Origin of the sequence: [Chlorobium] sp. 445, assembly GCA_002763895.1 — a bacterium.
In the GTDB taxonomy this organism is placed as follows: domain Bacteria; phylum Bacteroidota; class Chlorobiia; order Chlorobiales; family Thermochlorobacteraceae; genus Thermochlorobacter.
In genome coordinates this window covers 1-57,671 of sequence record NSLH01000014.1, presented here as the reverse complement: position 1 = coordinate 57,671, position 57,671 = coordinate 1, and the positions used below count along the sequence as shown (strand labels likewise).

The 57,671-nt window shown below is 47.0% G+C and carries 47 protein-coding genes and 8 pseudogenes (1 of these 55 running past the window's edge); 22 read left to right on the top strand and 33 right to left on the bottom strand.

Features of this window, described 5'->3' with window-relative positions:
- The 12 genes and pseudogenes from CMR00_07335 to CMR00_07280 all read right to left on the bottom strand — a co-directional run.
- Nucleotides 1-495: the 5' portion of a hypothetical protein gene (locus tag CMR00_07335; protein ID PIO48018.1), read on the bottom strand. Its footprint begins 354 nt before the window's first position; 495 of the gene's 849 nt are visible here — the first part of the coding sequence; it begins with the start codon at nucleotides 493-495; the stop codon falls past the left edge of the window.
- Nucleotides 496-501: 6 nt separating this feature from the next.
- Nucleotides 502-1,293, bottom strand: a complete 792-nt coding sequence (locus tag CMR00_07330) for a hypothetical protein (protein ID PIO48028.1) — start codon at nucleotides 1,291-1,293, stop codon at nucleotides 502-504.
- Nucleotides 1,294-1,489: 196 nt separating this feature from the next.
- Nucleotides 1,490-2,005 carry a hypothetical protein gene (locus CMR00_07325; GenBank protein PIO48017.1) on the bottom strand — a complete coding sequence of 172 codons (516 nt, stop codon included), beginning with the start codon at nucleotides 2,003-2,005 and terminating at the stop codon, nucleotides 1,490-1,492.
- Between the two features lie 19 nt (nucleotides 2,006-2,024).
- Entirely contained in the window at nucleotides 2,025-2,324 is a 300-nt protein-coding gene (locus CMR00_07320) for a hypothetical protein (protein PIO48016.1), read from the bottom strand.
- Between the two features lie 20 nt (nucleotides 2,325-2,344).
- Nucleotides 2,345-2,668, bottom strand: a complete 324-nt coding sequence (locus CMR00_07315) for a gas vesicle protein (GenBank protein PIO48015.1) — start codon at nucleotides 2,666-2,668, stop codon at nucleotides 2,345-2,347.
- Complete coding sequence (locus CMR00_07310; protein PIO48014.1) at nucleotides 2,668-2,919, bottom strand: hypothetical protein; 252 nt, start codon at nucleotides 2,917-2,919, stop codon at nucleotides 2,668-2,670. The genes CMR00_07315 and CMR00_07310 overlap by 1 nt, the downstream gene beginning before the upstream one ends.
- A 9-nt stretch (nucleotides 2,920-2,928) precedes the next feature.
- Nucleotides 2,929-3,936: a gas vesicle protein GvpN gene (gvpN, locus tag CMR00_07305; protein PIO48013.1), complete on the bottom strand. Its 1,008-nt coding sequence runs from the start codon at nucleotides 3,934-3,936 to the stop codon at nucleotides 2,929-2,931.
- Nucleotides 3,937-4,002: 66 nt separating this feature from the next.
- Entirely contained in the window at nucleotides 4,003-4,671 is a 669-nt protein-coding gene (locus tag CMR00_07300) for a hypothetical protein (GenBank protein ID PIO48012.1), read from the bottom strand.
- Nucleotides 4,649-5,359 carry a hypothetical protein gene (locus CMR00_07295; protein PIO48011.1) on the bottom strand — a complete coding sequence of 237 codons (711 nt, stop codon included), beginning with the start codon at nucleotides 5,357-5,359 and terminating at the stop codon, nucleotides 4,649-4,651. The genes CMR00_07300 and CMR00_07295 overlap by 23 nt, the downstream gene beginning before the upstream one ends.
- Before the next feature lie 154 nt (nucleotides 5,360-5,513).
- Nucleotides 5,514-5,720: a gas vesicle synthesis protein GvpA gene (locus CMR00_07290; GenBank protein PIO48010.1), complete on the bottom strand. Its 207-nt coding sequence runs from the start codon at nucleotides 5,718-5,720 to the stop codon at nucleotides 5,514-5,516.
- A gap of 293 nt (nucleotides 5,721-6,013) precedes the next feature.
- Nucleotides 6,014-6,852 (bottom strand): annotated as a pseudogene (locus CMR00_07285) (MBL fold metallo-hydrolase).
- 44 nt (nucleotides 6,853-6,896) lie between these two features.
- A pseudogene (locus CMR00_07280) lies at nucleotides 6,897-8,163 on the bottom strand (competence/damage-inducible protein A).
- Nucleotides 8,164-8,333: 170 nt separating this feature from the next.
- Here CMR00_07280 and CMR00_07275 point away from each other — a divergent pair.
- Nucleotides 8,334-8,705, top strand: coding sequence for a hypothetical protein (locus CMR00_07275; protein PIO48009.1), 372 nt, complete (start codon nucleotides 8,334-8,336; stop codon nucleotides 8,703-8,705).
- A gap of 86 nt (nucleotides 8,706-8,791) precedes the next feature.
- The gene (locus tag CMR00_07270) at nucleotides 8,792-9,067 is read left to right on the top strand and encodes a hypothetical protein (protein ID PIO48008.1); all 276 of its coding nucleotides are present in this window, start codon (nucleotides 8,792-8,794) and stop codon (nucleotides 9,065-9,067) included.
- Here the strand turns inward: CMR00_07270 and CMR00_07265 are convergent.
- Entirely contained in the window at nucleotides 9,044-9,274 is a 231-nt protein-coding gene (locus tag CMR00_07265) for a hypothetical protein (protein ID PIO48007.1), read from the bottom strand. The two genes, CMR00_07270 and CMR00_07265, sit on opposite strands and share 24 nt — an antisense overlap.
- Before the next feature lie 97 nt (nucleotides 9,275-9,371).
- Entirely contained in the window at nucleotides 9,372-10,064 is a 693-nt protein-coding gene (locus CMR00_07260) for a hypothetical protein (GenBank protein PIO48006.1), read from the bottom strand.
- Between the two features lie 362 nt (nucleotides 10,065-10,426).
- Between CMR00_07260 and CMR00_07255 the strand changes: the two are divergent.
- The 4 genes and pseudogenes from CMR00_07255 to CMR00_07240 all read left to right on the top strand — a co-directional run bounded on the left by CMR00_07255 (nucleotide 10,427) and on the right by CMR00_07240 (nucleotide 17,969).
- Nucleotides 10,427-12,660: pseudogene (locus tag CMR00_07255) on the top strand (polyribonucleotide nucleotidyltransferase).
- Between the two features lie 23 nt (nucleotides 12,661-12,683).
- Nucleotides 12,684-13,981, top strand: a pseudogene (gene murA / locus CMR00_07250) (UDP-N-acetylglucosamine 1-carboxyvinyltransferase).
- Nucleotides 13,982-14,044: 63 nt separating this feature from the next.
- Nucleotides 14,045-14,437: a dihydroneopterin aldolase gene (gene folB / locus CMR00_07245; GenBank protein PIO48005.1), complete on the top strand. Its 393-nt coding sequence runs from the start codon at nucleotides 14,045-14,047 to the stop codon at nucleotides 14,435-14,437.
- 115 nt (nucleotides 14,438-14,552) lie between these two features.
- The gene (locus CMR00_07240) at nucleotides 14,553-17,969 is read left to right on the top strand and encodes a TonB-dependent receptor (protein PIO48004.1); all 3,417 of its coding nucleotides are present in this window, start codon (nucleotides 14,553-14,555) and stop codon (nucleotides 17,967-17,969) included.
- A gap of 92 nt (nucleotides 17,970-18,061) precedes the next feature.
- Here CMR00_07240 and CMR00_07235 read toward each other — a convergent pair.
- Nucleotides 18,062-18,759, bottom strand: a pseudogene (locus tag CMR00_07235) (fumarylacetoacetate hydrolase).
- A gap of 167 nt (nucleotides 18,760-18,926) precedes the next feature.
- On the opposite strand from CMR00_07235, the gene CMR00_07230 reads away from it, so the two are divergent.
- A complete protein-coding gene (locus tag CMR00_07230) occupies nucleotides 18,927-20,069 on the top strand; it encodes a carboxylate-amine ligase (GenBank protein PIO48003.1) in 1,143 nt (380 codons plus the stop codon).
- A 24-nt stretch (nucleotides 20,070-20,093) separates the two neighbouring features.
- On the opposite strand, the gene CMR00_07225 is transcribed toward CMR00_07230, so the two are convergent.
- Complete coding sequence (locus CMR00_07225; GenBank protein ID PIO48002.1) at nucleotides 20,094-20,453, bottom strand: hypothetical protein; 360 nt, start codon at nucleotides 20,451-20,453, stop codon at nucleotides 20,094-20,096.
- A 42-nt stretch (nucleotides 20,454-20,495) separates the two neighbouring features.
- Nucleotides 20,496-22,727, bottom strand: coding sequence for a TonB-dependent receptor (locus CMR00_07220; protein PIO48001.1), 2,232 nt, complete (start codon nucleotides 22,725-22,727; stop codon nucleotides 20,496-20,498).
- 224 nt (nucleotides 22,728-22,951) lie between these two features.
- Between CMR00_07220 and CMR00_07215 the strand changes: the two genes are divergently transcribed.
- The gene (locus tag CMR00_07215) at nucleotides 22,952-24,466 is read left to right on the top strand and encodes a polysaccharide biosynthesis protein (protein PIO48000.1); all 1,515 of its coding nucleotides are present in this window, start codon (nucleotides 22,952-22,954) and stop codon (nucleotides 24,464-24,466) included.
- Between the two features lie 35 nt (nucleotides 24,467-24,501).
- Here the strand turns inward: CMR00_07215 and CMR00_07210 are convergent, their stop codons facing one another.
- Entirely contained in the window at nucleotides 24,502-26,388 is a 1,887-nt protein-coding gene (locus CMR00_07210; GenBank protein ID PIO47999.1) for a DNA mismatch repair protein MutL, read from the bottom strand.
- A 199-nt stretch (nucleotides 26,389-26,587) separates the two neighbouring features.
- Here CMR00_07210 and CMR00_07205 point away from each other — a divergent pair, with 199 nt between their 5' ends.
- The 5 genes and pseudogenes from CMR00_07205 (at nucleotide 26,588) to CMR00_07185 (ending at nucleotide 32,432) form a co-directional block, all read left to right on the top strand.
- Nucleotides 26,588-27,526, top strand: a complete 939-nt coding sequence (locus CMR00_07205; protein PIO47998.1) for a TIGR01777 family protein — start codon at nucleotides 26,588-26,590, stop codon at nucleotides 27,524-27,526.
- A 92-nt stretch (nucleotides 27,527-27,618) separates the two neighbouring features.
- Nucleotides 27,619-29,229: a hypothetical protein gene (locus CMR00_07200; GenBank protein ID PIO47997.1), complete on the top strand. Its 1,611-nt coding sequence runs from the start codon at nucleotides 27,619-27,621 to the stop codon at nucleotides 29,227-29,229.
- Between the two features lie 17 nt (nucleotides 29,230-29,246).
- Nucleotides 29,247-30,296, top strand: coding sequence for a hypothetical protein (locus CMR00_07195; GenBank protein PIO47996.1), 1,050 nt, complete (start codon nucleotides 29,247-29,249; stop codon nucleotides 30,294-30,296).
- A 100-nt stretch (nucleotides 30,297-30,396) separates the two neighbouring features.
- Entirely contained in the window at nucleotides 30,397-31,110 is a 714-nt protein-coding gene (locus CMR00_07190; protein PIO47995.1) for a chromosome segregation protein ScpA, read from the top strand.
- 48 nt (nucleotides 31,111-31,158) lie between these two features.
- Nucleotides 31,159-32,432, top strand: a pseudogene (locus CMR00_07185) (hypothetical protein).
- Nucleotides 32,433-32,549: 117 nt separating this feature from the next.
- Here CMR00_07185 and CMR00_07180 read toward each other — a convergent pair.
- The 7 genes from CMR00_07180 to CMR00_07150 all read right to left on the bottom strand — a co-directional run bounded on the left by CMR00_07180 (nucleotide 32,550) and on the right by CMR00_07150 (nucleotide 41,137).
- On the bottom strand, nucleotides 32,550-34,217 hold the full coding sequence (locus tag CMR00_07180; protein PIO47994.1) for a methylmalonyl-CoA mutase: 1,668 nt from the start codon (nucleotides 34,215-34,217) through the stop codon (nucleotides 32,550-32,552).
- 219 nt (nucleotides 34,218-34,436) lie between these two features.
- Complete coding sequence (locus tag CMR00_07175) at nucleotides 34,437-35,588, bottom strand: geranylgeranyl reductase (protein PIO47993.1); 1,152 nt, start codon at nucleotides 35,586-35,588, stop codon at nucleotides 34,437-34,439.
- A 143-nt stretch (nucleotides 35,589-35,731) separates the two neighbouring features.
- Nucleotides 35,732-36,046 carry a hypothetical protein gene (locus tag CMR00_07170; protein PIO47992.1) on the bottom strand — a complete coding sequence of 105 codons (315 nt, stop codon included), beginning with the start codon at nucleotides 36,044-36,046 and terminating at the stop codon, nucleotides 35,732-35,734.
- 192 nt (nucleotides 36,047-36,238) lie between these two features.
- The gene (locus CMR00_07165; GenBank protein PIO47991.1) at nucleotides 36,239-37,939 is read right to left on the bottom strand and encodes a hypothetical protein; all 1,701 of its coding nucleotides are present in this window, start codon (nucleotides 37,937-37,939) and stop codon (nucleotides 36,239-36,241) included.
- Nucleotides 37,940-37,996: 57 nt separating this feature from the next.
- Complete coding sequence (locus tag CMR00_07160) at nucleotides 37,997-38,431, bottom strand: hypothetical protein (protein ID PIO47990.1); 435 nt, start codon at nucleotides 38,429-38,431, stop codon at nucleotides 37,997-37,999.
- A 14-nt stretch (nucleotides 38,432-38,445) separates the two neighbouring features.
- Entirely contained in the window at nucleotides 38,446-38,805 is a 360-nt protein-coding gene (locus CMR00_07155) for an anti-anti-sigma factor (protein PIO47989.1), read from the bottom strand.
- Nucleotides 38,806-38,845: 40 nt separating this feature from the next.
- The gene (locus tag CMR00_07150; GenBank protein ID PIO47988.1) at nucleotides 38,846-41,137 is read right to left on the bottom strand and encodes a hypothetical protein; all 2,292 of its coding nucleotides are present in this window, start codon (nucleotides 41,135-41,137) and stop codon (nucleotides 38,846-38,848) included.
- 131 nt (nucleotides 41,138-41,268) lie between these two features.
- Between CMR00_07150 and CMR00_07145 the strand changes: the two genes are divergently transcribed.
- The 3 genes and pseudogenes from CMR00_07145 (at nucleotide 41,269) to CMR00_07135 (ending at nucleotide 44,195) form a co-directional block, all read left to right on the top strand.
- The gene (locus tag CMR00_07145; protein ID PIO47987.1) at nucleotides 41,269-41,583 is read left to right on the top strand and encodes a hypothetical protein; all 315 of its coding nucleotides are present in this window, start codon (nucleotides 41,269-41,271) and stop codon (nucleotides 41,581-41,583) included.
- A gap of 119 nt (nucleotides 41,584-41,702) precedes the next feature.
- Nucleotides 41,703-43,109 carry a hypothetical protein gene (locus CMR00_07140; protein ID PIO47986.1) on the top strand — a complete coding sequence of 469 codons (1,407 nt, stop codon included), beginning with the start codon at nucleotides 41,703-41,705 and terminating at the stop codon, nucleotides 43,107-43,109.
- A gap of 173 nt (nucleotides 43,110-43,282) precedes the next feature.
- Nucleotides 43,283-44,195: pseudogene (locus CMR00_07135) on the top strand (oxygen-dependent coproporphyrinogen oxidase).
- 15 nt (nucleotides 44,196-44,210) lie between these two features.
- On the opposite strand, the gene CMR00_07130 reads toward CMR00_07135, so the two are convergent.
- From CMR00_07130 to CMR00_07100, 7 genes are all read right to left on the bottom strand, one after another.
- A complete protein-coding gene (locus CMR00_07130; GenBank protein PIO47985.1) occupies nucleotides 44,211-44,768 on the bottom strand; it encodes a hypothetical protein in 558 nt (185 codons plus the stop codon).
- Nucleotides 44,735-45,562, bottom strand: coding sequence for a short-chain dehydrogenase (locus tag CMR00_07125; protein PIO47984.1), 828 nt, complete (start codon nucleotides 45,560-45,562; stop codon nucleotides 44,735-44,737). Before CMR00_07125 ends, CMR00_07130 begins: the two co-directional genes overlap by 34 nt.
- Nucleotides 45,563-45,628: 66 nt before the next feature.
- Nucleotides 45,629-46,633: a ribosome small subunit-dependent GTPase A gene (gene rsgA / locus CMR00_07120; GenBank protein PIO47983.1), complete on the bottom strand. Its 1,005-nt coding sequence runs from the start codon at nucleotides 46,631-46,633 to the stop codon at nucleotides 45,629-45,631.
- 4 nt (nucleotides 46,634-46,637) lie between these two features.
- Nucleotides 46,638-49,439, bottom strand: a complete 2,802-nt coding sequence (locus tag CMR00_07115) for a DNA polymerase I (GenBank protein ID PIO47982.1) — start codon at nucleotides 49,437-49,439, stop codon at nucleotides 46,638-46,640.
- A gap of 7 nt (nucleotides 49,440-49,446) precedes the next feature.
- Complete coding sequence (locus tag CMR00_07110; protein PIO47981.1) at nucleotides 49,447-50,106, bottom strand: hypothetical protein; 660 nt, start codon at nucleotides 50,104-50,106, stop codon at nucleotides 49,447-49,449.
- Nucleotides 50,010-50,504: a hypothetical protein gene (locus CMR00_07105; GenBank protein PIO47980.1), complete on the bottom strand. Its 495-nt coding sequence runs from the start codon at nucleotides 50,502-50,504 to the stop codon at nucleotides 50,010-50,012. Before CMR00_07105 ends, CMR00_07110 begins: the two co-directional genes overlap by 97 nt.
- Complete coding sequence (locus CMR00_07100; protein PIO47979.1) at nucleotides 50,504-51,622, bottom strand: sugar ABC transporter ATP-binding protein; 1,119 nt, start codon at nucleotides 51,620-51,622, stop codon at nucleotides 50,504-50,506. The genes CMR00_07105 and CMR00_07100 overlap by 1 nt, the downstream gene beginning before the upstream one ends.
- A 587-nt stretch (nucleotides 51,623-52,209) precedes the next feature.
- Here CMR00_07100 and CMR00_07095 point away from each other — a divergent pair.
- The 5 genes and pseudogenes from CMR00_07095 to clpP all read left to right on the top strand — a co-directional run bounded on the left by CMR00_07095 (nucleotide 52,210) and on the right by clpP (nucleotide 55,685).
- Nucleotides 52,210-52,497 (top strand): co-chaperone GroES, encoded by a 288-nt coding sequence (locus CMR00_07095; GenBank protein PIO47978.1) that lies wholly within the window; start codon nucleotides 52,210-52,212, stop codon nucleotides 52,495-52,497.
- Nucleotides 52,498-52,528: 31 nt separating this feature from the next.
- Nucleotides 52,529-54,162: pseudogene (gene groL, locus CMR00_07090) on the top strand (chaperonin GroEL).
- Between the two features lie 228 nt (nucleotides 54,163-54,390).
- A complete protein-coding gene (locus tag CMR00_07085; GenBank protein ID PIO47977.1) occupies nucleotides 54,391-54,600 on the top strand; it encodes a hypothetical protein in 210 nt (69 codons plus the stop codon).
- A gap of 77 nt (nucleotides 54,601-54,677) precedes the next feature.
- The gene (locus CMR00_07080; protein ID PIO47976.1) at nucleotides 54,678-54,950 is read left to right on the top strand and encodes a hypothetical protein; all 273 of its coding nucleotides are present in this window, start codon (nucleotides 54,678-54,680) and stop codon (nucleotides 54,948-54,950) included.
- Nucleotides 54,951-54,995: 45 nt separating this feature from the next.
- Nucleotides 54,996-55,685, top strand: coding sequence for an ATP-dependent Clp endopeptidase, proteolytic subunit ClpP (clpP, locus tag CMR00_07075; GenBank protein ID PIO47975.1), 690 nt, complete (start codon nucleotides 54,996-54,998; stop codon nucleotides 55,683-55,685).
- An 81-nt stretch (nucleotides 55,686-55,766) separates the two neighbouring features.
- On the opposite strand, the gene CMR00_07070 is transcribed toward clpP, so the two are convergent.
- Nucleotides 55,767-57,272, bottom strand: a complete 1,506-nt coding sequence (locus CMR00_07070; protein ID PIO47974.1) for a glutamate--tRNA ligase — start codon at nucleotides 57,270-57,272, stop codon at nucleotides 55,767-55,769.
- Nucleotides 57,273-57,475: 203 nt separating this feature from the next.
- Here CMR00_07070 and CMR00_07065 point away from each other — a divergent pair.
- On the top strand, nucleotides 57,476-57,671 hold a 196-nt coding region (locus CMR00_07065; GenBank protein ID PIO48027.1), incomplete at its 3' end, for a transcriptional regulator.

The window sequence follows — 57,671 nt, the reverse complement described above, 5'->3', positions numbered from 1 at the left end:
ACTGTCGAGCTTCATGTCATCGAGCATCTTCTTGGTTCTGGTTAAGGCCTGATACAGGCTATCCACTTCATGATGTGTCGCATCAAGTTGGTGTAAAATGAAAGCCTTCTCAGCCTGAAGCCCATGCAAGGTGCTCTGCAAGTGCTGTACTTGCATGCTGAGCAAAGCCGTTTGGCTTACTTTCTCCGCTAAATTTTTCCCCAAAGAGTCATTTGTACGTTTGAAGTTTGCCAGTGCATGGCGTAATTCTGCAAGCAATTGTGCATCGTCCAAACTGTCATCTGAAAGGGTACGATTTGTCTTTAGTTTTAGTAGGTCCCTAAGTGAAGTTTTGAGCGCCCTATATTGTTCCAACTCACCTTGTTGTTGCTCGGCTTCTTTGGTTTTGTGAGCTATTTGAGTTTTTAGACTTGCCCGATCTAGATAGAGATAGCCAGCAAGCAGAAAAGCAAGGGCAGTTGCAACAGGTAAAAACCATTTTGTGATTCGATGCATCAGAGTTTAGTATCCTAGGTTAATAGGTGGAACTTTGCTATCCAAGTCTCTCAAATCGAGACCCCAAAAAAGATTGAGCCTAATGATATGCGTCGTCTTATACTCAAAGCCTGATGTACTTTGACCGATTGTCCACATATGTCCAACAAAAAATGTAAGGCTAGAATTCAGCACATAGCCAAAGCCATTGTAGGTTCTGAAATCTTCAAATGGATTTTGGACAATAGATGCTCCGGACTGTAAGAAGATCTCTGCACTCGGTGAAAAGAACAGGGTGTTTTCTTCAATGGTTTCTTTGTTGAGTGGAATGTAGGCAAAAAATTTGTAGCGATAGCGATTGGTAAAGTCATACTCTGAACCAATCACGTTGCTTCTTCGCCAGCGGTGCTCAAACCTAAATTGATGGAAAATTTTCACGCGACCCATAGGCATGATAAAGAGCCACTGATGCCAGATACGAGGTTCCAGCGTAACATTCTCAAAACGTGCATTGCCCGGTTCAGGCGTAAAGTTAAGCACAAGTGTAGGACCTATAACTGCCTCGAAGTTGTCGTTAAAAAAAATGTTGATACCAGCTCTGTTGTACAGCTGGCGCGTGCGTCCAATAAAAGACGAGACATTATCAGCGCGATTTCTCAGCCGATAGTGGTGTTCAGCATAGTAGCCGAATGTTTTGGAGAACTTTGCTTTAATATACAAGCCATTCCAAAGTCCCGTTTCCTCTAATACCGTTTGTGAGGCGGTTTGAGCGTCTGTGGAGTGTGGAAAACTTGACTGTAAGAGCTGCAAGATGATCATCAGAAGAAGTAATTTGCCAAATTTCTTCATGCATGTATTGTGAAGTTGTGTTTTTTCTACACGGGCGCATGTCCAAGAAATTGCTACTGTACGTGGACCTCAAGGAAACACAAATTTACAGAACCGCCCTAAATATCTAAGAGGTCATTTTATCAACTTCAAGGAGGCGTTTGGGAGTATGGTGCTCTATGTCGGTTCAGACCTCAAGGATTAGCGTGATTTCCAAAATCCCATTGTGAAAGCGGGTTTGAAGAGAATCAGGCTGAACTGGTTTGGGGAGCAAAAGTTCTTTGTAAAATATGCGATCTATGCCTTTGGCTTCAAGTTCAAGCATATCATCACGGAGCGCAAGATGAATATCCTTTTCGGAAACGCCGGGCAGTTGTGCATAGATTTTGATTGTTGTGTCTTCTACGAACAAGTCTACTTCGGGCTCAAGTCGCGCGGGCATGGGGTTCGCATCGCTTTTTTTCTGAGATGCAGTTTTAGCAAATGCGCTTGAGGCGGTGCGCTGCACGCTGCCCCTGGCTGTCTTGAAAGAGATATTGTAACTTGCTTTCAGTCCTTCTTTGATGCGACTTAAGTCAATTTCACCTGCTTTGGAGAATGTCTCGGCCTTTTGCTGCAAATTCTCAGCAAGTTTAGCCAGGCGCTCAATGCTCTCCAAGATGCTGCCAATCGGATCGTTCGAGTTTGATTTTTCCTGTGCCATAGCGCTTGAAAGTCTTGGATTAGTAGTTCAGCGAAACCGTTTTGAACGGCTTGTCTGGTTGCTTTTTCTCGGTGTCTTTGAAGTGCTTTTTTGTGATATCTTCGATTTCTTTCATGACGTTGGCAAGTTGCTTGACGATTTCACTGCGCCGACGCTCAATTGTCGCAAGTTCTTTTTCGAGACGTTCTTTTTCTGTGGAGAGCACATAGAGATTGAGGTAGTTTCCACTGGTGCCGATAGGTCTGGCAGTCTTGGAGCGTGGAATGCGTTTGAGGCTTCGCGCTGATTTAATCGCGCTGACGGTCTTGATGGTTGCCATAGTCGGTCAGAGTTAAGAGTTCATTTTTGTGCGCTGGGTGGCAAAAGTGCAGCAAGTTGTTTTTCGAGTGCATCGAGCCGCGCTTTCAGCGCGCTGTTTTCTGCTTCAAGTTCCTTTGTTCTTGCCTCTGTCGAGAGCATCGGGTCACTTTGCCACCAATTGATTCCCATTTGTAAGGCTTTATCAACGGAGCAGACAATCAAGCGAATCTTAATGTTGAGCAGTTCAACATCAGCCAAATTTACTTTGATATCACCTGCAATAACAACGCCTTTGTCTAAAACGCGCTCCAAAATTTCAGCAAGGGTGCTGCTGCTTGTGGAATAAGTAATGTCCTTGCTCATCAGGGCTCAAAATTCGTTTTGCGTGCAAAGGCAGTGACTTCCAGCGAGGCATTCATTTTGACTTCGTAGATGTTTCGATCCATCACCTTACTTGGCAGACCGACAGACTTAATAAACGCGCTTTCTTCATAGACTTCTGCATAGCCCAACCAGCCCTCAGGGACTTTTTCGAGCTTGACAAGTTTTGCTGTGTTGCCGGTCATGGTGCTAACGAAAGAGACTAACTTTTTAGCTGCTTCTTCAAAACCCATCGCTGACTTTTACTTTGCCAGTTTTTCAGAGCGTAAGATATGTAAATTGGCTTCAGCATTTCGACTAAGACCGACCTTGCCACTGAGTGAGGACTCCAAATAGAGACGCGAGCGCTCTACTAACTTTTTGACAAGGATGCGAATTTCCTCTTGATTGGTGCGAGAGCCGATCCGACTTGTCTCTGAAGCCAAGACATCTTGGCAGACGCTCATAAAGAAGTTCGGCGGTTGATAAATTTTGGTACGCTGCACCATCAGCGTCTTAGAAATCATAATTGCAGCGCGCACCGTCGGTGCAAACTCGCAGCGACCGCTCTCGCGCAAAGCACGGACAATACCAACGATCTCTTCAGCATCAGGCTGAGGAATTTTTGACTTGGCAATAACAATAGCCACTTCGGTCTCAAAATCTGGGTAGTCTAAGTCGATTGTAACCATGCGGTCGCGCAGCGCATCAGCGGCTTTGTGCACCCCAGCGTATTCTTCAGGATTGCTCGTGAAAATGCCTACGAAATTCGGATGCACTTTCAGATAGCCATCTTCACCTGTTCTGCCTGCAGGAATATCCAAGATTTTTTCTTGCAAGACAGAGAGCAGGACGTTGTTGGCTTCGGCACGTGAGCGTGTAAATTCATCATAGAGCAAGGTAAAGCCGTATTTGCAGGCAATCGTCAGGCGGCTATCGACCCAACGTTTAGCAAAATCTTCCTCGACTTTGAGCACACGCGATTGAAAGCGGTCGACGACCCTGCGGCTGTGATAGCCAAACTCACCGCCGACAAGGTCGCTGGTTTTATACTCGGCATCACCATGCAGCATCACGATAGGTCTGCCGATTTTGCTTGCAATGTGCATCGCAAGCGTGGTTTTGCCTGTGCCGCTAGCACCACGCAAGTGAATCGGAAACCCCGCTTCAATGTAAGTCAAGGCGCGGTAGGTCAAATCTTTGACATACTTGGTCTCAACAAAATCAGGTAGGGGCGAGGCTTCTATGACCGTGCTAATATCTTCATTCATCGCTCACGAGTCCTTGTTTCAAGTTTAAGTAGTAGAGTTACCATATCGCCAATTTCAGCAGTAAACTTATCGTTTTTGCTTAGCGAAAGGAATGCTGATAGCAAATTGTTTTTCTGCCTCACTTGGCTCTGCTGCAACGTTCGGCAGAGAGGGCTTTCGTTTAGGTGCACTTGAGGAGAGTTCTGCCCAGATTGCTTGGTTTTCTTTGTGTTCATTGGCATAAGCCAACATCATCGCAGTCGTCTGATTTTTGAGTGTTTGCACATCGGCTTTGATACGGCGCACATCTTGCTGTTTTGCTTGAATAAGGCGGTGAATCTCTTGCATCAAAGCCTGTTGCACGTTCATGCGTTTTTCTTCGTTGGCCTTGAGAGTTGCGCGCACTTGCCGGGCTTTCTGGTCTAAGTCCTGCTTGAGCTGCTGATGCTCAGCCTGCAGGCGCAAGATAAACTGCTGGTAGACGCGCATAAGTTGCTGCACTGTGGCGCGCAGTTCAGATTGATGTTGCGCCAGCATAGTTTCCATTTGCTTTTTGCGTCGCGCATTGTCTTTGCGTATCTGCTCACGCAAGTCATTAATGTCTTGCAAAAGCAACTTGGTGTCACTCTTGATATGCTTGACGGATTCTGTGCGTTCAAGGGCACGGCGCGCGCGCTCTTGACGAGCGGACTTGATATTTTCTACGATCGTGCGCATCGAGGCGCCGCTGGAACTACTCATCATTTTTTCTGGCATAGCGATCCTTGAACTGGTTTAGGCGTTGAAGTTTGAAGCGTTGAAGCATTTCGGCGACTTCTTTGCGCCGTGCTTGGGTTTGCTGAATGCGTGTTTCAGCAGCGGCTTGGAAGGTCTGAAACATGGTTTTCAGGTCCTTGAGCCGTAATTCCTTAGCCTGTGCAAGACAGGCACGCAGTTGTACTGAAAAGGCTTCTTGTTCGGCTCTAAACTCACGCAGGAGTTGGAGCAATTCCTCACGGCGTTTTTGTTGCAACTCTGCAAAGTGCTTCATCAGCGCAGTAACTTCAGCCGTGCGGCGGGCTTGTTCAGAGGGTTCAGCAGACTCAGTTTCAGGTAGCTGGGCAATCTCACGCAAGACTTCTTGGCTGAACTCGGTTTGCTCCGATAAGAATTGACGCACAGATAGAGAAAGTTCTGTTTCACGGCGTTTTTGAGTCTGCAAAGCGTGCTTGAAGATGGCCTCAAAATCCTTGTAGCGCACAGAACGATGCTGCGCAAGCGATTTGCGTAGCGCCTCATCATACTCACTTAGCATGGAGGAACTTGTGCTCTCTTGCAACTCTTTGACGACAAGACCGGCAGCGTCAAGTGCGCGATACAGTGCACGCAGCGCTTCTTCATAGAGCGCGGTCTTTTCAATCTGCAAGAGGCGCGATTCTGAGAGTGTTGTGGCAGACTGGCTCATGATGGTTGCAGACTTAATTTAGACACGTGTGCATCACACACATCTTTTTGTTAGAGCAAAATAGCATTCAAATCCTGTGGACTGAACAACGCACTTGGTGAAATGCACTATGCACTCTGGCAAGGGCATATCAGCAAGCCGTCCTTTCTCCCCTTTAGGCAGCCGTTGCTGTCAGACCAATCGCTTCGGCATACTTGAGGTAGGTTTCGACAGAGGCGATCACAACGCGCGCTTCTACCGACACCAGCTCAATGCCGACCAGCGAGACGCGGGCAAACGCATCAATCACGATACCTTTGTCCAAAATGCGGTCTACCACCTCGGCTAAGCTCGATGAGCCTGTGGATTTTTCAATTGCCATGTGCTCTCCGTTTGATTTTGGTTTCCGCCAAAGTCTGTGTCATTGTGTCGTGCCGTTGCATTGCGGCGGCAACAATGCGCAGCAAATCTATATTAAACCTACAACATTTGTGCCATATATCACAGCAAGAATTTTGGGCGCGATTTTGGCGAAAACTCCGCAAGCTCCGACCAAAATTCTCCAGACACGATGCCTAACATGAGTGCAAGGTCTGCAAAAGAGAGACATCTCAAAGAAGTTTGCGCAGCCTCGGCACACTTTTAGAAGCAACGATGAGCATCATCAGGCTCATGTCAGTTAATGAAAAAGGTCGTATTTTTTGTGATACCTCTCTCGCCTCTAATAACATCTGCTGCATCTTTGAACGGGTCGTGCTCAAAGAAAAGCGTCCAATGCTCATCGGCGGCGCGCTCCAAGAGTTTGCGTTTCTCCTCCATAATCTCAAGCGGATAAAGATCATAGCCCATCACCCAAGGCAGTGGAATATGGGATGATGTTGGAATAAGATCGCCACAGTAACAAACCGAAGTGCTGCCGTCGGTAACACGCACCAGTTGCTGCGCGTGAGTATGCGCATGAGAGAGCATCAGATGCACGCCCGGAAAGAGCTCCTCTTCACCACTTGTAAAGCGAAGTTTATTGTGCTCTAAGAGCGGTACAAAATTTTCTTTGAGGTAACTAGCTTTTTCACGGGCATTCGGATTCATTGCCCACTTGTAGTTGGCTTCTTGCACATAGTAGGTGGCATTCGGGAAAGTGGGCACAAGTTTGCCATCGACAAGTTTTGTTGCGCCGCCAGCATGATCGAAATGCAAGTGCGTGAGAATCACATCGGTAATCTCTTCAGCAGAGACGCCAGCACGACGCAAATTTGCCTCAAGAAAGGAATCCGAAATTTTATACATCTCACGGTATTTGGGCTCCCACTTTTGCCCCATACCTGTATCGACTAAAATTTTTCTGCCATTGCCCACAATCAGCATGGCGCGGGCGGACATCTCAATGCGATTTTTTTCATCAGCTGGATTGCTTTTTCCCATAGCGCTTTTGGCACAGTACCAAACATCGCACCTCCATCAAGTGCGAAGCGCTCGCACTCTACCGCAAAAATCTGATAGTCTCCGATTTGCATAGCCATTAAAAGGTTAAAGTTGAAAAAAGTCAAACTCTCAAGTCCTAGTCTGCACTGACAAGGGTTTGGCGTAGCCAGTCTAACGCCGCTTGTGCAAAGAGTTCTTTGTTGCGCAGTCGATCTTTAGCAAAGTAAAGCGTTTTTAGCTTTTTCTTGGTTTCCAAGTTTTGCGTTAGTAGCAAGTGCAAGACACAGCATACCAACAGGTTTGGTCTCTGTGCCGCCTGTAGGTCCGGCAATGCCTGTTGTCGCTAAGGCAATGTCTGCACCGGAACGCTGCAAGCAACCTCTTGCCATTTCGAGCGCAACTTCTTGGCTCACGGCACCAAATTGCTCCAGCGTCTCATGCCGCACACCTAATGTACGTTCTTTTGCCAGATTGTTATAGACCACATAGCTTTGAATGAAGTAATCAGAAGAGCCGGGCACATTCGTAAGGCGATGGGCGATAAGTCCGCCAGTGCAAGATTCTGCTGTAGCTATGCTCAAGCCACGCTGTTTGAGCAGGGCGCCAAGAAAGGCTTCAAGCGATTGCTCGTCTGTTGCATAAAGATACTTCTGGATTCGTGCTGCGATGGTGGCAACAATTGCGGCATTTTCACGCTCGACTTGCTCACGGTTTGTGCCCCGAGTCGTTACGCGCAAATTGACGCTAGAAGTCTGTGGCAGGTAAGCCAAGGTAGAGCTAGGCGTAAGAAAAGCTTTTTCATCACCAATAAGCTCAGCAAGATGTGACTCGCCAGCGCCGCTCGTCATTAGATGTGTGTGCTTAATGTAGGTCTTTGAAAGCGGTGCAAAATAAGGAATCACAGAGCGGTGCATCATCTCTTGCATCTCACTTGGCACACCAGGCATAATAACGACATATTTACCATCGTAATTTGGAAGATGGTGCAAAATCATACCCGGCGCAGTGCCGCACGAATTCTGCAAGACCATGCAGCCTTTGAACACCATGGCCTGCGAGCGGTTGCTATCAGGCATATGCAAGCCACGCTGCTCAAAGATTTTCAGGCAATTTTGATAGGCTTCTTCGTTGAACTCATATTCTAAACCGAAGAATTCAGCGAGGGCATCTTTGGTAACATCGTCATGTGTTGGACCTAAGCCGCCCGTTATTGCTACGATATCAGCTGCACCCAAGGCGCGTTCAAGTTCCTGCTGAATGGCAAGCTTATCATCGCCAATTGTAACAATGCGCCGCGTGGCAATGCCAATGCGATCAAATTCCTTTGAGATAAAAGTGGCATTGGTATTGACGACCTGACCGATAAGCAATTCGTCGCCAATCGAGAGAATTTCCAGTTGCATGAACATGATATGAAAAAAGGAGCATTGCTAATATACAAAGATAGCACATGTAATAGTAAGTATCGTATTCAGAGGTCTAATTTAGGGATAGAGATGCTTGGTATTTGCGGCGATTTTTTGTATACTCCAAGCATAAAAAAAGCAAAGCATAGGCAAAGTGGCAAAGTAAAATGCAGATTCGACGGCTTTACATCTTTTTGCTAACAGCAACTTTACTGTTCAGTAACCTGAGTGTGGTCTTCACAAAGTGCGAGCATACGCTCTGCCCGTGCTGTACTGCACAAGATAATGCCTGTGCTATGTCCTTCTCTGCGCCACCCTGCTGCGAACAGTGCGACCTTGCTGCAAGCGAAGTCTCCCCTTACGATGCGCTTCAGCCCGAAGGGAAATGCCAATTTTTGCGCGCACTTGCGCTTTTCCCCGAACTGCTGACCTATCCGCTAATCAGTGATTCCAGTTTTCAAGACCGCATCATAGAACCCTGCAAGTCATTCTCGTCGCAACCGCCAATTTACCTGCGCTGCGAGATTCTGCTCATTTGATACCGACCGCTGTTCAAATCTTGTTCTGAACGCGCGCTATGGCTCGTGCCGAGCGTGCACAATTATGGGTTTTAACTTTCTGAGACATGAAAGCACTTCTGTTTTCCTTGCTGCTACTGGGTTTTGTAGGATGTTCATCAGGCAGCACTGAAAAGCCATTCAATGAAGTTTGTCCTGTGATGGGCGAAAAGGTCAATCCGAGGGCAAGAACCGTCCAATACGAGGGCAAAACTTATGGCTTCTGCTGCAATGGCTGCGACAAGAAATTTGCCGCTGAGCCAGCACGATACGCTGCAAACCTAAGCGCAGACGGCAAGGAATTTATCGGACAAAAAGAATCAACCGTACACCAAAAATTTTGAGGATAAAAAGGATATGCGTAAGAAAATTTTTTCTTTCGTAGCAATCACGCTATTTGCAGTAGCTGGTGTTTGCGCTTTGCCACAAGTTAAGGCTGCGGATAACAACAGTGCCTCTGCAGCTTGCTGCTGTTCAGCATGTACATGTGAGGTGTGCACAGACTGCTGCACTGTGGCCTGCACAACGAACACTTGCTGCGACACGCCCATGGCATGCTGCTGTGACTAATGCACAAAGTAGCTTAACAGAGGCAAAGCAAAAAGGGACGCTACGGCGTCCCTTCTTTTTGGGGCTCAGAGATGGTTTTCATTTTGAGCGAAGCGCAGTGCTATCGAGCATGACACCTTCTTTGCCACGCTCAACATAGAAATTCAGCACAGGATCAATATCTCGGACAGTAAGCTGTGTAACGACCGGTTTATCGCCTAATTCAATTGTTTGAAAAAGTATGCCGCTTTGTCGCTCGGCATCATAGCCGCTCATGAGCACGTATTTTCCGGGCTTAAGTTCGGTGCCCAACGTGGCGGCATCAAAGCGAAACTTACCTTGTTGATTGGTCTTGATGCCCTTGAGTTTAGGGATTTGAATAATCAGGGTCTTGAGAACATCGGCTCTATACCTGTTTTTTTCTTTGTAGAAGAGATTAAGCGTGTCATTGTAAGCCATAAAGACTTTCTCGAGCGAGTCTGTATTTTTACCAGCGGTGGCAATAGTTTTGCGCAGGCTATCTATGATGAAATTGATTCGATTTTCGACACTATCAATGATTTTCATTTCTGCTCTGAAGCCTTCGCGCCATTTCTCCAAACTGCGTGAGACAACGCTATCAGCCATCAAAAATACAGGGTGATCAATGAGGGCTTTATCGTTTGCGTTAGCATAACTCATAATAATCTCGCCTTCAATGAAGAGTTCTTTCTTGCTGCAGCCTACGCTAAGCAAGAGTGTAGACAGCATAATGCTGAGCAAAAATCGAGTGAAAGTTTTTGGGTGTAGCATGTCTAATTACTCCTTTTGGCTTGGTTGATAGTTGAGTGGTTAGTTCTTTGGTTTTAAGGCGCAAGATTGCGCATAGCGATTGCAGATGTAGAGATAAAGTTACAAAGTTTACTCAATACACTTGCACTTTGCGTGTGTAGAGGCATTACTGTACCTCGGGCAATTTTACTAAGTTCGTTATATCATGGTAAGCAATTGTAGGGAAAATTATTGGGTAAAAGTAAAATCGCAGTTGTAAGCACGAGCTGTGCTTTCAACATTGAAGTGAAAATTCCCTATATTAGTAGTTTAGTTTAAGCAGCAACAAGGAAGACGCAAGTCAGAACATAAAGCAACAAAACCTCATAATCGCATTCCAACAAATGGTCATCACAAAAGAAGTCGATTTAGGACGAGGCAAAATTCTGCGTATTGAGACAGGCAAGATGGCAAAGCAAGCCGATGGCGCAGCGGTTGTCGGGCTTGAGGAGACAATGGTATTAGCTACGGCTGTTGCCAAAAAAGATGATCCTGTGCCCGGACAGGACTTTGTGCCACTTCAAGTTGAATTTCGTGAAAAGTATTCTGCGGCAGGAAAATTTCCGGGCGGCTTTGTCAAGCGCGAGGGGCGACCAAGTGAAAAAGAAATTCTCTCCGCTCGTCTTATCGATCGTGCCTTGCGCCCGCTTTTCCCTGATGGCTATACCAGTGAGACGCAAGTTGTGGTTACTGTAATTTCTTCTGACCAAATCAATGATGGTGATGTACTGGGTGGCGTGGCGGCGTCAGTGGCGCTTATGCTCTCTGACATTCCCTTCTACACGCCAATGGCCGAGGTGCGTGTCGGCAGAATCAATGGTGAGTTCATCATCAATCCGCATACTGAAGAGCTTGAGAAGAGTGATATGGATATTTGTATCGGTGGCACAAAGGATACGATTTGTATGCTTGAAGGTGAAATGCATGAGATTTCAGAGCAAGACATGCTTGAAGCAATTAAGTTCGGACATGAAGTCATCAAGAAAATTTGCATAGTGCAAGAGGAACTAGCGCGTGAAGTCGGAAAACCCAAGCGCCCCTTCAATCCGATTTTACCACCTGCTGACTTGAAAGAATACATCAAATCGCTCTGCTACGACAAACTCTATGCGTTAGCGCATGAAGCCCTCGCCAAAGACGTGCGTGCAGAGAAAACCAAATTACTCTACGAAGAGACCATTAAAGCTACACTTGAAAAATACAAGGCGGAGATCACGGAAGAAGTCTTGGCTGCGGCGCCTGAAAAAGCCTTGTATCTCAATGAAAAACTAATCAAGCAAGTGATTCACGACCTTGAGCGTGATGCCATGCGCCAGACCATTCTCAACGACCGCGTACGCCTTGATGGGCGCTCGCTCACAGACATTCGTCCCATTTCGATTGAACTGGGTTTGATTCCGCGCTCGCATGGCTCGGCACTCTTCACGCGAGGTGAAACACAAGCCCTGGTTTTCCTTACACTGGGTACAAAAAAGGACGTGCAGTTGATCGATACGCTGACTGAAGATCCTGAAAAGCGATTTATGCTGCATTACAACTTTCCTCCATTCTCGGTCGGTGAAGTCGGGCGGATGACTGGCGTCGGTCGACGCGAGATTGGGCATGGTAACTTAGCTGAGCGTGCCCTAAAAATATGATTCCCGATGAAGTGACATTCCCTTACACCATGCGTGTGGTCTCGGATATCTTGGAATCAAACGGCTCGTCGTCAATGGCTTCGGTCTGCGGCGGCACGCTAGCAATTATGGACGGAGGCGTGCCGATGAAACGACCTGTTGCAGGCATTGCAATGGGCTTAATTAAAGAAGGTGAGCGCTATGCGGTACTCTCCGACATTCTCGGCAATGAAGATCACTTGGGCGATATGGACTTCAAGGTTGCAGGGACAACTGAAGGCATTACGGCGTGTCAGATGGATATCAAAATCGACGGATTGGATTATGGCATTCTTGAAGCAGCGTTAGCCCAAGCTAAAGAAGGACGGATGCACATCTTGAAGATTATGAAAGAAGCGATTGCGGAGCCACGTCCGACGCTCTCTAAATACGCTCCACGTCTGACGACCATACAAATTCCAGTAGAGGCTATTGGTACAGTAATTGGCAAAGGCGGTGAAACCATTCGCAACATTACATCGCAGACCAACACAGAAATTGACATTGCTGACGATGGCACAATCACAATTGCAGCAACAGACAGCGAGTCGGCGGAGCGTGCAATTGCCATTATCAAAGGCTTAACCGCTGAACCTGAAGAAGGTACCGTCTATAGCGGTGAAGTGAAAGAAGTGCGCGATGAGCTTGGTGCAATTGTGGAGTTTTTGCCTAAGATCACAGGGCTCTTGCACATCTCTGAAATCTCGCACAAGCGCATTACCAAAGCCAGCGAAGCGCTCAAAGCAGGTGAGAAAGTCTCCGTCAAACTCATTCGTGTCCAGCAAGACCCGAAGACAGGCAAGACCAAATACAGTCTCTCTATGAAAGCCTTGATGCCGCCGCCCGAAGGCATGGAGACTCGTCCGCCGGCACCGCCACAAGGTAGTTCGCGCAGACCGCAACACAGCGGAACACGCCGATAACAGGCTTTTACGGCAACGACACAATGGACAAACTGGTGATTCAAGGCGGTCGACCGCTCTCGGGTGAAGTTGAAGTCTCAGGGTCAAAAAATGCGGCGCTGGCGCTGATGGCAGCCTCGTTGCTCCCAGCCTCAGGCAAAACCATCATTCAGCGCGTGCCCGACTTGCGCGATGTGCATACGCTAGCTAATCTACTGCGCATCATCGGCGCACGCGTTGAGTATGAACACCACACACTCACGATTTCCGCTGCAAATATCTCACATTTTGAAGCGCCTTACGAATTGGTCAAAAAAATGCGCGCCTCGATTTATGTGCTCGGACCCTTGCTCGGGCGGTTTGGTCGAGCACGCGTCTCGCTGCCAGGAGCTGCGCCTTTGGACCGCGACCGGTGGATTTGCACATTGAAGCAATGAAAAAACTCGGTGCCTCGATTGACCTTGACGAAGGCTACATCGTAGCCAAAGCCAAGCGTAAACGCCTAGTTGGAGCAAAAATTGACTTCCCGCTGGTCTCGGTTGGAGCAACAGGTAATGCGCTAATGGCGGCGGTGCTGGCTAAAGGCATAACCGAGATTAGCAACGCAGCTATTGAGCCTGAAATCACAGCACTGGCACGCTTGCTTGTTAAGATGGGAGCGAAAATTGAAGGCATTGGCACGCCAAAATTGCACATTGAGGGCGTCGATGAACTGTATGCCGTACGTGAAAACAACATCAGCGATCGTATCGAGGCAGGCACACTTCTTGCTGCTGCTGCAATTACGCATGGCAGTATCACGCTCACAAACATTGACACGCGAGAGATGAAAGCCGTGCTCAAAAAATTTGAATCTGCAGGCTGCCACATCACGCTGGGAGACACTTGTATCTCACTGCAAGCCCCTGAGGAACTGCGTCCAACGCATGTTGAAGCAAAACCGTACCCAAAGTTTCCAACCGACATGCAAGCGCAGTGGTCTGCTTTGATGACTCAAGCAAAGGGCACGAGCCGCATCACAGATCACATTTACTTTGAGCGATTCAAACACATTCCCGAACTCAATCGCTTAGGTGCAGATATTGAAATCAAGAAAAACACGGCTATCGTGCGTGGTATCAAAGCGCTGCGTGGTGCAAAGGTCATGTCAACGGATTTGCGTGCATCGGCAAGCCTGATTTTGGCAGGATTAGCTGCCTCTGGTAAAACCGAAGTGCTGCGTGTCTATCACCTCGATAGAGGCTACGAAAAAATTGAGCAAAAACTGCGCAAATTGGGCGCCCAGATCCGCCGCGAACAGTATGATGAATTTGCAACGCCAAAGCCTGCCGATGAGGAATAACGGTAAGGTAGACTGCATCCACCAGATGCCGTAAATAGCCTATCAGTAAATGGTCCACAAAAAATGAATGCTCAATACTCTCGCAGTTGCGTCAGGCTCAAGAACGCGATTTTTTATGCGTATCATGGTGTTGGAGAAGCCGAACACAAGGTCGGCGCACGCTATGAAGTTGATGCGGAACTCTATTTTGATTTTTCAGTGGCAGGACAAACCGACTCACTGCGTCAGACCGTAGATTATGAGCAAGTCTATGCGCGCATCTCAAAAGTGATTACCTCGCGCAAGTTTTATCTTATTGAAGCTGTCGCTAAAAAAATTGCAGATGAATTGATGCTTGATTTTCCAATCTTGGAATCTGTGCATATCAAGGTGCGCAAACGCAACCCGCCCGTGGGTGGCGTCTGCGACTTTGCTGAAGCTGACTACTTTTTGGAACGCCCGAAACACACACCGTAGCTAGCAGTGCTATGCCTCTGTGTTGTAACCACACAGTTAAACCCATACCTGTCCATACTGTAGAAAATGCGCCCTGCTGCAGTATCCTCATGCAAACTTCCTACACCAGCAAGAGATGATAGCCATTCTGCCATATCCAAAACGCAGAGGTGGCGTCTTAATCTTTCATAACAAAAACTTAATATCTTATTTTGAAGCACGCCCTCTATATTTGCAACCGATTTTTTACTGTCTCTCTAACCAAATTAGGAAAATAATGAAGCCCAGATACTTTATCTCTTGGCTTGCACTCTTTGCTATGCTGCTGGTCTGTAGCAGCCTATGGGCACAGGGTGTGAGTACTTCATCTATGATTGGTCTCGTTACAGATACAAAAGGTGAGCCCTTGATTGGCGCAAGCGTAATTGCAACGCATGTGCCGTCAGGTTCGCGCTATGGGGCAATTACCCAAGCTGACGGGCGCTATACCATTCTCGGTATGCGCGTCGGAGGTCCCTATCGCGTTACAGCAAGCTATGTTGGTTACCAGACACAGACCATTGAAAACATTTTTCTCAACTTAGGTACAGCAAGTAGTGCCAACTTCAAATTAGCTGAAGAATCGGCTACCACACAGGAGGTTACTGTTACGGCTGCGCGCAATGCCGCCATCAGCCCTGATCGTACAGGAGCGAACACAGTTGTGCCAAGAGAAGCAATTACCTCATTGCCTACCATTAGTCGTAACTTTACGGATTTTACCCGTCTCACGCCGCAGGCGAACGGCACATCATTTGCTGGGCAAGACAACCGCTTGAATAACATTACGGTTGATGGATCATACCTGAACAACAGCTTTGGTCTTTCTGGCTTGCCGGGTGGACGCGCCAACGTTGCACCAGTGAGTTTAGAAGCCATTGAAGAAGTGGCAGTCTCGCTTGCACCCTATGATGTGCGTCAAGGACTCTTTGTAGGTGCAGGTGTGAATCTGGTAACACGCAGTGGCACCAATAACTTCCAAGGTTCTGCATTTTTCAACCTGCGCAATCAAGCGTTCTTAGGTCGCAAAGCCGCAGGCGTTGAAGTCGGAGCTGCCGCAAATAATTTTAACAACCTGCAAGGCGGATTTCGCTTTGGCGGTCCAATCATTCAAGACAAGCTCTTCTTCTTCGTAGCAGCAGAAACTGAACAGAACTCCACGCCTTTTACGCTTCGTCCTCGCCAGCCCGGAGAATCACCAGGGGGCAACATCTCTCGTCCAACATTTCAACAGATGGATTCTTTAAGCCGGTTTTTACGCCAAAACTTTGGCTACGAAACAGGACCTTTTCAGGACTATACGCAGCAGCGTCCTAGTATGCTCAACTGGCTGGCTAAAATAAACTACAATATCGACGACAATAACAAATTGAGCATACGCTACAATGCCTTAGATGCACGTCAGGATGTGCCTATTAGCCTCAGCTCATCGCTGGGTTTCGGTGCGCGTCAGGGCATCAATGCACTGAGCTACCAAAACTCAAACTATATTCAGTTTGACCGCTTTCAATCTGTAATTGCTGAATTGAACTCTACCTTCGGTGGCAAGTTCTCCAATCAGATTATTGCAGGCTACACTTACCAAAATGAAGACCGTGGTTCACGTGGTGAACTCTTCCCGCTTGTGGAAATTCAAGAGGCTGGAACCACACTGATCTCATTTGGTTTTGAGCCTTTTACACCATCTAACCAGCTTAGCTACTCAACTCTCCAGTTTCAAGATAACTTCTCCTACTTTGCAGGGGCACATACTATCACCGCTGGGTTGAACTTAGTCTACTATAGCTTCCGCAATGTCTTCTTTCCGGGCTCACAAAGCGTGTATGTATATTCCTCTCTTGAAGACTGGTACACAGATGCTAACGACTACCTCCGCAACCCCAACCGTACGCAGTCACCTGTTACGCTGCGTCGCTTCCAATATCGTTATTCGGCTCTACCCGGTGGTGCTGAGCCTGTACAACCAACTCGTGCATGGAATCCCGGAATTTATGTGCAAGATGAATGGCAAGTCCTGAGCAACCTGCGTGTAACAGGCGGCCTTCGCGTCGATATTCCTTTCTTTGAAAATACAGCGTTTGAAAACCCAATTGTGCCAACGCTGGAATTCCGTGATGGCAATGGCAATCGAATCGAATCGCGTACTGATCGCTTGCCGAAAGCGACGCCGCTCTTCTCGCCACGCTTAGGATTTAACTGGAATGTGTTAGAAGATAATTCGCTGCAAGTACGCGGTGGCACGGGCGTTTTCACAGGTCAGCCTGCCTTCGTGTGGATCTCTAACCAAATTGGTAACAATGGTGTGCTTACAGGGTTCGAACAACTTGATAACACCCGTATCCGTCCTTTCAATCCAAGCACAACAGCTTATCGCCCTGCCAACCCACAATTGCCAACCTCAATTGAACTGGCCACGACTGACCCGAACTTCCGCTTCCCACAGGTCTGGCGTACTAACCTCGGTGTAGATTACTTACTACCACTCGGTATTGTAGCTACATTTGACGGTATCTACACCAAAACCTTGGCTGGTATTTCTTATATCAACGCAAATTTGCGTCCAGCGACACGCACATTTGCAGGACCCGATCAGCGTTTGCGCTATGATGGGACGGCTGGTAATGCCAACCGCTTGAACCCCAATGTAACAAGCAATGTGGTACTGCAAAACTCTGGTGATGACTATGCCATCTCGCTGACTGCGCAATTGCAAAAGTCATTTGGCGACAATTGGTTTGGACTTATAGCGTACACTTACACAGATGCACGCAACAACAACAACCCCGGCTCAATCGCATTTGGCTCTTGGGCAAACAATCCGGTCGCTAACAATCCAAACCTGCCAGAGTTGGGTTTCTCTGCAGCAGCCGTACCGCATCGAGTGCTGGCAAGCGGCAGTTACCGCTTTGAGTATGGAATTGGTGCAACCACAATCTCTCTCTTCTGGTCAGGCGCGCCTCAAGGTCGCTTCAGTTATACATACGGCGGCGATATGAATCAAGATGGGGTTGTCAACAACGACCTAATCTTCGTGCCTAACCGCGCCAGTGATTTGTTATTTCTCCCGCTAACCACTGGAGGTCGCACCTTTACGCCAGATGAACAAGCAGCCGCCTTTGATGCTTTCATTGAGCAAGACGACTATTTGCGTACGCGCCGTGGTCAATATGCTGAACGTAATGGCGCGGTCTTCCCTTGGGTCTTCCGTGCAGACCTAGCGGTTATTCAAGACTTCTACCTTGAACTCGGCGGTCAACGCAATGGATTGCAACTGCGCCTCGATATCTTTAATGTCGGAAACTTGCTCAATAGTGAGTGGGGAGTCGGCTGGCAGCGTACAGCGCCATTCCCACTGACAGCTGCAGGAGTCTCGGCAGATGGCAGACCACAATTCAGAATGGCAACAGTCACGACACCGAGTGGCCCACAGCTTTTGAACTCTTCCTTCCAACGTACAGCAAGCATTGCCGACCTGTGGTCTGCGCAGTTCAGCATCCGTTACACTTTTAATTAAAAAGCCTTGTCGTAAATACGCTTGCAGAAACCATAGAGGCGTCCTGAAAAGGACGCCTTTTTTATTGCCTACTGCAATTTGATTAGGCGCGATCACTTTACGTGCGCCTGTAGGGTTGTTAGCACACGGTCTCCACCGTAGAGTGTAGCTGTGAGTGTATCACCAGAATTAACTTTGCCAACGCCTTCGGGAGTACCAGTAAAAATCAAATCACCTGCCTCTAAGCCGAAAATGTGCGAAAGGTAGGAGATTAAAAAGGGGATAGTAAATGTCATCTTGCGTGGATAGCCTTGTTGCACGAGTGCACCATTTTTTGAAGCGTGATCTTGAAGGTCTCTACAGCTTGCAAAGGATGTGCAACAAACTCCGAGACAGCAGCTGCCGTGCGAAAGCCCTTTGAGACAAGCCAAGGCTGACCATTTTGCTTAGCGCGAGTTTGCCGGTCGCGCAGTGTCATATCAAGCCCGACACCAAAGCCTGCAACATAATCAGCTGCTTCAGTTTCACTAATCGCAATAGCACGCTTGCCAATCAGGACGACAAGTTCAAGTTCGTGATGCATATCATGCGAAATGGGCTGACCTTTAAACTGCGGAATGCTAATGCACGCGCCAGAGTGCACCAGCGAACTGGCAGGTTTTGAGAAAAGAATGGGCTCATCAAGCGGCGCCTCAGCAAAATTTAGCCCAAGTTTTTCACGCATTTCTTTGGCATGGGCTTCATAGTTTTTGCCGACACAGTAAATCGTGCTAACGGTCAGGGTCCCCCCGTTGAGTGAAACGCTGCTCATAGTTGTGTTGCATGAGTGTTTGTGCAGAAAGAATAGTCATTTCTGACAAGAAAAGCTAAGGCGCAGCGCAAGCCGAGGAGCACGATGCAACTTTGGTAAAAAGTTAGTATCTTCCCGAAAAGCTCTATCCGCACTAACTGCATTTGCAACAAAGGAGCAATGAAGCGATGGAAAAAGAAAAATTCACGATTGGCATTGAGGAAGAATACCAAATTGTCGACCCACATACGCGCGAGCTAAAAAGCCATATTCAGCAAATTTTGGAGGATGGGACACGCGTCTTGAAGGAGCACATCAAACCTGAAATGCATCAGTCCGTTGTAGAAGTTGGCACGGGCATTTGCGCTAATATAGAAGAGGCACGTAAAGACCTGATGGGGTTGCGCACGGAAATTGCAAAACTGGCAATTTCAAAAGGCTTGCGCATCGTTGCTGCATCTACTCATCCCTTCTCTGACTGGAAGTATCAAGAAATCACTCAGCATGAGCGTTACCATGGATTGGTCAATGACTTGCAGGATATTGCACGTGCCAATCTGATTTTCGGCTTGCATGTCCACATTGGCATCAAAGACCGTGAGGCACAAATTGAGGTCATGAACCAGATTCGCTATCTTCTGCCGCATATTTTGGCACTTACAACCAGTTCACCATTTTGGCTCGGTAGACCAACAGGACTCTTTTCGTGGCGCACTCAAGTCTTCAAAAGTTTCCCGCGCACAGGTATTCCTGACATTTTTGATTCTTACACAGAGTTCGATGACTATGTCAAACTGCTGGTACAAACAGGCTGCATCGACAACGGCAAGAAAATTTGGTGGGATGTGCGACCACATCCATTTTTTGAGACCATTGAAATTCGCATCTGCGACATTCCTACGCGTGTCGATGAATCGCTGGCTGTAGCTGCACTGATTCAAGCGACAGCGAAAACACTCTACGACCTCTACAAACGTAACATGCAATTTCGCCACTACAGCCGCGCCTTGATTGAAGAAAACAAGTTCCTTGCCGCACGCTATGGCCTAACAGGACAACTTATTGACTTTAGTAAGAAACAAAAAATTCCAACCACCGACTTGATTTTAGAATTTCTGCGCTTTGTTGATGATGCCGTCGAAGAACTCGGCTCACGACGCGAAATCAACACCATCTACAAAATTTTAGAGCACGGCACCAGCGCACGCAAACAATTGCAAGTCTATGAAGAAACTGGTGGCGATATCAAAGCCGTTGTAGATTTTCTCATCAAAGAAACATTGCATGGCTTGCCCGTGGAATTGCCGTCTATGGCAAGTACAACGGCATGATCCATCTTAGCAAACTGCACCGCGTTAATTCTTTGGGTAATTCAGTGCATCATACGATAGCTTTTTGAGCATTAAAATAGCTTCAGCGACTTGAAGCAGTTCGCGCAGTTCCAAGACCTCTTCACGCGTGAAAGCCATAGTAACACCTGTCGGTTGCAGTGCCACAAACACCTTGCGATGATAAGGCTTGGATTCATTAGCAATTTCATAGCGATCAAGGTCAAGTTGATCAATGCATTGCTTGAATCCTGCAAGCCCTTTTGCATCAAAGCGCAAAAAAAGGTTGCCGAACTCGAGTTGAATGACATTGCAGCTAGCATCGCTAATCATGCACCCATGGCTGGTCTTGTGAATCGTCGTCTTGATTTGTCTCTGCTTTTGCATCGTTGATTGCTCCTTTCAAGGATAATGATAAGTGAAATTGACTTAGAGCGTAAGGCGTACGCCAAGTGTCGCCACGCGTCCCTCTGCAGGAATAATGCCCGGTCCTGGATAGCCACCAGCACGGCGCGTAAAATAGCGTCGGTCAAAAATGTTATTGACATTGGCTTCTAATGTAGCAAAACTCAATACGCGTGCCTGCGCGCTGAGGTCAAAAACCGTGTATTCAGGAATCACGCCTTGAATACCGTTAGCTTGAAAAAGCGTATTGTTGGCATCACTGAACGACTTGCCAACATAGCTACCTTGAAAGGTTAGTGAAAAAATAGAGCGATAACGGTAAGTAAGCCCGGCGCGCGCAATCCATTCCGGCGCAAATTCTACACGGTTACCCTGAATTGATCCTGAAAGGGGAGAGCGACTATCAGCAATGTATGTGGCGTTGATATAGCTCAACGCGCTAAAGAGGTCGAGTGAACCAAAGGTTTGTGCTGCTGATTTACCCCCAAAGGCAGCAATCGCATCAAACTCTACAAAGGCTTCTATCCCAAAATGACGACTTGTGCCTACATTAGTACGCAGACCGTTGGGGAAGCGTGCAGAGTCAGCGCCGAGTTGTGCACGGTTGAGTGTGCCAACACGGTCGCCATAAATCATGAAGAATGCACCAATATCGTATGTCAGAAACTCGTCAATGAAACCGCGAAATCCTACATCAGACGACCAGCCTGATGACGCACGCAGGTTCTCATCGACATCAATCAGTGAATTCTGAAATTGATCGCTAAATAAAGCCGGGCGATAGGCTTGCGCAATGTTGGCATACACCTCGAGTTCATCAAGTGGACGCAGCAAAGCACCAAGACCGAGCAGCGGTATGGCTTCACGGGTTGTTTTGTTCACACTGATAAAACCGCCGATAGGTTCAAAAAAAGCATTTGTACCACGACTGAACTGCCCGCTGCCAACTGTTGTGATGTAGTCCAGGCGTGCACCGGGCGTGAGCGAAAAAATTGGAGACAGCGCAAGTTTGAACTCTGCAAACGCGGCAAGATTCTGAACCGTGAAGTTCAGATCTAACGAGTGCTCACCACGAAAGGTCATATCGTAGCCCTCGCCATCAGCGCCACGTGCACGGCGGCGCTCTGTATTGCCCCGATAGTAGCGCACACCCGTGACGAATGCACTGCGGTATCCCAAAAAGTCAAACTCATGCAAAAGGCGAGCTTCGGTGCCAAAATTGGTGTAAAGGTCTTGATCAGCGCGCCGTGGATTGACAAGGCTATCAATAACAGTTGGCGCAGTAATTAGCCCGATGCTATTGCGCTGTGCAAGGAGGGCAAAGGCTTTCACACTAAGGCGTGTGTAGTCTGAAAAAATATGGTCATAACTTAATGTGGGAATTGCCCAAGGTGTGCTAAACCAGTCACGTGCGCGCGTGGCTTGTCGTGCATTAGCAGCATACTGTGCTTCAGTTAGCCCACCCGGTTGCTGCAAAAGATAGTTCATGTAGGTCAGGGAGAACCCCAGTTTGCCTGCGTCAGAGAGTTGGTAGCCGGCACGCGCATAGAAAGTCCCTTGCGTAAAGCGGTTATTTTCGCGCCAAGCTAAACCCGTGCGAAAGTTGAGATAAGTGTAGTAGTCAAACTTATCGACCGTGCCGCCAGCAGCTGTGTAGGTTGAATAAAATCCTGTTGAACCCAAGAGTTGAGAAGTCTCCAGCGTGAAAGGCTTGTCGCACGGAGCGGATTTCGTAATGTAGTTGAGCAACCCGCCGAATTGAGGACCATACTGCAAGGAAGCAGAGCCGCGCACGAGTTCAATGCGCTCAAGTGATTCGTAAGGTGGCGTGTAGTAGGCTTCAGGATAGCCAAAAATATCGGATGAGATGTCATAGCCATCTTTTCGTGTGTTAAACTCCCACGAGCGGTTTGGGCTAAGACCACGCACCGCCACACCAGCTTGAAGACCGCCACCGTCTTGCTCCCAGACAAAAACGCCAGGTGCACGCACAAAAGCCTGACGAGTGTTGTTCAAGGCAAAGTTGCCATTTGACCCTTGAATTTGAATGACCTCAGTCTTTTTGCCGCTGAAAATGCCTGTACCTTCAATGTCGCGTAAGAAACGCTTCGGAGCGCGAATGCCTGTAACTTCAACCTCTTTGAGCTCAAAAGACTTGATACTATCGAGCTGCGCCTCAGATAACTTGGCATCCTGACCCATCATAGCACAAGGTAAGAACAAGAAGAGTAAGAAAAGAGATAATTTGAACAGCATAGTAGTAGTGAAGATGAAATTGAGAGTTCATCTTTTTTTACTTACTTAGACTTAATCTAAATTAGATATAAAAGGAGAGAAATCCAAATGTGGAACTTAGGTTATCCACACGGGTGGGAACTGTCGGTGGTACATAGCATGCAAGCATGGGGCGTTAAGTTGCCGAAGAAGGTTTTATCTTGTGCGTTTGGAAGACCGAAAACAGATGAAGCACAAGCACGCGCATGTTCTCTAAACTGCAGGCACTGCTCAAGGATACCTCCATCTATGGCGTAAGCACCATTCTGGCACGAGGCTTGAATTATCTGCTGGTGCCTTTCTATGCGAATTTGCTCTCGGCGGACGACAATGGGATTCAAGGTCTGATTTACACAAACATGGCTTTCGCCATGATTTTCTACACCTACGGCATGGAGCAAGCCTACCTGAAATTTGCTGCAGATGCTGCTAAGAGAAATGAGCCGACTGATACAGTATTTGCTACACCATTTCTCTCTCTACTTTTTACATCCACACTGTTTTCAACGGGCATTGCACTCTTTGCTGAATCACTGTGCGATGCAATGAGCCTTGATCGTTCAGCAGCTATCTATGTACGACTTGGCGCCTTAATTCTCTTTCTCGATACGCTGATTACGATTCCGATGACGCGCCTGCGCCAAGAACGCCGTGCAGCAAAATTCGCCTTGATTCGCCTGTCAAATGTCGCTGCAACGGTCGTATGTAGTTTGCTCTTCCTGATACCGCTCAAACTGGGGTTGTTAGGTGCATTCTTGGGCAACATTGTCGGGTCGCTAGTTTCGGTGGTTTGGCTATTGCCTACCATGCGCTTGCCGCGTGTGGCATTTTCGCACGCGTTACTCAAAGAACTCTTGCGCTACGCGTTGCCCTTTGTGCCGAATGGACTGGCAGCGGCGCTCATTCACTTCATTGATAGAAATCTGCTCATTCGCCTCTCACCAGAGGATATTTTACGCATCTACGGTCAAGCTATGACCGCTGAAGCATTGGTCGGTATCTATATGCGCATCTATGCTTTTTCGACACTGCTTCAACTTGTCATTCAGATGTTCCGCTTTGCGTGGCAGCCATTTTTTTTGCAACATGCTTCAGATAGCGATGCCAAAGTGCTGTTCAGTCGCGTGATGACGCTCTCATCTATCAGCATGATCTTTATTGCATTTGTGGCGGCAGTCTTTGTACCGCCTCTGATTCAAACACACTGGTTTGGGCGATTTTACATTCTGCCGCCACCGTTTTGGATAGGCTTACCGCTTGTCCCTGTGCTATTTCTTGCGCCTGTGTTTGAAATGATGAATACTAATCTTGCTGCTGGGTTAATGATAGAAAAAAAGACCGAAGCCTTGCCGATTGTAACTGCAATTGGTGCAGCGATAACTTTTGTGCTTTGCCTTGTTTTAATTCCACAACTTGGCATGATGGGTGCTGCTATTTCGAGCGTAGCGGGATCGCTGGCAATGACGATAGGCACATATGTCTTTTCGCAGCGCGTGTATCCTAACGCATTTGAGTGGGGTAAAATTGGGCTTGCGTTTGCATCGGCAGTGCTGCTCTGGTGGGTCTCAACACAGGTCTTAGTGAGTCTGCTGTGGCAAGCTGTCGGTGTCGTCGTGTTTGTTGGAATCTTATCGATATTCTTTCGGCGCGAAATCCGTATGCTCGCAAAACGCATGCTGGTGCGTCAGACAGCGCTGGAAAAGCCGAGCGGATCTGAATGAGCAAGAGCATCACGTTCAGAGTGCATCAGGCAAATTCAGCGACCAAACATTTTGTCAAGCTCTTCCAACGACAGTTTGATGATAATCGGTCGACCGTGTGGGCACACATAGGGCATAGATGTAGCAAAAAGTTGATCAATCAAGACTTTCATTTCATGCTGCGAGAGTTTGTCGCCAGCCATAATTGCACTGCGACAAGCGTATGAGGCGGCAAGCGTATGCCGATGATCTAAAGAAAGTGTGGTTTTGTAGGTTTGATATTGCTCTAAGATATCGCGCAGGATATGCTCTTCGGAGCCTGCACGCACATCTGGCGGTATGCCTTCAATTAGAATGGTGCGGTTGCCAAAAAGTCGGAAAGAAAAGCCAAGCCGCACCAGATCGTCTTGAATCTCTTCTAAAATTTCAGCTTCCCAAGGTTTGAGCTCGAGGCGTTGTGGAAAGAGCAATTGTTGTGAGTTAGGCACGCCTGAGTTCATTACGGAGAGGGCACGCTCGTATAGGATGCGTTCGTGTGCAACATGCTGGTCGATAATCATGATGCCAGATTTGATTTGTGTCAGAATGTATTTGTTGTGGATTTGCCACACAAAGTTTTCACTTGTCTTCTCTTGGGGAGCGGTAGTATCGGATGGGAAGATAACTTGCTGTGAGGCAGGCTCAACAGGCAAAGCAGATGATGGAGCTATGCGAGAAAATTCGTCGTCCGAAAAGTGCTTGGAGGCACTGCGCTCTTGCATCTTGAGCAAGTCTTTGTAATCGCGGTAAAGTGCCTCTGTTGCACGAACCTCACGCTCGCGTGTCTCATAGCTTAGGCGTTTGGAAATGCCCACAAAATTTGGCTCTGTGGGCGACTGTGTCATTGGGGTAGGCGATGAAAGAAAAATTGGTGGGTCTGTACTTGACTTATCTTCAATTTTCACAGCAGGAGAAAAGTCCAAGCGATGAATGGCGCTACGCACAATAGCATGTACCATTTGATAGACATGTCGCTCATCGTCGAACTTGACTTCGAGTTTTGAGGGATGCACATTAACATCAATGCGCTTTGGGTCGAGCGTAAGATGCAGTAAGTAAAAAGGCTGTTCGCGTTCACCAAGCAGTTCGCCGTAGGCTTGCGCAACAGCATGTGAAATCAAGCGGCTTTGTACCACACGGTGGTTAATGAAAAGAAATTGCTCGTGCTTGCTGCGCTTGGTCATCGCTGGCTTGCCTAAGTAGCCTTTCAGTGACAGCACAGCGTTGTGCTCAGAGACTTCAAGCAAGCCTTGCGAAAAATCTTTGCCGAAAAAGAAATCGAGCCGCGCCAGTAGTGCTTCATCTTTGAGACGAAAAACATCTTCGCCGTCGGAAATGAATGTAAAGGCAATGTCAGTATGAATCAAAGCTTGGGCTTGAATGGTTTCGTAGATATGCTTGAACTCCGTTGCATGAGACTTGAGAAACTTGCGTCGTGCAGGGACATTGAAGAAGAGATTACGCACACTGACTGATGTGCCATCTGCACCTTGTGAGAAGGTTGTTTCTTGAAAGATTCCCCCATCGACGCGAACCAGCGTGGCAAGTGTATCCTCACGGCGTTTGGTTTTGAGCTCGACTTGTGCGACAGCAGCGATACTTGCAAGGGCTTCACCACGGAAGCCAAGAGTATGCAGGTTTTCTAAATCTGCCACATCTGAAATTTTGCTTGTCGCAAAGCGCTCAAAGGCAAGCACCGCGTCGTCGGCAGCCATGCCACAACCGTTATCGACAACTTGAATTAGGGTCTTGCCAGAGTCTTTGATATTGATTAAAATCTCATCAGCACCTGCGTCAATCGCATTTTCTAAAAGTTCCTTGACAACAGAGGCTGGACGTTGCACCACCTCGCCAGCAGCAATTTTGTTAGCGATGACATCAGGCAGTTTCTTGATTATTGCCATTGCTCTTAGTATTTTGTCAAAGTTTTATTCGTAAAGAGTCTATTCGCCATTCGTTCTACCAAAAGAACTCTTTCAACAAAACAACAAGTTATTAAGCAAAACCGCAGCATCCGAATATTTTGTTTCTGTTAAGTTTTTGAAAGTTTGAGAACGATTCTTTTTTTTGTAGGTTTCGCACTTGTATGCAAACCTTTCTCAAATGACAAAATCCGTAGTTCTGACCGGCGGCACAGGACTTATCGGCTCAGAAATCTTTAAGCAATTAAAAACAAAAGGCTACGAAGTTAAGCTGTTCGTGCGCGACACAGAAAAGGCAAAGCGCATGTTGCAAGGGGCGAAGGAGTATGTGAAGTGGGATGCACTGAAAAGTGAAGGCGCGTGGCAAGAAGAACTTGAAGGCGTAGATGCTGTAATTCACCTTGCAGGCACGCCTGTTGCAGCACGGTGGAATGACGAGTATAAGAAGCAGATTTATGACTCACGAGTCCTAAGCACGCGAAGCCTTGTGCAAGCACTATCCAAAGCTACAAAGAAGCCTGAGGTCTTTATCTGTGGGTCAGCAATTGGGTACTACGGTATTCAAGGATATGGTGAGAGTGTCGTGGAATTGACGGAAGAGTCGCCAGCAGCGAATGACTTTCTTGCTAAAGTTTGCGTGGATTGGGAACGTGAAGCCTTTGAAGCAGAAACTTTTGGCGTAAGAACGGTAGCTGTACGAACTGGTGTGGTGCTTTCTACAAAGAGTGGCGCGCTAGAAAAAATGCTGACGCCGTTCAAATTCTTTGCGGGCGGTCCGATTGGCTCTGGAAAGCAGTGGGTGTCGTGGATACATCTGGACGACGAGGTGGAGATTTTTCTCTTTGCTTTAGAGCGAAAAGATGTACGAGGCGTGCTCAATGCGACGGCGCCTGAACCTGTGATGATGTCGACGTTTGCAGATACGTTAGGTAAAGTGATGTCACGCCCGTCGTTCTTTGCTGTGCCAAAAGCAGCGTTGCAAGCGCTCTTTGGTGAAGCAGCGGATGTAATTGCAGAGGGGCAGCGCGTTGTGCCAAAACGCTTGCAGAGTTTAGGATTCACATTCAAGTATCCGCACTTAGAAGTTGCTTTGAGAGACATTCTGCAGCGCGGGCGATAACCTGCAGGCAAAGGAGCATCAGATTTGAAACTTGGAGTTTTTGACAACAAGACGTTCCTGAACATCCTGAACAACTAATTATTTTGCTTGCTATGGCTGACAAGAAAGACAATCAACAACTCACGTTTCAATACACCGAACTTGTCATTTACGGTGTGCTTTTTCTACTGTTGGTGGCTGCTGTCTTTGTGCTCAATATCAATCTCTCTAACGAGAGCCGCCGTGATACTGAACAAATCTTTTGCGCTACGAAGCAGCAAGAATACTGGGGGCGCGCTTACCGCAATTTGCTCAAGACACAAACTACACTGGCAGAATACGAATTAGTGATAGACGATAGCACCCAACTTGCCCTAGCTGAACAAAAGCGCGCAACAATCGACACAAGTTTCCGTCTCTATCGCCGCTCCATTGAAATTTTTGATGGAACAGTCAAGGCGCTCGACAAAGGCGGAAAGATTATGCTAGAAGGCGCGCAGTATGAAATTGAGGCGGTAAAAGACGACCGCGCTCGCAAGTATATCTTGGATATTGCAAACCGCTGGTATCCACGCGCTGATTCGCTTATTGGTATTGCGCATCAATATGAAGGCACGCGTAAACTCAATTCAGATATGCTGCTTGCCGCTATTGATTTTGCAGTGCAGAATGATGAACTGATCCTTGCTGATAACCGCGACTTTATCGTCAAGCTCGGCGAATTAGCCGCTGAGCGTCAAACAAGGCTGCAGACAATTCAAATCATCGCCTTGATTGCCAGCATCGTCGTCTTCGCCGTGATGGCGGTGCGTCTGACGATTTCACTGCGTAAGCAAGCCAAAATCATTCAAGAGTCGCAAGGTCAATTGGTACAGTCCGAGAAAATGGCGTCACTTGGTCAAATGGTCGCTGGTCTTGCACACGAGATGAATACCCCATTAGGCTTCGTACGCAATAATGTGGAAATCATCCGCGAAAACGAAAAGGAAATACAGGCTGCTTTCCATAGCGCCAATGCGGTGCTCAAGGATCTTGTAAAGGGCAACTATGCTGAAGTCGAGAAAACAATTCCTGAGACCATCAAAAAACTTGATGAGCTTGAGAAGATCGGTGTTGTGGATGAAAATAGTATGATGCTTGAGAGCGCATTGCAAGGTATTGACCGCATTCAGGAACTGATTGTAAATCTCAAGAACTTCTCGCGCCTCGATCAATCAATGATGCAGTCAGCAAGCGTCAATGAGTGCTTAGATTCTACATTAGTTATTGCAAACCACATCCTCAAACGCCATGTGACTGTGCATAAAGAATATGGACAATTGCCAAACATTCTCTGCGCCCCTGCTCAGCTTAACCAAGTGTTCCTGAACCTCATTACCAATGCGGCTCACGCTATGGAGAAGAAAGGTCAAGGTAACCTTTGGATTAAGACTTACATGTCATCAAAAGCCGATGAAGTGGTGGTGCAGATCTCCGATGATGGCACAGGTATCCCGAAAGAGATTTTGAACAAAATCTTTGACCCGTTCTTTACCACTAAACCCGTAGGTCAAGGCACAGGAATGGGGCTCTCTATCTCAAAGAAAATCGTTGAAGAGGGTCATAAAGGACGAATTGAAGTGAAAAGCACCGTAGGTAAAGGCACAGATTTCTTCATTTACTTGCCCATGAAGACAGAAATAAAAGAAGAAAAAGTCTTCGAAAATGTGCCAGCACTAAACTAAAAAGAACATTCTAAATTTTGCTGAAAAACCGTATCTTTGAAAATGATTTCAAACAGAGTGAATCTACTATGTCTACAGGTCAGTCGAACATCAATATTCTACTGGTTGATGATGAGCCGCTAGTATTGCAGTCGCTCTCTGCTACGTTTCGCCGTCAGTACAATATCTTCACTGCCACAAATGGTAAGGACGCGATTGAGATCGTCCGCCAAAACCAAATTCATGTTGTGCTGAGCGACCAGCGTATGCCCGGAATGCTGGGGCATGAAGTGCTGCGAATCATCAAAACGATTAGTCCAGCTACGATTCGCATTTTGCTGACAGGATACAGCGATCTGGACGCAATTATGAATTCTGTAAACTCGGGCGAGGTGTTCCGCTACCTCACAAAGCCATGGAAAGTCGACCAACTGCGTGAGACAGTAAGCGCAGCAGCTGAAATTGCAATGAAGGTAAGTCAGGTCTATCCTGACCGCGCGGACATCATGAAGAACAAAGCAAATGTCCCCATCGAAGAGATTGCCGAGGAAGAGCCGCCACCACCAATACCTGCTGAACAGCAAGGCTACTTGCTAATCGTAGAATTCAACCGTGAGCAGCTGAACACGATGATAAAAGTCTTCGAGAAAAAGTATAAGGTCTTGCCTGCTGGCTCAATTCAAGAAGCCTTTGAAGTGCTCTCAAAAAATCCTGTGGCTGTGATGGTTACTGACCTCAATCTTAACAGCGAAGATGGAATGGATTTTCTCTATGCAGTTAAACAAGAATATCCTGACATTGTTACAATTCTGCTCACGCAAGTACGTGATGCTTTACTTGCAATTAAATCCATTAACGAGTTCCAAGTCTTTCGTTATCATGTAAAGCCATGCTCGGTAGAAGATTTGGATAAGACCATACAAGCTGCATTTGAACGCGCAAGAACTTACAAAACACAGCCGTCACGCAATATTCATGCCATCGCTCAGCAAGTTACGCCAAAAATTATTGAGCAGCAAGCAACAGAAAAAGGCAATTGGTGGCGCGACAAACTACGTGCAGCAAAGAAACTCTTCGGCGTGGGCTAAAATCAGCACAAAAAGTCAGTAAATTAAAGTCGCTCGTAAATCGGGTGACTTTTTATTTTTAAGCATATCTGCAAGTCTTCAAAAATCTGCACCTCACATCATGTATCGTGTTGCACTCTCGGAGTTTGAGGGACCGCTTGATTTGCTACTCTTTTTTATCAAGCGCGACGAACTCAATATCTACGACATTCCCATTTCCAAAATCACAAACGATTTTCTTGAGTATTTAGAAGCGCTGCAGACACTTAATCTGGAAGTCGCTGCAGATTTCATCTATATGGCATCGGTACTCATGAGCATCAAGGCGAAAATGCTCTTGCCGCGCCCAGAGGTAACTGAAGGTGAGCTGGACGAATTCGATCCACGTACAGAACTTGTGCAGCGGCTCTTAGAATACAAACGCTACAAAGAAATGGCACACACCATCCAACAGCTTGAAGAGCAGCGTCGCAAACACTTCCCACGCCTACACTTCGAGAGCATTGAAGCCCCACTTGCCGAAGAACCCTTGCTCAAACGCCCTACACTCTTTGACTTGATTCAAGCCTATCAATATGCACTGACCCATATGCCTAAAAAAACAGTGCATGAAATCAAACGCATTCCTGTAACGATTGAGCAACAGTCAGAAAAAATTTTAGCACGACTTGAAACCAGTTTGCAACTCTCGTTCTTCGAATTCGTGCGAGATGCACAAGAGCGCATTGTGGTCGTTGTAACATTTCTTGCCATCTTGGAAATGGCAAAAGCGCACTTGATTACCATTCTTGTGCGCGAGGATTGCAATGACTTCTGGATATCTAAAGTTGCTTAAAGTTGCTTAAGCCGCACAAACAGTTCAATTGATGCTTGTCTCAACACCATGCCTGAAATCACTGCGTTTAGAGGACTGACTTACAATCCTCAAAAATCAGCGCATTTGACGATGTGCTGTGCCCGCCTTACGATGTCATTTCGCCAGAGCAGCAAGAAATGCTCTACGCTAAATCGGAGTACAATGCTGTGCGGCTCGAGTTGCCAAAAGAAGAAAACAAATACGATGTGGCAGCTGAGCGCCTGCAGACCTGGCTGCATCAGGGTGTCTTGCAGCAAGATCCAGACGAGGCGATTTATCCCTACTACCAAACATTTACTACAAAAGACGGGAAGACCTACACACGCAAAGGCTTTATTGCACGATGCGGGTTGTATGAGTTTGATAAGGGAGTTGTCTTACCACACGAAAAAACACTCTCTGGTCCAAAAAAAGATCGCCTGCAACTTTTCATCAAAACGAAAGCCAACATCAGCCCAATCTTCGGACTGTACAGCGACAAAGAAAAACTGACCGATGTGGCACTTAACGATTTCACACAGCGTGCAACACCATTCATAGACGCTATGGATTATCAACAGGCGCGCAATCAAGTCTGGCGATGCACGGACAGAAGTATCATAGAGCATGTCTGCCAAGTACTGCGCGAGAAACAAATGTTTATTGCTGACGGGCATCACCGCTATGAAACCGCAATTAACTACCGCAACTTACGAATGGCGGAAAATCCAAATCACACAGGCAAAGAAGCCTACAACTTCATCATGGCATTTATGACGAATATGTTTGATGAAGGACTCGTAGTTTTTCCAACGCATCGCTTGGTGCATAGTTTGCCCAATTTCGATCTGGTAGGACTGCTTGAAAATCTCAATCTATTTTTCGGTGTGCAAGAGCTCTCGGATAAGCAGAGACTTAAGGAATTTCTTGCGCTGTATCCACGCAGTGCCTTTGGGCTTGTAACGCCCTCAAAAATTTTCGGTATTCATCTTGCCTGCGATTTAGACAAAGCGATTCCAGAACCGATGCCGCATGAACTTAAAGCGCTCGACGTGACACTACTACATCATCTTATCATCGGCAAAATGCTAGGCATTTCCGCAGACGCACAAGCCTTACAGAGCAATTTGAATTATTCAAAAGATATGGATGAAGTCTTTGAGAGTGTGCAATCAGGCAAGGCACAGCTGGGTTTTGTGATGAATCCTACAAGTGTTGCCGAAGTAGAAGCTGTCTCAAAAATTGGCGAGGTGATGCCGCAGAAATCTACCTTCTTTTTCCCGAAGGTGCTTACAGGTGTTGTGATTCATAGCCTTGAATAGCGCAGGCACACAAAGCGATAGAGCAAGAACTGAGACGCGCGGCGCAGAGCATGTTCAGGCTTGCACCGTGCATCTCAATTCTTACTATTCTTACTTCTCTGCAAAATCGCTGTGATGTCAAAAGACAGGTGTTTCTTCGTAAATACCAAATACTTCACGCAGAACATCGCAGATTTCACCAAGCGTTACATAGCGATGCATGGCTTCAACAAGATGAGGCATAAGGTTTGAGCCATCTTGTGCAGCTTGACGAATATGCGCAAGCGATTCATTGACAGCATCTTGATTGCGTGAAGCTTTAACTTCACGAAGGCGCGCAATTTGCTTCTCTTCGACTTCGGGCGTAATCGTCAGAATTGGAATTTCAATCTGCTCATCAGGTTCTTGAAATGCATTCACACCGACAATAATGCGCTCCTTGCGATCGAGTTCTTGTTGATAGCGATAAGCAGCATCAGCAATTTCTTTTTGCATATAGCCTTGCTCAATTGCTTCAATGACGCCGCCAAGTTGGTCAATACGCTCAAAGTACTTTTCGACTTCCTGTTCCATTTTCAGTGTCAGCGCTTCAAGGTAGTAGCTGCCGCCGAGTGGGTCAACCGTGTTCGTAACGCCAGTTTCATACGCGATAATTTGTTGCGTTCGCAGCGCAATTTTGACGGCTTTATCGCTAGGCAAGGCAAGTGCTTCGTCCATGGAATTTGTATGCAGTGATTGGGTGCCGCCAAGCACAGCTGCAAGGGCTTGAATCGCCACACGCACGATGTTATTCTCGGGCTGCTGAACTGTGAGCGTGCACCCAGCAGTTTGGGTGTGAAAACGCAATTGCCATGAGCGCTCGTCTTTGGCACCGTATTTGTAGCGCAAACGTTTTGCCCAAATTTTACGTGCAGCTCTAAACTTGGCAATTTCTTCAAAGAAGTCGTTGTGTGAATTGAAGAAAAATGAAATGCGCGGCGCAATCTCATCGACATCAAGTCCAGCAGCAAGGGCATGCTCAAGATAGCAAAAGCCATCAGCAAGCGTGAAAGCCAGTTCTTGCACCGCTGTAGAGCCAGCCTCACGAATATGATAGCCACTTACCGACACGGGGTTAAACTTCGGCATTTCTCTTGCACAATACACAAACATATCCGTGATGATGCGCATCGACTGACGTGGCGGATAGATGTATTCTTTCTGTGCAATGTATTCTTTAAGAATGTCGTTCTGAATAGTGCCGCGTAATTTACGAATGTCGCGACCTTGACGCTGTGCCGTAGCGATATACCCAGCAAGCGCAACCATGGCGGTGGAGTTAATCGTCATTGAGGTAGAGATCTCTTCCAAATTGATGCCCTTGAAGATAATCTCCATATCGGCAAGTGATGAAAATGAAACGCCACAGACCCCGACCTCACCTTTAGCAAAATCCGAATCACAGTCATAGCCCATAAGTGCTGGCAGGTCGAACGCAACAGAAAGGCCTGTTTGACCGCGCTCTAAGAGAAAGTGATAGCGAGCATTGGTTTCCTCGGGCGTGGCAAAGCCCGAAAAAAGGCGCATGGTCCAGAGTTTGCCCCGATAAAGGTTGTTGTGAATCGAGCGCGTGTAGGGAAAATCACCACTATGACCGATTTCAGTGTTGTAGTCAATGTCTTTGATGTCAAGTGGCGTGTAAAGCGGCTTGATTTTCTCCCAGCTAAGGTTTTCATATTTGCCAGGCAGTTCTTTTGTCTGACGGTTCTTTTCCAGCCACTTTTGATAACTGGCTTCTAATTGCTCAAAATCAGTTGCACCAAACATAGAGTGTGTCATTGTCAAAGTTGATTGGATACGCTTATTTGAGACGACAAATTACACAAGTTTTGCAAAAACAAAATCGCTCTATAACTGAGGAACTATAACCGAGGAAGCAGTGGGTAGATAAGCGTAATTGAGTGCGGAGTATTAGCACACATGCCCTGATGAGGCGCAGAAAAGCTCAAGCTTGAAAGCTTGCATGCTTTCGTGCTGTTTGATCTATCAGTGCCCGATAGCAAGGTGGTAGATATTCTTTGCCATAATTTTGGCTTGTACCCAAAGCGGCGCAGGTACCATTTTTTTGTAGAGATATGAATCGAAGGTGATTTGCTGCACGTGCTTATCCTGACAGATTGCAACGAAACTTTCACGCAAGCGATCGTTGCGGTAGTAGAGCCACTGCAAGAGGGCTAAGCCGGCATAAATCGGGAAGTATGTTTTGCGAAAGGTTTTCTCGTAACTTGCAAAAGATTTGGTGCGTCCTGCCATCACATCAAGTAAAGTGTGCGCAGCCATTTTCCCACTTTTCATAGCAAAGAAAATGCCTTCGCCGTTTGAGGCAGTAACCAATCCAGCGGCATCCCCGACAAGTGCGGCATTGCCTTTGACAAACGACTTACGCGGGTGCATAGGAATCTTTGCAGCCTCTTCGTAATACGGCTCTACTGTCAGACCTAACTTTTCACGAAAACGCTTCTGCAACTGTTTGATATTGCCGTTGATGTCCTCTGTGCCAGTGCCGACAGCGATGTGGTCGGCTTTTGGAAAGACCCAGGCATAAAAGTCAGGTGAGACTTCGCCGTCGAACCAAATCTCGACAAGGTTATGATACCGTTCAAGTTCAGGCACATAGTGGAAGCGTTGTTGCATTGCCACGGCTTTGAACTCATTAGGAGGAAACTCAAGCTCATGTGCAGTTTTGGAATTTGCACCATCTGCACCGATGACATACTTTGCTTGAAGTTCAGTTACGCCAGCACCTGTGCTATCTGCAAAAATGTGGTAGCCATCGGCAAGCGGTTTGATGGCACGCATTTTAGCTTCAATGAGTGTGGCGCCTGAATGTGCGGCGCGTTCACGCAAGAACTTATCGAAGCGCTCACGGCGTACCATGCCGACATAGCCGTTTGGCATAGACATTTCAATCACGCGCCCTTTCGGAGAACGAACCGCCATATGCGTTACCTTGCGCTCAATGAGGTCTTCTGCAATCTCGAACTCTTCGACAAGTCCTAATGGAATTGCGCCGCCGCATGGCTTTGCATTGTTCAAATTGCGTTCTAGCACTACTACATCGAGCCCGGCTTTGGCAAGTTCGTTGGCAGCAGTTGCACCAGCTGGACCGCCACCGATAACTGCAACATCACACTTCATAAATGAACTCCTTACTTCAATGTTTCAAGTTTATAGCAAAAAGAAGTTACACTATGCGTGCGCAGGAAATGTGCAGAATTCTACTCTGAAGCAGACGATTTGGACGATTTTCGTAGGAAGTGAAATTTTTAGGACAAGGTTGCTCAATAGACGCGCTGCACAGTTTGCAGTGGCGCTCTGAGAAGTTGCGCACGGCGATTTTTTGGGCATAGACGAGCAACAACTATAACCTCCGAGCCTGCAGGAAGCTCTTTGAGCGTTGGGGTATTCGTCAAGCGAAACTCAATAACATTGTCAGATGAGCTAGACTCTTGCCGTTCAGCTTTGCAAGCCCATAGCCGATTGAGATGCAAAATCCAAGCTTGACAAAGGCTGATGTCGGGCAGTTGGTTACCACTGCTTCGAAGTTGCAAGTTGCCAAGCAAGTGTTTCTTGGGCGCATCGCCGACGGTAGGCATTAGGTCATACCACAGTTGAGCCGAAAGTGAAACTTTCGTACCGTTCAGGGTAAGTTGCGTTGGGGCGTTCCTGAGGTGTTTTTTAGACGGCATACCCGACTGCGCTGATACTTGTGGTGCGATAGTGAAGGTCGTAAGAGTAAGCAGCAGAGCATAAGGCATCAGACGCATTGTTGACAAAGGGTTATGTATTTACTTGAGTTTAAGGCATACAGCTGTGATATCATCATACTGTTGCCCTTCTGGCTGAAAGGCTTGAAGCTCTTGAATAACGCTTTGAAGAATACATGATGCACTGTCATTTCGGTGTGCGGTAAGCAAGGCTTCGAGGCGTGCTTCACCGAACTCTCTGCGCTCGCTGTCCATAGCTTCAGTAATCCCATCCGTATAGAGAAAGAGTACATCGCCCGATTGCAAAGTATGCTGTTCAGTTTGATATGGTGAAAGCGTAGGAATCACACCGAGAATGATGCCGCCTTTTTTCAGCGTGTTGAACGAACCATCAGCGTGAATGAGATAGGGCGGATTGTGCCCAGCATTAACAGAGACAAATTCGCGTGTCTTAAGGTTTAAGATACCGCAAAAGCATGTAGCAAACTTATCGTCAGGCGTGTTTTCATACATAATCGTGTTGATTTTTCCAACTACCTTAGCAAGGTCGAACGTGGCAGGCTGATAGGAGAGCAAGTAAGCTTTGATGGAGGCTTGTAGATTTGCCATCAGCAGTGCTGCGGGCATGCCTTTGCCTGTAACATCAGCAATGGCAACGAAAAGATGTTCATCATCCAACCGCATGACATCGTAATAGTCGCCACCAACTTGCAGGGTAGGGATATTCACTGCAGCAACCTCATAGCTTGAACCCACAGGCAAAGCCTTAGGTAGGAGCGCGGCTTGAATTTCGCGCGCAACTTGCATTTCCTTTTCAATGGCTTGCTTCTTGAGCGTTTCTTCAAAGAGCCGTCGTTGCTCCAAAGCGTTTGCGGCTTGTGAAGCAGCAAGAGCCATAAAATTCAAGTCGGAGTCGGAAAAGGGAGTTTCGCTGTATCGTGCACTGGTGAGCAGCAAGCCGAGTGTCTCATCGCCAGTGCGCAAGGGCACGGCAACACGCACATCAGCGGCATAAAGTTCGGGATAGATTTCGCGCTGTAATTTGACAGGTGCACTAATGTCGAAGAGTCGCTGCAAGTCGGCTTGTGCAAGCGGTGGGGTATCAAAGCCTTGATAGGCTTCTACATGAATCGTGCTACCTTGCTTTGCATACACCGCACAACTTTTGATGAACATTTGCCCAGCGATAGATCGCAGCATCAGGCGCAGAATCTCCTCGCGGCTCATGGCAACATTATACTCCTTAGCAAGCTCGAGCAGCGTACGCAATTTCTGCACCGATTGGTCCAAGGAGCGGCGTTGCTGGCGCAGTTCAAGCAACGTGTATGCATTTTCAATGGCTGTAGCAGCCAGTGAGACAAGCGACTCAATGAACTTTTGCTCAGTCGATGAGAAGGGCGCTTTATTAAGTTTTTCTCCAAGCCCTAAATATCCAATTTCACGTTTGGGTGAAATGATCGGAAAGAGCGTGAGATGAAATTGTGCCGCAAAAGCATCTTTATCTGAAAAAGTGTAGGGGGCGTCAGTAAGACCTCGTGCCTGCTCTAAGCGATAGACTTTCTCCAAATTCTCTTGATACGACTCGGTAATAATGCATGCGCGCGTGAGCAAGAGTTTACCCATCACAGTTCTTAAAATGTGCGACAAGATGAATTCTAACTCGTCAGATGAATTGAGAATCTGACTCGTCTCCAAAAGCGAGTTTAAGTCGAGCTGAAAGACCGCCGAGCCGTCAGGATTTGCGGCAGACCCTACTGCGGGTTGAGTGTGTGCGTCTGACATCTTTTGGATACTTTCGGTCAAGATAGACGTAAATGTGTAAAAATCGTGCTGTGAAACCTACTGGCTTGAATCAGGCAGGCGTTTCGTGAGCGTAAGACGGTTGTGGGAGCCATGCACAACATACTCAATGTCATCGACCAGCATGTGAATGAGTTTAATACCCAAGCCGCCGCGTCTTCGTTCTGCAAGATAGACCTTCATATCTGGTGCAACATGCTTGCGCAGATCATAGCTTTTGCCGTCATCATCAATTGTGACCGCAAAAGACTTCCCATTGGTTTCAATTCCTATATTGATATGGCGTGATGGGTCGCTATTGTACCCGTGAAGAATGACATTTGCGCAGGCTTCATCAGTAGCCGTAACAATTTTCTCAGCGTCGTTCCTAGAGAAGCCAAAACGAAGAGCTGCATCACGCACAAATTGGCGCACGCGTTCAAGCTCATCTGTTTGACTATGTATGGTCAGCGTCGCTCGAGTCTTATCCGACATTGCTCCACGAAAAGTTAAGAGGCTGCTGATGTTTTAAATTTCTCAATGGCTTCTTTCTCATCGGCATAGATTTCATAGAGCATCGGGAATCCTAAAAGGTCAAATATCTGATAAATTTTCTCGGGCATATTCGAGAACTTGATATCACCACCTTTTGCACGAATATCATCAATAAATGCCATGAAGACACCAAGTCCTGCGCTAGAAATGTAGTTAAGTTTGGAGAAGTTAATAATGAGGTTGTAGTGCTGCTTTTGGATAAGATCTTGAATAGTGCGCTCAAGTTGAACTGAAGTATGCGCATCGAGATCACCCGAAAGATCGAGAATAGTAACATATTCACTGGGGCGAACGGTAGCTACAAATGATGTCATATTGGTTCATCAAATTGAAGTTTAAGTTGAACTAACTTTTTTACATTTTGCTCTCCAAAAAGGTTTCATGTTGATGGCCTTGCGTGTCTGCACAGCGTTTAACAACTAGAATCGTCAGGTCATCTTTGATACTGCCGCCGTCACCAGCAAAGAGGTTGACTGCATTGACGACTGCATTTTTAATTTCGGTAGCGGAATGACATCGCAATGAACTCAGTGTATGCAAAAGTCGTTCAAACCCGAACTGTTCATCACTTGCATTCACGGCTTCGACAAGCCCATCGGTATAGAGCACCACGGCATCGCCCGGCTGCAACGAGAGTTCTGCTTCAGTAATTACGCTGTTGAAGAGCGGCCCCTTGTCCAAGCCCAATGCAAGACCACGCATTTTAATCATCTGTGCACCATGCTCATTTAGCAAGATCATAGGGCAATGTCCAGCGTTTGAGAAGCGCAGGGTATGATGTTCGGCGTCAAAAATGGCATAGAATGCACTAACAAAGGACTTTTTATCCAGACTACGCCAGAGTGTTTGGTTAGCGCGCTGCAGCAAGTCAGTAGGATGATCGGGATAGAGTGTGCACAGCGACTGAAAGATGCCTTTAAGTTCAGCCATGTAAAACGCTGCGGATACACCTTTACCCGAGACATCTGCGACAATAACCCCGAATTTGTGAGCATGACCATTTGGCGTATTTAGCAGCATGTAGTCGTAGAAATCACCGCCGACTTCAAAGGCTGGATAAGAGACACTATCCATTTCATAGCTGCGTACGGTAAGTGGCTCAGCAGGTAGAAGTTGCAACTGAATTTTTTGTGCCACAGAAAGCTCCTGCTGCATGCGTTCTTTGTCAATAACTTCATGGATAAGGCGAGAGTTCTGAACGGCAATCGCAGCTTGGTCGGCAAATGAAGTAATCAAATCGATATCATCTTTGACAAAGCCATACTCAACATCTTTGGCAACAGTCAAAACGCCAATGAGCGAAGCGCGCGAAATCAGCGGCACAGAGAGCGTAGAGACAATCTTTTCAGGTTCCTTGCTGCCTTTACTTCGGAAACGGCGCACCCATGCTTTAAGCGGTGTGATATCTTTTTTCACAATGCGTTTATCTGTTGCAACATCGTTGATACTAATCTGGCGTGGCTGATGCACCATTTCTTCCCACAAAAACTGGGCTTTCTCAGCAAAGCGATGCAACTGCTGCTCTGAGACATTCTTCCGAATGATGGTTTTGAAAAATCCTGCACTGGTTTGCCATTGCAAGTTTGGCAGGCGACTTGCCGTAGTGGCATCAATCGTTTTCTCCCCAAAGGGTTGGTAGAGATCAAACCAAGCACACGCTGAAGCCCCTGCAGCACCGCACGCATAGTCTACCAAAGACGAATAAATTTTTTCTTCATCGAGGACTGCTGCAGCAAAACGGCTCATAGCGTTGAGATTCCTGACCTCCGAAGTCTTGCGTTCCAGTGCTTCTGATGTAGGTAAATACAAAAGCAGGGTAATCAGTGTAAAGATGAGATACAGAGACAAAAAACCCTTCAGACTTATAAGAAACGAGCCAGCGACGCTGCTATAAGCTGAAAGATGAGCATCAACATCCAGCAATTGCAGAATAATCAGTTCAGCTATAGTAAGGATAACAAAAAGCAGAGCTTGAAGTTTATGGTTGCGGCTCAGGGGCAATATCCACGAGAGTCGAAACGAGTTAATCAACATCATAATGACAGTAGCTGTACCAACAAGCAGCATGAAAAGGTTATCAAGGTCAAAGCGTGATTCACTTGGAAATGAGCCAAACTCAGAGAGTGATATAAGCACAAACAACGCTATCATCACTAGAAAGTTGAACTGTGTATTTTTCGTGCGACGAAAGAGTATCAATCGCTCCAAGATCACCAGCGCCATAAGCAAAATGATTCCGAGACTGACAGCGATAAAGTGCGTCTTGAAGACGGTGTGCAGAGACTGTGGACGCAGAATACCCGTAGGCGGTACAACTTCGTATTTAGAATGCGGTAGTATCCAGTAAATTAGGAGGTTTGAGAGCATCAGCAATCCAAGCAGCATAAAACCTTTCCAAAGGGCATTGACGGGTTCTATCCAGACTGGAGAATCCAGCGGCGCGCTGCGTCTCAAACGATCGCGGATAACAAAATACATGACCGCAACTGCAACGGATGCAAACAAATCCTTGAGGAAATACAATCCACCTGAGAGCATACGCGCGCGCTGCGCATAGAAAAGACCGATGTCAATAAAAAGCAGGAAGACTTCGGAGATAATCGCAAGCGCAACAAAAGAGTATATGAGGCGCGATGAATTTTGCATAACACTGCATAACACTGAATATAAGAAAACTCTATCGCCCGCTCAGCACAATTGCAACGCATAATTGTGCCGCTGTGTTACGACAATCAAACCTTTACAACATCTGCAACTAAATCTCAACGCTCAAACAAATGACCCTTACGAAATTAAAACGTCATGGAGAAAATATCTTGGCTTTGACATGGAGCGATGGGCAGACAACATACATCACATTGCAGAAACTGCGTGATGAGTGCCCGTGCGCAAGCTGCAAAGGTGAAACCGTTTTGTTTGAGAGCCACCGGCCAACTAAGTTGCCAGTCTTTGTGCCCGGGATGTATGACCTGAAAAAAATTGATGTGGTCGGCAATTATTCCATTCAGCCGCACTGGGGCGACGGACATCAAACGGGTCTATACACCTTCGACTACTTGCGTGCAATCTCCTCACCTACTGTACCTGAATAAAGTGGCAAAAGCATATGCATTGCGAGCTTTCAGAACTTCTTGTTATTTTCCTTGGTGCAATGGCTATAATGCCAATGCAGTAAGTACAGTTTTACAACATTTGAAAAAGGAGTTTGGCTATGAATCAGCGCCTTGAACATGTCGGGCACGCAAAGCGTGCATTGTCAGCTGAGGAACAAAAACACCTGATGCGTATTGTGCAATCAGGCAAGGATTTGCTGGGCAAATTACTCACCAATGAAGAAGAACTTCGCTCACTGCTCAACGGTCTAAACGGTGGCTATGTTGCACCGCAGTTTGGCGGCGATGTCATCCGTGACGGTGCACGCGTTTTACCTACAGGTCGCAACATTCATGCTATGGACCCCTGGCGTATTCCGTCAGAATTAGCAATGCAGCGCGGCGAGCTCATCGCGCAAAAATTGCTGGAGATGCACTGCGCGGAATCAGGAAAGTATCCTGAAACAATTGCGCAAGTGCTCTGGGGAATGGATACAATCAAAACCAAAGGTGAACCTGTGGCAATTGCGCTGGCGTTGATGGGGGCGCGTCCAGAACGAGATGCACATGGCAAAATCTCAGCCTACAAACTTATCCCGCTCTCTGAACTAGGGCGCCCACGTATTGATGTGCTGATGACGGCATCTGGTATCTTCCGCGATACATTTGCCATGCAAATCGATTTTCTGGATCGGCTGGTCAAAGATGCCGCACAGGCTGACGAAAGCACAGACATGAACTTCATCAAGAAACACGTGCAAGAGATTATGGCAGAAAAGCACGTGAGTTTTGAAGAAGCAACTGCACGTGTCTTTACCCAGCGCCCAGGCGATTATGGCAATTATGTCGACGATATGATTGAAAGCAGTGCTTGGCAAGATGAATCAGAACTTGGCGATATGTTTGTCAAGCGTAATGCCTATGCCTATGGCGGGGCTAAGCAAGGCAAACTCTGTGCAGCGGTTTTGGATGCCTTAATGGCAAAAGTTGAGCGCATCTCGCAAGAAATTGATTCTGTGGAGTATGGCATTACTGATCATCAACACTACTTTGCTGAATCAGGGGCAATGCGTCAGGCTGTGGCAAAACGTACAGGTCAGCAGGTGCAGGTCAGTTACATTGAGTCCTTCACGGCGGAGACGACCGTGCGTAGTTTAGAGTCGACGCTGCGATTGGAAGCGCGCACAAAATTGCTCAACCCAAAGTGGTACGAGATGATGCTCAAAAATGAAGCCAGCGGGGCTGCAGAAATCTCAAGTCGATTTACCTATTTGCTGGGCTGGTCGGCTACAGCTAAAGCTGTCGATAAATGGGTATTTGATGAATCCGCAAAGACCTATGTCTTTGACGATGCCATGCGTGAGCGGCTGATGAAACTGAATCCTGCAGCACTTAAAAATATCACTGGACGCTTGCTTGAGGCTGCAGGACGCGGGCTCTGGCAAGCCGATGCAGAGATGCTCGATAAACTGCGTGATCTCTACGCCGATTTAGAAGATCGTCTCGAGGGTCTGGTGGTGTCGTAACGGACGCTATGACAGACGACAACTTTATAGGATGCATCAAACCTCATGGTAAGTTGTCAGGCTTTGGACATGTCTGATGGTATGCCCTTTTTCTTTCTGAAAGAACTCGAAGCCCTAACAGAGAAAACTCCTAAGCTATCTACACTCTGAAAACTTCACCCTAACGGTGCAGCATGAGTTTATTCAAAGAGCAAGTTCAAACTTATTTAGAATCTTTACAGCAGCATATTACTTCAGTGCTGGAAGCCCTTGACGGCAAAGGCAAGTTTGTGGAAGAGACATGGCAACATCAAACCGGTGGCGGCGGCAAAACGCGTGTCATTCAAGATGGTGCAGTTTTCGAAAAAGGCGGCGTGAATTTTTCTGCCGTCAGCGGACTGCTGCCAGAAAAAATGGCAGCCAAGATGAATACTGATGTAACGCCTTACTTTGCAACTGGTGTCTCCGTCGTGATTCATCCTTACTCACCAATGATTCCAACGGTGCACTGCAACTATCGATATTTTGAGCAATACGATGCTGATGGAAATGTAAAACGCGCATGGTTCGGCGGCGGTGCAGACCTTACGCCGTATTATCCCTTTCTTGAGGATATCCAACACTTTCACCGTGTGCATAAAGAAGCATGCGATAGACACAATCCTGAATTTTACCCGAAGTTCAAAGCATGGTGCGATGAATACTTCTTCATTGCACATCGCAATGAGACACGTGGCGTGGGAGGCATATTCTTCGATTATCTCACCGATAATCTCGAGGCGACATTTGACTTTGTGAAATCCTGTGGCAATGCTTTCACAGAAGCCTATGCGCCGATTGTCGAGCGACGACGCCATGAGCCATTTGGTGAACAAGAAAAAACGCTTTCAGCGCTTGCGGCGAGGAAGATACGTGGAGTTTAACTTGGTCTATGATCGTGGAACGCTCTTTGGCTTAGAGACACGCGGCAGAACAGAATCCATTTTGATGTCGCTGCCGAAGGAAGTCGCTTGGGAATATAACTACGCCCCGCTGCCCGATTCACGAGAAGCTGTGCTTTACCGTTGCCTCAAGGCGCGCGACTGGTTAAATGAAACTGCACTTTAAGAAAGCGCTACGACTCTACCAACCTGAAAGAATTTTGTTCAACATATCGTCAGTGATGGTAACAATCGCACGCTCAATAGCTTGCTGCTGTGCAGGGAAGTTGCCTATAGGATAATCCTGCACGCCACTGAAATCTTGTTTGAAGAGAATTTTCTTTTTGACAAGATCGCGGTAGGTCGCAGAGACACGAATGGTGATGCGGTTTTGTGTAGCGCGCTCGGTTTGCCCACCAATAATGCTAGGCACATCAGTATAAGCTACGACGGTTGCTTCAACAATCGAATTAGCATCGGTGCGCGACTGCTCAATAATCAGCGGGCTTTGCGTTTGTATGCGCCGTGTCAGTTCCTGAGTCAGTCGCTCCCGCAAGTTGGGCACACCACTGCGCGATTCATCGTTAAAAATAGGAATGGCAATGGTTTTGATGTGTGGCGGTAAAGCAGCACCTGTGAAAGAATAGCATCCGATATTGCTGCACAAGCATGCCATAATTAGCGCGCTATGCAGCAGATGTTTCATGCGCATAAGCTGTATCAAGTTCAGTATTGTTCGCGATTGATTTTGCCGAACCATTTTCGAAACGGATAGGTAAAGAGCAATACACGAGCACGGCTTGGACTAAGTGCTGAAAGAAACAGTCCGGTTTTGCCGTTACTCCAATCGCTTGCCATTTTGGTTGCAAGTTCCGCTGCAACACTTGGCGGCTGCGCAAAAATATCTTGAATGATAAGAAATTGGTCAAGGCGCTTTTGCATCTCTGGTGTTGGCTGGCGTGTGCCTAAAATTTCTGTACGCACCATGCCCGGATTGAGCAGCATGATTTCAATGCCAGTGTCTTTGTATTCTTCGGCTAACGAAAACGTAAGGCGCTTAATAGCAGCTTTAGTTGCTGCATAGCTGCTCACGCAAGCAGTGCTATCAAATTTTTTCTCGCTTGACCCCGCACCAGTCATGTTGATGATTTTTCCACGACCCTGCTTGAGAAAGTAAGTCAGTGCTGCACGGCATCCGTGATAGGTGCCTTTGAGGTTGATTTCAATAGGTTCATACCACGCCTCAAGCGGTGCATCCACAATTTTTTGATAGGGCTCCGCCACACCCGCATTGTTTATCCACACATCAAGTTTGCCAAACTCTTTTATGGCAAACTCAAGCAGTTGCTCTACTTCATTATACTTTGAGACATCGCAAGTCTTACCGCGCACATCTGAAGAGCGCAGTGCAGCTAAGGCGTCATCAAGATTAGCCTGCTTACGTGAGGAAATCACCACGTGCGCGCCTTCTTCCAAAAACTTTTGGGCAATGGCTTTTCCAATACCTTTAGTTGAGCCTGTAATGACGGCAACTTTTCCTTCAAGACGTTTCATGCTTTAGAAGTCGGCTTAAAGTTGAGCGCATGCTGATGGCATCGCAGCGCTGATGTGATGGCGTGTTCAGGGTTGTGCTTCTGCAAAGAGCGCAAGATAACTTTCATAGCGCAAGGCTGAAATCTTACCGCGCTGCACAGCAGCTCGAACAGCACATTGAGGTTCAGTGGTGTGTGTGCACGAGGCAAACGCACAGTCTGATGCATATTTCTTGAACTCTACGAAAAGATGTCTTAATTCTTCTTTTGCAATGCCTTCCAAACTGAACTCTCTAATGCCTGGTGTATCGATGACATAGCCATACTCATTTGAGTCAGGACAAGAGACAATAAGCATCACGGCATTGCTCGTTGTGTGTGCACCTTTGTGCGTTTTTTCACTAATCTCACCTGTCGGCAAATTGCTGCCTGTAAGCGCATTGATAAGCGTGGATTTCCCAACACCTGAATGACCGCTAAATACCGAAGTTTTGCCGATAAGTTTGCTGCGTAGGTGCTCTATGCCTTCACCCGTTTGTGCCGAGAGCGCAAGTGTATCGTACCCTAATTCAGAGTAAGGTTGAAGCAGCGTCTGTGCAAGATGTTCTGTATCCAAATCAATTTTATTGAGCACAAGCAGCGCAGAGAGTCGCTCGAACTCTGCAAAAGCAAGGTATCGGTCAACGAGTTTCGGGCGGAATGGCGGCTCAAGGACGGAGGTAACGATAACAAGTTGGTCAATGTTGCTGGCAATGACATGCTCGACTTCGCCACTGCGATTGCGGCGTCGTTCGCGATTGCGCGAGAGCGAAGTGCGGCGTTTTTCCACAAGGGTAATGATGCCATTGTGCAGCGCAACATCATTTCGTTCTTCTAACGGACGGAAGCGCACCCGGTCGCCAACCACAGCAAGTGTAGAGTCTGGATTTTCAGTTAGTGTGGTGCGCAGTGTCTTACAGGTGTAGGTTTCACCTTCAGGTGTACGCACAAGGTAATAAGCGCCACGCGTCTCAAAAATGGTGCCGCTCAAATCGCTTTCATCAATCGTCGCAAAGTTTTTTCGACGTAGCGGTGGTGCTGGTCTCTTTGGCATATCGTCAATGTGCAGCTAACCAATTTTCACCAATTCCAACTTCTACGGCAACAGGCACACGCTGTAGTCCAGCGCGCACTGCTGCATCTATCATTTCAGTTTTGACAAGCGTAGAGAGGGCATCTAATTCCGACTTCGGTGCATCGAAGAGCAATTCATCATGCACTTGTAAGACCATTTTTGACTGCATGTTCTTTGCATGCAAACTTTCATCAATTTGAATCATTGCCAGTTTAATCATATCAGCTGCGGTGCCTTGAATCGGAGCATTGATAGCAGCACGCTCCGCAGCGTTTCGAATCGAGACATTCTTGTGGTTGATATCCCTAAAATAGCGCCGCCGACCTAAAGCCGTTTCTACATAGCCTTTTGTGCGTGCTTGCTCCAAGACACGCGAGAGATAGTCAAAAATCTTTGGGTATTTGGCTTTGTAGTTCTCGATGATGGCTTTAGCTTCGCTTTGGCTAATGTCGAGGCGTTGCGCCAAACCAAACGGCTGAATCCCATAAAGCACACCGAAATTAACCTCCTTGGCTTTACGGCGCATATCTTTCGTGATATGATCCGTCTCGAAAATAATTTTGGCAGTTGCACTGTGAATATCCTCACCATTTTTGAATGCGCGCTGCATAGTTTCATCCCCAGAGAGTTCTGCAGCAATACGCAGTTCGATTTGTGAGTAGTCTGCCGAAAGCAAAGCGTAATCTGGGCGGCTTGCCACAAAGGCTTTACGAATTTGTCTGCCCAGTTCGGTGCGAATAGGGATATTTTGCAAGTTTGGATTCGACGATGAAAGCCGCCCTGTTGCCACCACGCTTTGATTGAACGAGGTGTGCACCTTGCCGCTCCTTTTGCGAATGAGCGTAGGCAAAGTATTAACATAAGTATTTTTCAACTTCTGCAAACTTCGGTATTCCAAAATTTTGCTGGCAATTGGAAATTCTGCTGCAAGTTCTTCGAGCACGCGCACATCGGTGGAGTAGCCTGTTTTCGTGCGTTTTTTGGCAGGCAGTTTCATTTTCTCGAAGAGCACTTCACCAATTTGCTTTGGGGAATCAATGTTGAATGTCTCACCAGCAGCCGCATAGATGGCTTGTGCCGTTTCTTGAATTGCAGTGTCTAAAGCAAGAGAAATCTCGCTAAGTACGCTGGTGTCGATAGCAATCCCTGAGTATTCCATTTCGGCAAGTGTGCGCAGCAATGGAAATTCAATATTTAGACAAATGTACTGCAAGGCAGGCTCAAGTAAGAGTCTTTCTTGCAAAGCGGCTTTGAGTTGCAGTGCCATATCAGCATCTTGGCATGCATAGTTTTTGAGGTCGTCAAGTGGCACATCATAAATTGATTTTTGTGCTTTGCCTGTACCGACAAGTTCATCATACTTTACGGTGCGAAACTTCAAGTACTGCTCAACCATATCGTCTAAGTTGTGCGGCTCATCGGGGTTAAGTACATAGCTAGCAAGCATCGTGTCGAAGTAAGGGGGCGCAAGCGTAATCCCATAATTTTTCAGCACCAGATAATCATACTTGAGGTTCTGCCCAACTTTACGAACCGTTGGATTTTCCAAAACAGGCTTCAAGCGTTGCAGCGCTTCTGTAAGTGAGAGCGTATGACGAAAATCCAAAGCATAAGCTTCGCGGGCTGCAAGTGCAAAGGAGATGCAGACCAGTTCAGCATCAAGTGCGTCGAGATTGGTAGTTTCCGTGTCAAGTGCAAACTCTCGGACACGGCTCAATTTTTGCAACAAGTCCGAAAAGGTTTCAGGTGTATTGATAAGCTCATAATTGCCAACGGATTGTGGCGTCGGAAGTTGACTAGTGTAGTCTTGACTCACATTTGCACCAAAGTCAAATGAAAGATCATCGTCAAGGAGGGTGGTTTCTGCTGCATTGGCATCAGTTGCAGCAAGGCTCGTGGTGCGTTTGAGCCGCAAAAGAAATTGTTTGAATTCTAATTCCTCCAAAACTGGGATGAGCAGGTCTGTAGCGGGCGGCTGTTGTCTAAAATTTTCTAAGGGTTCGTTGATGTCCAAATCGGTTTTAATGGTAACTAAAAAGCGGCTAAGTTTGAGCTGCGCTTGTGCTTTGAGCAGGTTGTCGCGCAGTTTAGGCTTTTTGATGAGCGAGAGATTTTTATAGAGCGCATCAAGCGAACCGTATTCATTGATCAGTGCCGCCGCAGTTTTAGGTCCAACACCATCCACGCCCGGGATATTGTCTGAAGAATCGCCCATGAGCGTAAGCATATCAACGAACTGCTCAGGATAAACTCCATACTTCTCTTTGATCTCCTTGCGTCCATATCGCTCGAAAACATCATTGTCTTTAGCTGGCTTTAGAATTTGAATATGCTCGCTGACTAGTTGCGCAAAATCTTTGTCGGGTGTAACAAGAAAAACATCGCATTCTGCTTCAAACTTTTTAGCAAGCGTGCCCATAATGTCATCGGCTTCAAAGCTGGGCATTTTGAGACTTTTCACACCATAGCCTTCAACGATAGCATAAATTTTCTCGAGTTGCATCAACAGATCATCGGGCGGCAGTGGGCGGTTGGCTTTGTAGTCTGGATATTTCTCATGTCGGAAAGTTTTCTCTTTGCTATCGAAGGCGACAGCGATGTAATCGGGGCTATAATGCTCAATGAGTTTGATGAGCGTGTTGGTAAAACCAAAAGCCGCACCGGTGGGAAAACCCTCTGTGGTTTGCATGCGCATCGGCATCAGGGCGTAGTAAGCACGATAGATCAGCGCCATGCCATCAAGCAAAAATAAAGTGGGGCGGACATTGGGCGCTTTGTTAGGCATAGCAAACTTACCTTACGAGTTTTGGGTTGAGCACGCCATCGTCCATAATAACAAGCGGCGTTTGTGGGAAATCAGACGCAGTAAGCGATTTGATGATGGCAATGGCACGTCTTTCAGTGTCATAGACGGGGTAGCCAGGGTCAAGCTGCTGCGTTGGAATGATTCTGCCTTGCTTGAAATCCCCAGTTTGCTCATCGAGTTCAACCTGCACAATTGCACCAATGCCTGTGATACCTTGAATATTCATATTCCCATAGGTCAGAAAATTGCCAAGCGAGTACATGATGAGCTTATTTTTGTAAAGCTCCAGCGCACGTAGAACATGCGGACCGTGACCAATAACAAGCGTGGCGCCAGCATCAATAACACTGTGTGCAAACTCAATTAAGTTACCACGATTTTCGCCGTAGAACACTTCGGTTTTATTTTCAACATGCTGCGCGTTTTTACCTTCTGCCCCACCGTGAAAAGAGACAATAACTAAGTCATAGTGTTTCTTGACACTATCGATAACTTGCGCTGCACGCTTAGGATCACTCACTTGATACGAAGCATCTGAAAATCCAAACGCTACAATAGCAATTTTTTCCCGCGTACAATCATCTCTGCAAGCCCTTTTTTGGGCGCAAAGGCAATGCCTTGTTCGGAGAGCAGCATTTGAGAGTATTGGTAAGCCGCATCGCCGTAGTCGCTGACATGATTGTTATCCAGACTCATCACGTTAAATCCCATTTGGCGCAGTACGGGTGCAAGTGTAGGGGGCATGCCAAATTCGTAGCAACGACCAGCGCGGCGTGAAGGCTCAGTGCACTTTTGTGGTTTCATGTCTGGCTTGACAAATGTGCCTTCCAAATTACCAAAGACAATATCTGCACCTTTAAGGTAGCGCGCAATAGAGTCAGCAAAAAACTTACCATCATTAGCAGGCAGAATCTGACGAGGGGTGTATGAGCCAAGCATCACATCGCCAACAGCATGCAGCGTGATTTGTCCATAGGCAAGTGAGTTAAACAAGAAGGGGAGAATGAGTAATGTAAAGCGGGGGAAGTAAAGTAGTCTCTGCATTAGACGAGTGCTTGTTCTGTTACGTTGTCAAAAAAGTGCGCTTTTTCTGTATCAATAGCGCACTCGAAATCTTCACGAAGCTCGAGCGGTTGGCGAGCATCAATGCGTGCAACAAGATGTGCAGAGCCTTGCACGGCAGGTAATTGGAGATATAGGAACATTTCATTGCCCATGGGCTCTACAATATCAAGATGCAATTTTGCCCGCGCTGCGGCAGCAATGCGTGCCGTTTCGTTTACCGTATGAATGTCCTCCGGGCGAATGCCAACCGTGATATCTTTCCCGATGTATGATTTCAGTTTATCTGCCACTTTTTGTGGTAAGCTCATATCAAGCATACCTGATTTGTCTCTGAAGCAAAGCGTGCCGTTTTGATAAAGTGAGCCGTTGATAAAATTCATAGCAGGACTGCCAATGAAGCCGGCGACAAATTTATTGGCAGGCTTGTTGTAAAGATTGAGCGGTGTATCAACTTGTTGAATCTTGCCCTTATTCATCACGACAATGCGGTCTGCCATCGTCATGGCTTCAACTTGGTCATGCGTAACATAAATCATCGTGGCGCCCAGTTGTCGATGCAAGCGAGAGATTTCTGTGCGGGTTTGCACACGCAGTTTAGCATCCAAGTTCGAGAGCGGCTCATCGAAAAGAAAAACTTTTGGATTGCGCACAATGGCACGCCCTAAGGCAACACGCTGACGCTGACCACCAGATAAGGCTTTGGGCTTACGATCAAGATACTCAAGAAGTCCAATGGATTTGGCAACCTCAGTAACACGTCGTTTGATTTCATCTTTTGGCATACGGCGCAGTTCTAATCCAAACGCCATATTTTCGAAAACAGTCATGTGTGGGTAGAGCGCATAATTTTGAAATACCATGGCAATGTCGCGATCCTTAGGTGGCACATCATTCATGCGCTTTTTGTCGATGTAAAGGTCGCCACGTGAAATGCTCTCTAGACCAGCAATCATACGCAGCGTAGTAGATTTGCCACAGCCAGAGGGACCGACCATGACGATGAATTCTTTGTCGGCAATCTCTAAGTTAAACTGTTCGACAGCCTTCACGCCGCCGTCGTAAATTTTCTCGACATTGTTTAAGACCACGGTTGCCATAGTTGGAAAACGGAAAGCAGTGAAAGGTTCTGTTGCTCAGGTAAAACTTTGTCAGAATATAATTATTGCGCCTATTGAGAGCAAGCCCTATGGCTCAAGAGAGGTGAGAAGCAAATGTGACGATTAGGTTAGTGTGAGCGCTGTAGCACGTGCGTGATAGGTCTGTTGTCAGATGACGGAGAGTGAGCGCAAAATTTAGCTAAATATCCACCATACTGTTACAAGCACAATAAGAATTAGGCACTCTATGATGTCTTTTTGAGAGACAGAAGGATACTTACGAGATGCTTTCTGCATGTTGCAAACCTCCAATTTTAGTGATCGCAGTCGACACAGGGTGTTTTGATGGGCAGCAGAGGTAGCTCAAATGTACCATTTTTTGGAAACTTCCACAAACTTTTGCACAAACCTTAAATCTTGCTCTTGCAGGTCTTGTAGTGATTTTGTATTTTAGCACTCGTCAATGGTGAGTGCTAAAAGTTGAAACTTTACCAAACGCTCTTCGTTGTAGCACTCAAGTTCAAAGTTCTTGATTCTTATCATCTTGATAACAATTTCACAAACTCAAAACTTGGAGGACTAAAGCTATGAAACTGCAACCTCTGGCAGATCGTGTGGTTGTTCGTCCAGCTCCAGCAGAAGAAAAAACAAAAGGCGGGCTTTACATCCCTGACACAGGCAAAGAAAAACCCCAGCACGGTGAAGTTGTGGCGGTCGGCGAAGGTAAAACTTCGGACAACGGCACGGTGATCAAGCCACAAGTAAAGGTGGGTCAGAAAGTGCTGTATGGCAAGTATTCTGGCACAGAAGTTACCATTGACGGTGAAGAGTTCCTTATCATGCGTGAAAGTGACATCTTCGCCATTCTGAACTAAACTTTCAAAAAATTAAACCATTGAACTCAATATGGCAGCAAAACTGATTTATTTCGATGCAGAAGGGCGCTCGGCACTCAAACGTGGTGTCGATAAGCTGGCAGATGCAGTAAAAGTTACGCTTGGACCGAAAGGACGCAATGTTGTCATTGAGAAAAAATTTGGCGCACCAACTGTAACCAAAGATGGTGTAACCGTAGCGAAAGAAATTGAGCTTGAAGATCCCCTAGAAAATATGGGAGCACAGATGGTGCGCGAAGTTGCCTCCAAGACAAGCGATGTTGCCGGTGATGGCACAACGACAGCGACAGTACTGGCTCAAGCCATCTTCCGTGAAGGCTTGAAGAATGTTACTGCAGGCGCGAACCCGATGGACTTGAAGCGCGGTATTGACATGGCTGTCTCAGCGATTGTCGAAGAGCTGAAAAAAATTAGCCGGCCGATCTCAGGCAAGAAGGAAATCGCGCAGGTCGGCATGATTTCTGCCAACAACGACGAAGAAATCGGCAAACTCATCGCTGAAGCGATGGATAAGGTCGGCAAAGATGGTGTTATCACGGTCGAAGAAGCCAAGGGCACGGAAACTGAACTCAAGGTTGTCGAAGGTATGCAGTTTGACCGTGGCTATCTCTCGCCATACTTTGTGACCAACACCGAGACGATGGAAGCAGAACTTGAAGATGCTTACATTCTCATTCACGATAAGAAAATTTCTGCGATGAAGGATCTGCTTCCCGTGCTTGAAAAAGTCGTACAAACGGGCAAGCCGATTCTCATTATTGCCGAAGAAGTTGAGGGTGAAGCCTTAGCAACGCTCGTGGTAAACAAACTGCGTGGCACCCTGCGCGTGGTAGCTGTCAAAGCGCCAGGCTTTGGCGATCGTCGCAAAGCAATGCTTGAAGATATTGCGATTCTCACGGGTGGCACGGTCATCAGCGAAGAAAAGGGCTTCAAACTTGAGAATGCAACCATCGCCTATCTTGGTCAAGCCAAGCGCATCGTGTCGATAAGGATAACACGACCATTGTTGAAGGCAAAGGCAAGTCTGACCAAATCAAGGCGCGCATTAACGAAATCAAGAGTCAGATTGAGAAAGCGACCAGTGACTACGACAAGGAAAAACTCCAAGAGCGTCTGGCGAAACTCTCTGGCGGCGTAGCGGTGCTTAACATTGGAGCGAGCACTGAGGTTGAGATGAAAGAAAAGAAAGCTCGTGTTGAAGACGCGTTGCATGCCACTCGTGCAGCTGTCCAAGAAGGTATTGTTGCAGGTGGCGGTGTGGCGCTCATTCGTGCTGCAAAAGCACTCGATAAGCTCAAGCCCGAAAATGAAGACCAGAAAACGGGCATTGAGATTGTGCGTCGCGCTATCGAAGAGCCGCTGCGCATGATTGTGGCGAACACTGGCACAACTGACGGTGCCGTGGTGTTGCAAAAAGTCAAGGAGGGCAAAGACGACTACGGCTTCAATGCGCGCACCGAGCAGTATGAAAATCTCATTGAGTCTGGCGTAGTTGACCCGACAAAGGTAACACGCACGGCACTGGAGAATGCAGCCTCTGTTGCAAGTCTCTTGCTCACAACGGAAGCTGTAATTGTCGAGAAAAGAGAAGAAGAAAAAGCGCCAGCGATGCCACCGGGTGGCGGTATGGGCGGTATGTACTAATCGCTCAACGCAGTGCACGGCACGCATCTCTAAAGGCAGGGCTGATTTGCAACAGCAGGTCAGCCCTCAATTTTTAATGCAACGAAGTGTTTAATGTATTCGTAATGTATTTGGTTTGATTGAAAGTCGTAATTTCGCTAATGTTCGGGTTTGAAGGTTTTATCAATCAAAATTTTTGAAAACTCTTCACGCATTTGCCATATGAAACGCAATACTTCTTTTGTCTCCATGTTTGGAGTCGCGTTGATTCTGACGCTAACAGCAGGGCTACACACAGGCTGCTCGGGTTGTGCTGGTTGCAAAAAGGATGAAGGTTTGGGCTTAAAACGCCCCGATGATAGCGCACTCATTGCGCAACAAAAACTGATGGAAGAGTATCAAAAGACGCTTGCTGATCCACAGCAAAGAAGTAATGAGATTCAAATTGAAAAAAAGTAACCTATACCAATGTCCCATCACCTGAAGCGGATAAAGCAGGAGGCACAGAAATTGCAAAACCAAAGTTTAATTACGCGATGTTGGATGAAGTGATGGAGAACTTACAGGAAACACTGATTCCAACGGTTAAAGCTAATGCAGCACGCTTAGGTAAGACAGGCGGTGCCGTTGCATTTTCGGTGGTGGTAGCACCAGACGGCAAGGTCAAGCAAATCAATATGTCGCAAAATGATTTAGATGAACAAACGGCTAACGCAGTGCGTGCCGTGATCAATCGCACAAAGTTCCCGACTTGGAACGCTGCGGAACTCAAAGAGTATAAGAGCGAAAAAATCAAAATTCAGTTCTAAGCTTTTTGTTAAGTTGTAATTCTGTAACATCTTTCCCATCAAGCAATGGCAAACATCAATTTCGGATTAGACTATCATCTCAGAAAACTCTATCATCCCAGACTCGAGGAGAGCATCAATCAAACACGCAGCATGCTCGTTCCTATGGTGATCGAGACCTCTGGACGGGGCGAGCGAGCCTTTGACATTTTTTCGCGTCTCTTGCGCGAGCGTATCGTGTTCTATGGAACAGTAGTGGACGATCACTCTGCCAGCCTTGTAATGGCACAGCTGATCTTCCTAGAGTCAGAAGATCCTGAAAGAGACATCTACATGTACATCAATTCTCCGGGCGGTAGTGTCTCAGCAGGGTTGGGTGTCTATGATACCATGCAGTTCATTCGTCCTGACATCTCAACGGTCTGTGTGGGCATGGCGGCATCAATGGGGGCCTTTCTTTTGGCTGCAGGTACCAAAGGCAAGCGCGGTTCATTGCCACATGCGCGCATTATGATTCATCAGCCGTCAGGTGGTGCGCAAGGTCAAGAAACCGATATTCTTATCATGGCAAAAGAAATCGAAAGAACACGGCATATGCTAGAAGAAATTTTGGCAAAGCATACAGGGCAGCCAGTCGAGAAAGTGCACCAAGATTCCGAACGTGACCGCTGGATGAGCGCGCAGGAAGCTAAAGAATATGGTATCATCGACGAAATTTTCGAAAAACGCCCGATGCCAAACGATAAGAAAAACTAAGGGTTATCGTCATGAACGGAAAAAGCCACTAAGTGTAGTGGCTTTTTTATTTTACAGCTTACATAGCGCTTGCATTGCTTCTTATGCAACGGCCTCTGGTTTGATGCGCAAGATTGCACGCTCAAGGCGACGCACAACAGCCTCTCGACCAAGTGTTTCCAAAATGTGATAAAGACTAGCGCCGAAACTGACGCCTGTAACTGCTAAACGAATCGGATGCACGAGGTCTGAGACTTTAATGCCTTGAGTTTGTGCAAACTCCTTCAAAGCATGCTCAATGCTACTTGCCGTGAAATCCGCTAAGGTGCGTAAGCGTTCTGCAAAAGCCGCAAGATAGGTGTTCGTCTGCTGCTGCCAGCGTTTTCTGACAGCGTCTTCCTCATACTGCTCGGGCTCGAAGAAGTAATAGCTGCTAAATGTCACGAATTCGTGAATAAAATCTACGCGCTCTTTCATTTGCTCAGCAACTTGTGTGAGATACGCGTCGCTGGTAATCAACTCAAGTGGCATTTCTGTGGATTTTGTGCGCAGATGTTCAAGCAAGATAGGTTTGATGCGCTGAGCAAGTTCTGCGTTGGAAAGTCGACGAATATGCTGCTTTTCAATCCAGCTAAGTTTCTCCAAATTGAAAATGGCACCTGACTTGCCAACATGCTCAAGTGAAAACTGTTCTAGAAGTTCTTCCATGGTAAAGATTTCTTGCTCAGAACCGCTGCCTGGGTTCCAGCCCAGCAGCGCAACGAAATTGACCAGTGCCTCTTTGCTATATCCCTTCTTGATGTAGTCTTCTACTGCCACATCGCCCTGTCGTTTAGAGAGTTTCGTGCGGTCAGGGTTGAGCAAGAGCGGCACATGTGCATAGGTTGGCTTTTCCCAGCCAAAGAATTCATAGAGCAGAACATGCTTCGGTGTAGAAGAGAGCCACTCTTCGCCGCGAATGACATGAGAGATCTGCATCAAGTGATCATCAACGACGACGGCAAGGTGATAGGTTGGAAATCCATCAGCTTTAAGCAGAACTTGGTCATCGATAACTGAAGAGTCAAATTCAACAACGCCACGAATCACATCATTAACTCTAATCGTGATGTGGTCAGGAACCTTCATGCGCACCACTTTCGGAATACCTGATTCCAAAGCTTGTTTGATTTTGCTTTCAGGCATGGTTCCGCCCAGCGATTCAGGGAGCCACTTGCGGTTATACTTTGGCTGCAGACCTTGTTTCATTTGCAATTTGCGCATTTCCTCGAGCTCTTCGGGCGTCTCAAAAGCATAGTAAGCGTGCCCCTTAGCAATGAGTTCATCGCAGTAGTGCTTGTAGAAATGAAGGCGCTGCGATTGAACATAAGGACCGAAATCACCACCATGTGCGGGACTTTCGTCAGGGATAATGCCAGCCCATTCCAAGACATGAATAATGCCTTCAGTTGCGCCCTCTACGAGTCGGGTCTGGTCAGTATCCTCAATGCGTAGGATAAATTTACCGCCATGCTTCTTAGCAAAGAGATAGTTATAGAGTGCAGTTCTCAAACCGCCTACATGCACATAGCCTGTAGGCGAGGGCGCAAAGCGAGTGCGAACCATCATGATGTTACGTTGAATTTGCTTGGAAAAGAAATACAAACATACAAAAACGGCAGGAAATCGTGTGTCCGCAAGTAAGTGCCTGCTTCAGTTACTCAAAACTAAGAGAAAATAAGTACACGAAATGGGTCTTGCAAAAGAGAATAGTTTAGAGTAAATTTGTTACTCAATAAATCATTGATTCGTTACTCTAAATCATTGCTTTCGTGTTAGACTCGTTGGTAACATCAAAAACGCGCATCAAACTGCTCTTGAAGTTTTTCCTCAATCAAGAGACGCGAGCCTATTTGCGCGGACTTGCCGAAGAGTTTGGTGAATCCACCAACGCCGTGCGCGTTGAGCTCAATCGACTAACTGAAGCAGGATTTCTGACGACACGCGACGACGGACGCACGAAACTCT

Excerpts from the sequence above, each read along its gene's own strand:
- CMR00_07330 (PIO48028.1), bottom strand. The coding sequence starts at position 1,293 with ATGATCATCTTGCAGCTCTTACAGTCAAGTTTTCCACACTCCACAGAC.
- CMR00_07325 (PIO48017.1), bottom strand. The coding sequence starts at position 2,005 with ATGGCACAGGAAAAATCAAACTCGAACGATCCGATTGGCAGCATCTTG.
- CMR00_07320 (PIO48016.1), bottom strand. The coding sequence starts at position 2,324 with ATGGCAACCATCAAGACCGTCAGCGCGATTAAATCAGCGCGAAGCCTC.
- CMR00_07315 (PIO48015.1), bottom strand. The coding sequence starts at position 2,668 with ATGAGCAAGGACATTACTTATTCCACAAGCAGCAGCACCCTTGCTGAA.
- CMR00_07310 (PIO48014.1), bottom strand. The coding sequence starts at position 2,919 with ATGGGTTTTGAAGAAGCAGCTAAAAAGTTAGTCTCTTTCGTTAGCACC.
- gvpN (PIO48013.1), bottom strand. The coding sequence starts at position 3,936 with ATGAATGAAGATATTAGCACGGTCATAGAAGCCTCGCCCCTACCTGAT.
- CMR00_07300 (PIO48012.1), bottom strand. The coding sequence starts at position 4,671 with ATGCCAGAAAAAATGATGAGTAGTTCCAGCGGCGCCTCGATGCGCACG.
- CMR00_07295 (PIO48011.1), bottom strand. The coding sequence starts at position 5,359 with ATGAGCCAGTCTGCCACAACACTCTCAGAATCGCGCCTCTTGCAGATT.
- CMR00_07290 (PIO48010.1), bottom strand. The coding sequence starts at position 5,720 with ATGGCAATTGAAAAATCCACAGGCTCATCGAGCTTAGCCGAGGTGGTA.
- CMR00_07275 (PIO48009.1), top strand. The coding sequence starts at position 8,334 with ATGCAGATTCGACGGCTTTACATCTTTTTGCTAACAGCAACTTTACTG.
- CMR00_07270 (PIO48008.1), top strand. The coding sequence starts at position 8,792 with ATGAAAGCACTTCTGTTTTCCTTGCTGCTACTGGGTTTTGTAGGATGT.
- CMR00_07265 (PIO48007.1), bottom strand. The coding sequence starts at position 9,274 with ATGGGCGTGTCGCAGCAAGTGTTCGTTGTGCAGGCCACAGTGCAGCAG.
- CMR00_07260 (PIO48006.1), bottom strand. The coding sequence starts at position 10,064 with ATGCTACACCCAAAAACTTTCACTCGATTTTTGCTCAGCATTATGCTG.
- folB (PIO48005.1), top strand. The coding sequence starts at position 14,045 with ATGAATGCTCAATACTCTCGCAGTTGCGTCAGGCTCAAGAACGCGATT.
- CMR00_07240 (PIO48004.1), top strand. The coding sequence starts at position 14,553 with ATGATAGCCATTCTGCCATATCCAAAACGCAGAGGTGGCGTCTTAATC.
- CMR00_07230 (PIO48003.1), top strand. The coding sequence starts at position 18,927 with ATGGAAAAAGAAAAATTCACGATTGGCATTGAGGAAGAATACCAAATT.
- CMR00_07225 (PIO48002.1), bottom strand. The coding sequence starts at position 20,453 with ATGCAAAAGCAGAGACAAATCAAGACGACGATTCACAAGACCAGCCAT.
- CMR00_07220 (PIO48001.1), bottom strand. The coding sequence starts at position 22,727 with ATGCTGTTCAAATTATCTCTTTTCTTACTCTTCTTGTTCTTACCTTGT.
- CMR00_07215 (PIO48000.1), top strand. The coding sequence starts at position 22,952 with ATGTTCTCTAAACTGCAGGCACTGCTCAAGGATACCTCCATCTATGGC.
- CMR00_07210 (PIO47999.1), bottom strand. The coding sequence starts at position 26,388 with ATGGCAATAATCAAGAAACTGCCTGATGTCATCGCTAACAAAATTGCT.
- CMR00_07205 (PIO47998.1), top strand. The coding sequence starts at position 26,588 with ATGACAAAATCCGTAGTTCTGACCGGCGGCACAGGACTTATCGGCTCA.
- CMR00_07200 (PIO47997.1), top strand. The coding sequence starts at position 27,619 with ATGGCTGACAAGAAAGACAATCAACAACTCACGTTTCAATACACCGAA.
- CMR00_07190 (PIO47995.1), top strand. The coding sequence starts at position 30,397 with ATGTATCGTGTTGCACTCTCGGAGTTTGAGGGACCGCTTGATTTGCTA.
- CMR00_07180 (PIO47994.1), bottom strand. The coding sequence starts at position 34,217 with ATGTTTGGTGCAACTGATTTTGAGCAATTAGAAGCCAGTTATCAAAAG.
- CMR00_07175 (PIO47993.1), bottom strand. The coding sequence starts at position 35,588 with ATGAAGTGTGATGTTGCAGTTATCGGTGGCGGTCCAGCTGGTGCAACT.
- CMR00_07170 (PIO47992.1), bottom strand. The coding sequence starts at position 36,046 with ATGCCTACCGTCGGCGATGCGCCCAAGAAACACTTGCTTGGCAACTTG.
- CMR00_07165 (PIO47991.1), bottom strand. The coding sequence starts at position 37,939 with ATGTCAGACGCACACACTCAACCCGCAGTAGGGTCTGCCGCAAATCCT.
- CMR00_07160 (PIO47990.1), bottom strand. The coding sequence starts at position 38,431 with ATGTCGGATAAGACTCGAGCGACGCTGACCATACATAGTCAAACAGAT.
- CMR00_07155 (PIO47989.1), bottom strand. The coding sequence starts at position 38,805 with ATGACATCATTTGTAGCTACCGTTCGCCCCAGTGAATATGTTACTATT.
- CMR00_07150 (PIO47988.1), bottom strand. The coding sequence starts at position 41,137 with ATGCAAAATTCATCGCGCCTCATATACTCTTTTGTTGCGCTTGCGATT.
- CMR00_07145 (PIO47987.1), top strand. The coding sequence starts at position 41,269 with ATGACCCTTACGAAATTAAAACGTCATGGAGAAAATATCTTGGCTTTG.
- CMR00_07140 (PIO47986.1), top strand. The coding sequence starts at position 41,703 with ATGAATCAGCGCCTTGAACATGTCGGGCACGCAAAGCGTGCATTGTCA.
- CMR00_07130 (PIO47985.1), bottom strand. The coding sequence starts at position 44,768 with ATGGTTCGGCAAAATCAATCGCGAACAATACTGAACTTGATACAGCTT.
- CMR00_07125 (PIO47984.1), bottom strand. The coding sequence starts at position 45,562 with ATGAAACGTCTTGAAGGAAAAGTTGCCGTCATTACAGGCTCAACTAAA.
- rsgA (PIO47983.1), bottom strand. The coding sequence starts at position 46,633 with ATGCCAAAGAGACCAGCACCACCGCTACGTCGAAAAAACTTTGCGACG.
- CMR00_07115 (PIO47982.1), bottom strand. The coding sequence starts at position 49,439 with ATGCCTAACAAAGCGCCCAATGTCCGCCCCACTTTATTTTTGCTTGAT.
- CMR00_07105 (PIO47980.1), bottom strand. The coding sequence starts at position 50,504 with ATGCAGAGACTACTTTACTTCCCCCGCTTTACATTACTCATTCTCCCC.
- CMR00_07100 (PIO47979.1), bottom strand. The coding sequence starts at position 51,622 with ATGGCAACCGTGGTCTTAAACAATGTCGAGAAAATTTACGACGGCGGC.
- CMR00_07095 (PIO47978.1), top strand. The coding sequence starts at position 52,210 with ATGAAACTGCAACCTCTGGCAGATCGTGTGGTTGTTCGTCCAGCTCCA.
- CMR00_07085 (PIO47977.1), top strand. The coding sequence starts at position 54,391 with ATGTTTGGAGTCGCGTTGATTCTGACGCTAACAGCAGGGCTACACACA.
- CMR00_07080 (PIO47976.1), top strand. The coding sequence starts at position 54,678 with ATGTTGGATGAAGTGATGGAGAACTTACAGGAAACACTGATTCCAACG.
- clpP (PIO47975.1), top strand. The coding sequence starts at position 54,996 with ATGGCAAACATCAATTTCGGATTAGACTATCATCTCAGAAAACTCTAT.
- CMR00_07070 (PIO47974.1), bottom strand. The coding sequence starts at position 57,272 with ATGATGGTTCGCACTCGCTTTGCGCCCTCGCCTACAGGCTATGTGCAT.